The sequence below is a fragment of the Occultella aeris genome (genome assembly GCF_902703175.1).
Lineage (GTDB): Bacteria > Actinomycetota > Actinomycetes > Actinomycetales > Beutenbergiaceae > Occultella > Occultella aeris.
Genome location: NZ_CACRYJ010000011.1, coordinates 55,182 through 112,852 on the forward strand (window position 1 = coordinate 55,182; position 57,671 = coordinate 112,852).

General features: G+C 70.7%; 49 protein-coding genes and 1 riboswitch (2 of these 50 cut by a window edge). Of the genes, 24 read left to right on the forward strand and 25 right to left on the reverse strand.

Annotation, left to right across the window (positions count from 1 at the left end):
- From HALOF300_RS03300 to HALOF300_RS03355, 11 genes are all read right to left on the reverse strand, one after another.
- Window positions 1–515 carry the 5' portion of a pyridoxamine 5'-phosphate oxidase family protein gene (locus HALOF300_RS03300; RefSeq protein WP_156739261.1) on the reverse strand. It extends 43 nt beyond the left edge of the window, so 515 of the gene's 558 nt are visible here — the first part of the coding sequence; it begins with the start codon at window positions 513–515; the stop codon falls past the left edge of the window.
- A 24-nt stretch (window positions 516–539) separates the two neighbouring features.
- Window positions 540–1,637, reverse strand: coding sequence for a glycoside hydrolase family 88 protein (locus HALOF300_RS03305; protein WP_156739263.1), 1,098 nt, complete (start codon window positions 1,635–1,637; stop codon window positions 540–542).
- A 30-nt stretch (window positions 1,638–1,667) separates the two neighbouring features.
- The gene (locus HALOF300_RS03310; RefSeq protein WP_197522267.1) at window positions 1,668–2,375 is read right to left on the reverse strand and encodes an SDR family oxidoreductase; all 708 of its coding nucleotides are present in this window, start codon (window positions 2,373–2,375) and stop codon (window positions 1,668–1,670) included.
- Window positions 2,376–2,391: 16 nt separating this feature from the next.
- Window positions 2,392–3,057 (reverse strand): RraA family protein, encoded by a 666-nt coding sequence (locus HALOF300_RS03315; RefSeq protein ID WP_197522268.1) that lies wholly within the window; start codon window positions 3,055–3,057, stop codon window positions 2,392–2,394.
- A gap of 124 nt (window positions 3,058–3,181) precedes the next feature.
- Window positions 3,182–3,997, reverse strand: a complete 816-nt coding sequence (locus HALOF300_RS03320; protein WP_156739268.1) for a helix-turn-helix domain-containing protein — start codon at window positions 3,995–3,997, stop codon at window positions 3,182–3,184.
- Between the two features lie 56 nt (window positions 3,998–4,053).
- Window positions 4,054–6,519, reverse strand: coding sequence for an ABC transporter ATP-binding protein (locus HALOF300_RS26885; RefSeq protein WP_197522269.1), 2,466 nt, complete (start codon window positions 6,517–6,519; stop codon window positions 4,054–4,056).
- An 8-nt stretch (window positions 6,520–6,527) separates the two neighbouring features.
- Window positions 6,528–7,703 carry an ABC transporter permease gene (locus HALOF300_RS03335; RefSeq protein WP_231954985.1) on the reverse strand — a complete coding sequence of 392 codons (1,176 nt, stop codon included), beginning with the start codon at window positions 7,701–7,703 and terminating at the stop codon, window positions 6,528–6,530.
- The gene (locus HALOF300_RS03340; RefSeq protein WP_156739269.1) at window positions 7,700–8,692 is read right to left on the reverse strand and encodes an ABC transporter permease; all 993 of its coding nucleotides are present in this window, start codon (window positions 8,690–8,692) and stop codon (window positions 7,700–7,702) included. Before HALOF300_RS03340 ends, HALOF300_RS03335 begins: the two co-directional genes overlap by 4 nt.
- A gap of 106 nt (window positions 8,693–8,798) precedes the next feature.
- On the reverse strand, window positions 8,799–10,772 hold the full coding sequence (locus tag HALOF300_RS03345; RefSeq protein ID WP_156739271.1) for an ABC transporter substrate-binding protein: 1,974 nt from the start codon (window positions 10,770–10,772) through the stop codon (window positions 8,799–8,801).
- 223 nt (window positions 10,773–10,995) lie between these two features.
- Window positions 10,996–11,601, reverse strand: a complete 606-nt coding sequence (locus tag HALOF300_RS27490; protein WP_156739273.1) for an acyltransferase — start codon at window positions 11,599–11,601, stop codon at window positions 10,996–10,998.
- Window positions 11,598–12,821 (reverse strand): hypothetical protein, encoded by a 1,224-nt coding sequence (locus tag HALOF300_RS03355; RefSeq protein WP_197522270.1) that lies wholly within the window; start codon window positions 12,819–12,821, stop codon window positions 11,598–11,600. The genes HALOF300_RS27490 and HALOF300_RS03355 overlap by 4 nt, the downstream gene beginning before the upstream one ends.
- A 228-nt stretch (window positions 12,822–13,049) precedes the next feature.
- Between HALOF300_RS03355 and HALOF300_RS03360 the strand changes: the two genes are divergently transcribed.
- Window positions 13,050–15,089 (forward strand): heparinase II/III domain-containing protein, encoded by a 2,040-nt coding sequence (locus HALOF300_RS03360; RefSeq protein WP_156739275.1) that lies wholly within the window; start codon window positions 13,050–13,052, stop codon window positions 15,087–15,089.
- Here HALOF300_RS03360 and HALOF300_RS03365 read toward each other — a convergent pair.
- From HALOF300_RS03365 to HALOF300_RS03380, 4 genes are read right to left on the reverse strand one after another with little or no spacing between them, the layout of a single operon-like run.
- Window positions 15,086–15,553: a spore germination protein GerW family protein gene (locus HALOF300_RS03365; RefSeq protein ID WP_156739277.1), complete on the reverse strand. Its 468-nt coding sequence runs from the start codon at window positions 15,551–15,553 to the stop codon at window positions 15,086–15,088. The genes HALOF300_RS03360 and HALOF300_RS03365 overlap by 4 nt on opposite strands.
- Before the next feature lie 7 nt (window positions 15,554–15,560).
- Complete coding sequence (locus tag HALOF300_RS03370) at window positions 15,561–15,947, reverse strand: fluoride efflux transporter FluC (protein ID WP_231954986.1); 387 nt, start codon at window positions 15,945–15,947, stop codon at window positions 15,561–15,563.
- The gene (locus HALOF300_RS03375) at window positions 15,944–16,381 is read right to left on the reverse strand and encodes a fluoride efflux transporter FluC (protein ID WP_156739278.1); all 438 of its coding nucleotides are present in this window, start codon (window positions 16,379–16,381) and stop codon (window positions 15,944–15,946) included. The genes HALOF300_RS03370 and HALOF300_RS03375 overlap by 4 nt, the downstream gene beginning before the upstream one ends.
- Window positions 16,378–16,908 carry a universal stress protein gene (locus HALOF300_RS03380; RefSeq protein WP_156739280.1) on the reverse strand — a complete coding sequence of 177 codons (531 nt, stop codon included), beginning with the start codon at window positions 16,906–16,908 and terminating at the stop codon, window positions 16,378–16,380. The genes HALOF300_RS03375 and HALOF300_RS03380 overlap by 4 nt, the downstream gene beginning before the upstream one ends.
- Window positions 16,909–17,174: 266 nt before the next feature.
- Here HALOF300_RS03380 and HALOF300_RS03385 point away from each other — a divergent pair, with 266 nt between their 5' ends.
- The 5 genes from HALOF300_RS03385 to HALOF300_RS03405 all read left to right on the forward strand — a co-directional run bounded on the left by HALOF300_RS03385 (window position 17,175) and on the right by HALOF300_RS03405 (window position 24,468).
- Window positions 17,175–17,369 (forward strand): hypothetical protein, encoded by a 195-nt coding sequence (locus HALOF300_RS03385; protein ID WP_156739282.1) that lies wholly within the window; start codon window positions 17,175–17,177, stop codon window positions 17,367–17,369.
- 158 nt (window positions 17,370–17,527) lie between these two features.
- Window positions 17,528–18,352, forward strand: a complete 825-nt coding sequence (locus tag HALOF300_RS03390; RefSeq protein ID WP_231954987.1) for an HAD-IIA family hydrolase — start codon at window positions 17,528–17,530, stop codon at window positions 18,350–18,352.
- Between the two features lie 78 nt (window positions 18,353–18,430).
- Window positions 18,431–19,093 (forward strand): TetR/AcrR family transcriptional regulator, encoded by a 663-nt coding sequence (locus HALOF300_RS03395; protein ID WP_156739284.1) that lies wholly within the window; start codon window positions 18,431–18,433, stop codon window positions 19,091–19,093.
- Window positions 19,094–19,519: 426 nt separating this feature from the next.
- The gene (gene purL, locus HALOF300_RS03400) at window positions 19,520–21,934 is read left to right on the forward strand and encodes a phosphoribosylformylglycinamidine synthase subunit PurL (RefSeq protein WP_156739286.1); all 2,415 of its coding nucleotides are present in this window, start codon (window positions 19,520–19,522) and stop codon (window positions 21,932–21,934) included.
- Window positions 21,935–22,035: 101 nt separating this feature from the next.
- Window positions 22,036–24,468: a polysaccharide lyase 8 family protein gene (locus HALOF300_RS03405; RefSeq protein WP_156739287.1), complete on the forward strand. Its 2,433-nt coding sequence runs from the start codon at window positions 22,036–22,038 to the stop codon at window positions 24,466–24,468.
- A 129-nt stretch (window positions 24,469–24,597) separates the two neighbouring features.
- Here the strand turns inward: HALOF300_RS03405 and HALOF300_RS03410 are convergent, their stop codons facing one another.
- A complete protein-coding gene (locus HALOF300_RS03410) occupies window positions 24,598–25,101 on the reverse strand; it encodes an FBP domain-containing protein (RefSeq protein ID WP_156739289.1) in 504 nt (167 codons plus the stop codon).
- A 384-nt stretch (window positions 25,102–25,485) separates the two neighbouring features.
- On the opposite strand from HALOF300_RS03410, the gene HALOF300_RS03415 reads away from it, so the two are divergent.
- From HALOF300_RS03415 to HALOF300_RS03425, 3 genes are read left to right on the forward strand one after another with little or no spacing between them, the layout of a single operon-like run.
- Window positions 25,486–27,045 (forward strand): SDR family oxidoreductase, encoded by a 1,560-nt coding sequence (locus tag HALOF300_RS03415; protein ID WP_156739291.1) that lies wholly within the window; start codon window positions 25,486–25,488, stop codon window positions 27,043–27,045.
- Entirely contained in the window at window positions 27,042–27,860 is an 819-nt protein-coding gene (locus tag HALOF300_RS03420; RefSeq protein WP_231954989.1) for a tryptophan-rich sensory protein, read from the forward strand. Before HALOF300_RS03415 ends, HALOF300_RS03420 begins: the two co-directional genes overlap by 4 nt.
- Window positions 27,861–27,893: 33 nt before the next feature.
- Entirely contained in the window at window positions 27,894–28,343 is a 450-nt protein-coding gene (locus HALOF300_RS03425; protein ID WP_156739293.1) for a pyrimidine dimer DNA glycosylase/endonuclease V, read from the forward strand.
- On the opposite strand, the gene HALOF300_RS03430 is transcribed toward HALOF300_RS03425, so the two are convergent.
- Window positions 28,333–28,890, reverse strand: coding sequence for a MarR family winged helix-turn-helix transcriptional regulator (locus HALOF300_RS03430; protein ID WP_231954990.1), 558 nt, complete (start codon window positions 28,888–28,890; stop codon window positions 28,333–28,335). The genes HALOF300_RS03425 and HALOF300_RS03430 overlap by 11 nt on opposite strands.
- A gap of 130 nt (window positions 28,891–29,020) precedes the next feature.
- Here HALOF300_RS03430 and HALOF300_RS03435 point away from each other — a divergent pair, with 130 nt between their 5' ends.
- From HALOF300_RS03435 to HALOF300_RS03465, 7 genes are read left to right on the forward strand one after another with little or no spacing between them, the layout of a single operon-like run.
- Window positions 29,021–30,103, forward strand: coding sequence for a polyprenyl synthetase family protein (locus HALOF300_RS03435; protein ID WP_197522271.1), 1,083 nt, complete (start codon window positions 29,021–29,023; stop codon window positions 30,101–30,103).
- On the forward strand, window positions 30,100–31,008 hold the full coding sequence (locus tag HALOF300_RS03440) for a phytoene/squalene synthase family protein (protein ID WP_156739297.1): 909 nt from the start codon (window positions 30,100–30,102) through the stop codon (window positions 31,006–31,008). The genes HALOF300_RS03435 and HALOF300_RS03440 overlap by 4 nt, the downstream gene beginning before the upstream one ends.
- Entirely contained in the window at window positions 31,005–32,594 is a 1,590-nt protein-coding gene (crtI, locus tag HALOF300_RS03445) for a phytoene desaturase family protein (protein WP_156739299.1), read from the forward strand. Before HALOF300_RS03440 ends, crtI begins: the two co-directional genes overlap by 4 nt.
- Complete coding sequence (locus tag HALOF300_RS03450) at window positions 32,591–32,917, forward strand: lycopene cyclase domain-containing protein (RefSeq protein ID WP_156739301.1); 327 nt, start codon at window positions 32,591–32,593, stop codon at window positions 32,915–32,917. The genes crtI and HALOF300_RS03450 overlap by 4 nt, the downstream gene beginning before the upstream one ends.
- A complete protein-coding gene (locus tag HALOF300_RS03455) occupies window positions 32,914–33,216 on the forward strand; it encodes a lycopene cyclase domain-containing protein (RefSeq protein ID WP_156739303.1) in 303 nt (100 codons plus the stop codon). Before HALOF300_RS03450 ends, HALOF300_RS03455 begins: the two co-directional genes overlap by 4 nt.
- On the forward strand, window positions 33,213–34,091 hold the full coding sequence (locus tag HALOF300_RS03460) for a prenyltransferase (protein ID WP_231954991.1): 879 nt from the start codon (window positions 33,213–33,215) through the stop codon (window positions 34,089–34,091). Before HALOF300_RS03455 ends, HALOF300_RS03460 begins: the two co-directional genes overlap by 4 nt.
- A gap of 50 nt (window positions 34,092–34,141) precedes the next feature.
- On the forward strand, window positions 34,142–36,313 hold the full coding sequence (locus tag HALOF300_RS03465; protein WP_156739306.1) for an MMPL family transporter: 2,172 nt from the start codon (window positions 34,142–34,144) through the stop codon (window positions 36,311–36,313).
- 30 nt (window positions 36,314–36,343) lie between these two features.
- Here the strand turns inward: HALOF300_RS03465 and HALOF300_RS03470 are convergent, their stop codons facing one another.
- The 5 genes from HALOF300_RS03470 to HALOF300_RS03490 all read right to left on the reverse strand — a co-directional run bounded on the left by HALOF300_RS03470 (window position 36,344) and on the right by HALOF300_RS03490 (window position 41,835).
- A complete protein-coding gene (locus HALOF300_RS03470) occupies window positions 36,344–36,820 on the reverse strand; it encodes a hypothetical protein (RefSeq protein ID WP_156739308.1) in 477 nt (158 codons plus the stop codon).
- Between the two features lie 69 nt (window positions 36,821–36,889).
- Window positions 36,890–37,891, reverse strand: coding sequence for an ATP-grasp domain-containing protein (locus HALOF300_RS03475; protein WP_156739310.1), 1,002 nt, complete (start codon window positions 37,889–37,891; stop codon window positions 36,890–36,892).
- 52 nt (window positions 37,892–37,943) lie between these two features.
- Entirely contained in the window at window positions 37,944–39,308 is a 1,365-nt protein-coding gene (locus HALOF300_RS03480; RefSeq protein ID WP_231954992.1) for a M20 family metallopeptidase, read from the reverse strand.
- Window positions 39,305–40,711 carry an NtaA/DmoA family FMN-dependent monooxygenase gene (locus HALOF300_RS03485; protein WP_156739312.1) on the reverse strand — a complete coding sequence of 469 codons (1,407 nt, stop codon included), beginning with the start codon at window positions 40,709–40,711 and terminating at the stop codon, window positions 39,305–39,307. The genes HALOF300_RS03480 and HALOF300_RS03485 overlap by 4 nt, the downstream gene beginning before the upstream one ends.
- The gene (locus HALOF300_RS03490) at window positions 40,708–41,835 is read right to left on the reverse strand and encodes an LLM class flavin-dependent oxidoreductase (protein ID WP_156739314.1); all 1,128 of its coding nucleotides are present in this window, start codon (window positions 41,833–41,835) and stop codon (window positions 40,708–40,710) included. The genes HALOF300_RS03485 and HALOF300_RS03490 overlap by 4 nt, the downstream gene beginning before the upstream one ends.
- Window positions 41,836–42,243: 408 nt before the next feature.
- Here HALOF300_RS03490 and HALOF300_RS03495 point away from each other — a divergent pair, with 408 nt between their 5' ends.
- Window positions 42,244–43,530 (forward strand): LLM class flavin-dependent oxidoreductase, encoded by a 1,287-nt coding sequence (locus HALOF300_RS03495; RefSeq protein ID WP_156739316.1) that lies wholly within the window; start codon window positions 42,244–42,246, stop codon window positions 43,528–43,530.
- The gene (locus tag HALOF300_RS03500; RefSeq protein WP_156739318.1) at window positions 43,527–44,948 is read left to right on the forward strand and encodes an NtaA/DmoA family FMN-dependent monooxygenase; all 1,422 of its coding nucleotides are present in this window, start codon (window positions 43,527–43,529) and stop codon (window positions 44,946–44,948) included. The genes HALOF300_RS03495 and HALOF300_RS03500 overlap by 4 nt, the downstream gene beginning before the upstream one ends.
- A 248-nt stretch (window positions 44,949–45,196) precedes the next feature.
- Here HALOF300_RS03500 and HALOF300_RS03505 read toward each other — a convergent pair whose 3' ends face one another.
- Together HALOF300_RS03505 and HALOF300_RS03510 are read right to left on the reverse strand one after the other, a co-directional pair.
- Complete coding sequence (locus HALOF300_RS03505; protein WP_156739320.1) at window positions 45,197–45,580, reverse strand: VOC family protein; 384 nt, start codon at window positions 45,578–45,580, stop codon at window positions 45,197–45,199.
- 46 nt (window positions 45,581–45,626) lie between these two features.
- Window positions 45,627–47,894: a carboxypeptidase-like regulatory domain-containing protein gene (locus HALOF300_RS03510; protein WP_231954993.1), complete on the reverse strand. Its 2,268-nt coding sequence runs from the start codon at window positions 47,892–47,894 to the stop codon at window positions 45,627–45,629.
- Window positions 47,895–48,304: 410 nt separating this feature from the next.
- Here HALOF300_RS03510 and HALOF300_RS03515 point away from each other — a divergent pair, with 410 nt between their 5' ends.
- Together HALOF300_RS03515 and HALOF300_RS03520 are read left to right on the forward strand one after the other, a co-directional pair.
- Entirely contained in the window at window positions 48,305–50,356 is a 2,052-nt protein-coding gene (locus HALOF300_RS03515) for an adenylate/guanylate cyclase domain-containing protein (protein WP_197522272.1), read from the forward strand.
- A 2-nt stretch (window positions 50,357–50,358) separates the two neighbouring features.
- Entirely contained in the window at window positions 50,359–51,783 is a 1,425-nt protein-coding gene (locus tag HALOF300_RS03520; protein ID WP_156739324.1) for a mechanosensitive ion channel domain-containing protein, read from the forward strand.
- Window positions 51,784–51,886: 103 nt separating this feature from the next.
- On the opposite strand, the gene pdxR is transcribed toward HALOF300_RS03520, so the two are convergent.
- Window positions 51,887–53,320, reverse strand: a complete 1,434-nt coding sequence (pdxR, locus tag HALOF300_RS03525; protein WP_156739326.1) for a MocR-like pyridoxine biosynthesis transcription factor PdxR — start codon at window positions 53,318–53,320, stop codon at window positions 51,887–51,889.
- 118 nt (window positions 53,321–53,438) lie between these two features.
- On the opposite strand from pdxR, the gene HALOF300_RS03530 reads away from it, so the two are divergent.
- From HALOF300_RS03530 to HALOF300_RS03545, 4 genes are all read left to right on the forward strand, one after another.
- Window positions 53,439–53,900 (forward strand): carboxymuconolactone decarboxylase family protein, encoded by a 462-nt coding sequence (locus tag HALOF300_RS03530; RefSeq protein ID WP_156739328.1) that lies wholly within the window; start codon window positions 53,439–53,441, stop codon window positions 53,898–53,900.
- Between the two features lie 162 nt (window positions 53,901–54,062).
- A riboswitch (SAM riboswitch) is annotated at window positions 54,063–54,169 on the forward strand.
- 359 nt (window positions 54,170–54,528) lie between these two features.
- Complete coding sequence (locus HALOF300_RS03535) at window positions 54,529–55,524, forward strand: ABC transporter permease (RefSeq protein WP_156739330.1); 996 nt, start codon at window positions 54,529–54,531, stop codon at window positions 55,522–55,524.
- A complete protein-coding gene (locus tag HALOF300_RS03540; protein ID WP_156739332.1) occupies window positions 55,521–56,438 on the forward strand; it encodes an ABC transporter permease in 918 nt (305 codons plus the stop codon). Before HALOF300_RS03535 ends, HALOF300_RS03540 begins: the two co-directional genes overlap by 4 nt.
- Window positions 56,435–57,671, forward strand: partial view of a dipeptide ABC transporter ATP-binding protein gene (locus HALOF300_RS03545; protein WP_156739333.1) — the 5' portion only. 464 nt of this gene lie beyond the right edge of the window; 1,237 of the gene's 1,701 nt are visible here — the first part of the coding sequence; it begins with the start codon at window positions 56,435–56,437; its stop codon lies off the right edge, out of view. Before HALOF300_RS03540 ends, HALOF300_RS03545 begins: the two co-directional genes overlap by 4 nt.

Genomic DNA, 57,671 nt, shown 5'->3' on the forward strand with positions numbered 1-57,671 from the left:
TCGATCGAGGTGGCGTTCTTCTCCCGCTGGTAGCGCGCCAGGCCCTCCGGGCCCCGCCGGTCCGCCCACGAGTGCATCAGGTCCCGCTGACCGACGAAGTCGTACAGAGGAACGCCGAAGCCGCAGGAGGTCTGGCACTCGGCGACCGTGACGTCGTACACCTGCCGGGCCCCGAGCATGGGCGGGAACAGGTCGATGAGGTCGTCCCAGTCCTGGTCGCCCGGCTGCACCATGCGCGCGGTGCCGAACAGCCGGAGGATCCACGGCTTGCCCTCGAACGCGCAGAACATGATCGTGATGCGGGGGTCGATCGCCGTGTGCGCGGCCGTCTCGTTCCCGGACCCGGTGCCGTTCAGCCACGCGACCCGGTTCGGTCCGAGGATCCGGAACGAGTCCAGGCCCTTGGGGGAGACGTTCACCCGACCATCCGCCGCCGCGGTCGCGACGAAGAACATCTGCTGGCGCTCGATGAACCGGATGAGTTGCGGTTCGATGGTGTCGTAGAAGGTGGCCATACGCCATCTTCTCGCATCGAGTGGTCAGCTGGGATCGCCGGTCGTCCGGTCCCGGGCGCCGAGCGCGACCCGGTCCACGCCGTTCAGGTGCGCCTCGACCAGGGCGAGCATGAAGGGGCCGAAGCTGTGCGGCTCGTCCCGGTAGGGCTCCTTGGCGAGGTAGGCCGCGACGGTGCCCTTCGCCTCACCCTCACCCGGGCACAGACAACCGGGGCAGGACAGTTCGGTGGAGCCGTCCTCGTTGATCGCGTGGGCGGCGAGTCCGGCGATGCCGAGACGGAACGCCTCCCCGTAGGTCGCCTCGTCGAGGACCCCGAGACGAAGGCCGAGCCCGTACCCGTACAGGATCAGGGCGGTGCCGGAGGACTCCTCCCACGCGTGCGGGTCGTTGATCTCCTGGCGCCACAGACCACGCTCGGACTGGTGCGGCAGCATCGCAGCGGAGAGGGCGACGAAGCGCTCCAACACGTCCGGTCGGCGCGGGTGGTCCTCGGGCAGCCCGGCCACGAGCTCGGTGAGTGCGATGTAGCCCCAGCCGTTCCCACGGCTCCAGTGGTCCTCGGAGAGCAGGCCCGGCCCGACGAAGTTCTTGCACTGGTGCAGCAGCCCGTTCGAGGGGTCGAGGAACTCGTCGTACATGGCCACCGTCTGGTGCACCGCCTCGTCGAAGTAGCGGCGCTCGTCGAGGGCCTGGCCGGCGAACACGAGGTACATCGAGGCGGCCATCGCGGCGTCGATCCAGATCTGGTTCAGATCGGCGGTGCGGGGCATGACCAGGATCCCGGCGGCGTCGCGCGGGGCGGTCAGGAGTTCCTCGGCGTACTCGCGCACCGCCTCGGCCCGGTCCGGCATCCGCCCACGGGCCACGGCGAACGCCTGCGGGATGCCGCCGATCCGATAGGACGGGAAGTTGTAGCGAGGGTGGTCGATCTCGTCCGGGAACCGGCGCAGGATCCGCTCGACCCGGTCCCAGAGCTCCTCATCATCTCCGTCCTGGGCCGTGCGGGCGAGTCCGTAGATGGCGAGCAGGCCGTAGTAGGCCTTGACCTCGGCGATGCTCTCGTAGTGATCGTAGAGCTGGACGGCGGCCTCGAGAGGCGCGGTGCGCACGTCGACGGGCATGGATCTCTCCTGGTTGCGGTGGTCGGCGGATCAGGGATGGAACGGTTCGAACTCGACGGCGCTGATCTGCACGGTCGACGGGGCATTGAGGACGAACATGATCACGTCCACGACGTCCTCGGCGGACATGAGCTTGCTGCGGTCCACCGGCCGGTCCCCCCAGAACGGCGTGTCCGTGCCGCCGGGGTTGAGCGCGGTGACCCGGATGCGCCGCTGCTTGACCTGCAGCGCGAACGCGCGGGTGAACATGTCCAGGGCCGCCTTCGCCGTGCAGTACAACGGAGCGGTCGCATTCGGCCGTAGCCCGGCGACGGAGCTGACGTTGATCACGGCTCCGCCGGCGTCGGGGTCGATCAGGGGCACGGCGTGCTTGGACGCCAGGAAGGCGGACGTCACGTTCGCGTGCCAGATCTGTTCGAAGTCCGCCAGGCTTGTCTCGACGATCTGCCCGGGCCGCGACAGCCCGGCCACGTTGACCAGTGCGTCGAGGGAACCCAGGTGCTCGCGGGCGCCCTCGAAGAACGACTCGACGGATGGCTCGTCCGCGAGGTCGGCGCTCTGGGCCCAGAGCCCGTCTCCCGGTCCACCCAGCTCCCGCACGAGTCCGTCGAGCCGCTCGGGGTCCCGGCTGGTCAGCGCGAGCCGCGCGCCGGCCGCGTGCAGGCGGCGGGCCAATGCGGATCCGATGCCACCGGCGGCACCGGTCACCACCACGCGCACCTTGTCCAGATTCGTCACGTCTACCCGGTTCCTCTCAGAAGTACCCGCCGCGCGAGACGATCTCGCCCGGTGTCGCGCCCTCGTCGACCATCTGCTTGATCTCGACCTCGTGGCGCAGGATCGCCTCGGCATCGCCGAGCACCCGTTCGGCCAGTTCGGCCGGCACGATGATCACGCCGTCGAGGTCACCGAGGACCAGGTCGCCGGGGCGGATCGTGACGCCGCCGATGGCGATCTCGGTTCCCCACGAGGTGAGCCGGAACCGGCCCATCATCCCGTTCGAACTCCGGTACCGGGTGAAGACCGGAAACTTCTGAGGCAGGACTTTATCCGTATCGCGGACACCGCCGTCGATGACGGCGCCGCGGCAGCCGCGTCGGATCGCGGCCATGGTCATGACTTCGCCCCACTGCGCCGACTCGTTGTCGCCACCGGTGGCCCAGACACACACGGCGCCGTCGGGGATCGCCTCGAGCATGGCCGCGCGGTCGGGCATGTCGTTCGCGCCGTCGCGGCTGCGTTCCCCGCTGATCGTGAAGGCGAACCCGGCGATCTTCATCCCTTCCTGGAGCGGAACGATCTCGTGCGGGAGCGTCTGGTCGAGGAGCCCCTCGGAGCGGAGGACGTCGTTCACGATGGCGGTCGAGACCCGCTCGTAGCGGGCGAACAACTCGACCGGACTGGTCTGAGGTAACGTCAACTCAACCTCCGTTGGGTACGTCGTCGTATCACTGACTGGTTGCCATGATGCCGGTCCCCGGGCTCCGGGAGCCATGGACCACGCACCGAGGATTTGCACGAACCGAGGACTGCGCCGGTGTGGTTCATCGCTTCGTGTACTCCGACGGATTGGTGCCCGTCACCTTCTTGAACAGCCTGCTGAAGTAGTAGATGTCGGCGAACCCGGTGCGGGCTGCGGCCTCGGTGACGTTGCACTCCCCGCTGAGCAGGAACTCCTTCGCCTTGCTGATCTTGATCTTGTGGTGGTACTCCTTCACGGTGAGTCCCGTGAAGGCCTTGAACAGGGCTCGGAAGTGGGAGGCGCTGAGCCCGGCCCCTTCGGCCAGGGCCTCCACCGGGTAGGTGCGGTCGTAGTTCTCCCGCATCGTCTCGATGATGCTCACGATCTTCTGGGTGTGCGGGCTGTACAGGCGCGGCTGGGTCTGCTCGCGGATCAGGGTGTAGATGCCGGTCATCGTCAGGGCCCGGCAGCGCACCAGGTGACCGGGCTTCTTGTCCGTCCACGCCGCGTACATCTCCGGGAACAGGGCGGATGCCTGATCGGTGAAGGCGCCGCGCCAGTGATGGTGGAGCGACTCGAGCTGGGCCTGGGCGTCGCCGCGCGCGGACGACGCGTCGAAGCCGACCGTGATGAACGTCCAGGGGTCGTGCCTGTCGCTCGCCCCGGTGTGTGGCAGGCCCTTCGGGAAGAACATCATGTCTCCCTTGCGCACCTCGTACGTGCGCCCGTCGAACTCGTAGTGCGCAGCGCCGGACAGGGCGTAGACGAGCAGGTGTGAGAGCGGGTCCACGTAGTCCCGGGTGGGGGTGTGCCAGGCCGGGTCGGGCCCGCGGTGGATCACGAAGTCGATGCCGGTCACGAGGAAGTCGTAGTAGTCCGCGTAGATGTCGTCGGCCATCAGCCAAGACTGCCCCAACACGGCTCGTTCGGTCGTGCGAGCGGTCGACCGGGCGATCACAGCGGGGTCCGCTCGCGGATACCGGCCAGGTTCAACTCCTCGTGCCGCAGGCAGGCGCTCAGGTGGGGCGCCCGGTCCGCGGGGGAGACCAGGTCGAGGGTCGGTGGTGCGTCGGCGCGGTCGCACAGCCCCTCGACCGCGTAGCGGCAGCGGGTCTGGAAGTAGCAGCCGGGAGGCGGGTCGACCGGGTCGGGCAGGTCGTCGGAGAGCCGGATCCGGCGGGCGCCGCCGCGCTGCTCGGGGCTTGTGGCCGGGACGGCGGAGAGCAGCGCCTCGGAGTACGGGTGTCGGGGGTCGAGGAAGACATCCTCGGTGTCGGCCAGTTCGACGACCTTGCCGAGGTACATGACGGCGACCCGGTCGCAGATGGACTCGACCACGGACAGGTCGTGCGAGATGAACAGGTAGGTGAGGTCGAGCTCCTCCTGGAGGTCACGAAGGAGGTTCAGGATCTGCGCGCGGACCGAGACGTCGAGTGCGGAGACCGCCTCGTCGGCGACGACCAGGCGGGGCTGGAGGATCAGCGCGCGTGCGATGTTGACCCGCTGGCGCTGACCGCCGGAGAACGCGTGCGGGTACCGGTCCATGTACTCCGGGGCCAGGCCCACGCGGCGCATCATCTGGGCGACGCGGTCCTCCAGTTCCGACCCCTTGGCGATGCGGTGCGCGATCAGGGGGTCGCCGATGATCTGGCGCAGGGTCATCCGCGGGTTCAGCGAGGAGAACGGGTCCTGGAAGATCATCCGGACGTCGCGCTGGTAGTCGCGCAGGCGGCGTTCGGGCAGCAGTGCGACATCCTGGCGGTCGCGCTCGTGCGGGCTGTACCAGATCTGTCCCTCGCTCGGCGTCTCCGACCGGACGATGCACCGGCCGAGCGTGGTCTTGCCACAGCCCGACTCGCCGACCAGGCCGAGGGTCTCACCCGGCCGGATCGTCAGGTTCACGCCGGTGAGCGCGTGCACGCTCGCCTGTTGCCGGCCGAACCAGCCCGACTTCACCGGGAACCGCATGGACAGGTCCCGGACCTCGAGCAGCGGCGCCGCGCGCCGCGTCGCGTCGATGCCCGACGGCGCAGCGACGTCGGGCGTGTGGGTCGCCGTCGCGGTCGGTTCGGTGACGCGTGCGCGCGGATGCTCGTCCGCGGCGCGGGCCGGCGCCGGCTCCGTCGCTCGCGCGCGGACCGGCCCCGCGACCGGGCCGCCGGTCCCGGCCTGCTCGGCGTCCGCCGTCGGGCCGTCGGTCGCGGTGGGGACGTCGGCGTCGGCCACGGTCACCGGCGTCCAGGTGCCCGCCGCGAGGTCGGCGGTCGCGACCTCGCTCGCCGCACGCACGTCCTCCTGCAGAGTGCGTACCTGCTCGGCGGTCGCGTTGGCGTCGAAGGGCGGCAGTCCCGCCTCGACCGCCTGCGGCAGCGTGTCCTCGTCCCAGCGGTGGCATTCCACCAGGTGCCCCGCCGTGGTCAGTGCGACCGGTTCGATCACGTCGCACAGACCCTCGATGGCGACCTCGCAGCGGGTCCGGAAGCTGCACCCGCTGGGCCGGTGCGCCCCGTGCGGCACCTGGCCACGGATGGTGGCGAGCTTGCGCCCGTGTGCTCGCCCGAGGCGGGGCACGGACCGCAGCAGAGCCCGGGTGTAGGGGTGCTTCGGGTTCGCGAACAACTCCTCGACCGGTGCCTGTTCGACCACACGGCCGAGGTACATGACGGCGACCTCGTCGGCGATCTCGGCGACCACGCCGAGGTCGTGCGTGATGAACAGCAGCGACATGCCGGTCTCGGCCTGCAGTTTGGAGAAGAGGTCGAGGATGCGGGCCTGGATGGTCACGTCGAGCGCGGTGGTGGGCTCGTCCGCGATCAGCAGCGCCGGCTCGCACGCCAGGGCCATCGCGATCATGATCCGCTGACACATCCCACCGGACATCTGCCACGGGTAGTTGTCGACGCGGGAGGCCGGGCGGGGGATGCCGACCCGTTCGAGGAGCGCGATCGACGCGTCGCGGGCGGCCTCCTTGCTGAGCCCCTTGTGCTCGCGGAGCATCTCGACCAGTTGGGCTCCGACCGTGTACATCGGTGAGAGCGAGGCGATCGGCTCCTGGAACACCATCGAGATCTCGCGGGCCCGGATCCGGCGCATCGTCGAACCCTTGGGGTCGAGCGCGTTGAGGTCGACCCGCCCGAGGGTGGGGCTGCGCCACCACAGGTGGCCGTCGGTGACCTTGCCCGGCGGTTCGACCAGACCGAGCACTGACCGTGCGGTGACCGACTTGCCGCAGCCGGACTCGCCCACGACGCAGACGGTCTTGCCGGCCGGGACCCGCAGGTCCACGCCGTCCACGGCACGGACCACACCGTCGCGGGTGGTGAACTGGGTCCGCAGACCCGAGATCTCAAGGATGGTGTCGTCCTCGCCGAGGAGAGCCGATCGTGGCTCCGGGCCGGTCAGGGTGGTGTGCTCGGGCATGTCGCTCCTCAGGCTCGGTAGGGGTCGGCGGCGTCGCGCAGGCCGTCGCCGACGAAGTTCAGGGCGAGCACCGCGATCACGACCGCGACGCCGGGGAGCAGCAGCCAGGGTGCGTCCTGCAGCACCCGGAAGTTCTGCGCCTGCTCGAGCAGGACCCCCCACGAGACGGTCGGTGCCTTCAGGCCCAGGCCGAGGAACGACAGTGACGTCTCGGCCAGGATCATCGCCGGGATCGAGAGGGTCAGCGAGGCGATCAGGTGACTGGAGAACGAGGGCAGCATGTGCCGGAAGATGACCCGTCGGCCCGGTGAGCCGTCCAGTCGCGCGGACACCACGAACTCCTCCGTGCGCAGCGACAGGAACTTTCCACGGACCACCCGGGCCAGATCGGTCCAGGCGATGATCGCGAGGATGATCGTGATCGCGAAGTAGCGCCTCGTCGAACTCCAGTCCTGGGGGAGGGCGGCCGCGAGGCCGAGCCACAGTGGCAGCGTCGGCAGCGACATGAAGAACTCCACGATGCGCTGGATGATCGTGTCAACGGCGCCACCGACGTAGCCGGAGATCCCGCCGAGCAGGACCCCGAGGCCGAACGCGAGGGCGACGCCCACGAGACCGATCGTCATCGAGATCCGGGTGCCGTGGATGAGCATCGAGAACATGTCCCGCCCGATCCGGTCGGCACCCATCAGATAGACCACCCGGTCCGGGTCCGTGGGGCCGAACAGGTGCACGTCCCACGTGATCGGACCCACCACGGTGTAGGAGTCGCCGCGGACGAAGAAGCCCAGGTCGATCCGGTCCTCGGGGTTCACGGTGTGGGTGAGGGCGAACGTCTCGGGATCCTGCTCGAGGGTGAACCCGAGCGCGTGCAGGCCCCAGTTGCCGTCGTCGTCGACGACGTGCACCCGCTGTGGTGGCGCGTAGATGTAGTCGGCGTCGAAGGTGGTGGAGCTGAACGGGGCGAGGAACGGCGCCAGGAGCGCGATGACGTAGATGACGATGATCGTCACCAGCCCCACCATCGCGAGCTTGTGCGCGCGGAATCGCCACCAGACCAGGCGCCACTGGCCGGCCCGGTCCCGGTCGACCTTCGTGGTGCCGTCCGGAGCCTCCGGCTCCACGCCGGGCTCGGCGGTGGCCACCTCGGCCACCGCCTCCTCGGATGCGATGTTGATGCTCACTTCGCCCCCAGCCGCACGCGCGGATCGAGTTTGGCCAACAGGATGTCCGACAGCAGGGTCCCGACGACGGTCAGGACGCTGACGATGAAGATGACCGCCCCGGCGAGGTACATGTCCTGGCTGCGCAGGGCACCGAGCAGCAGTGGCCCGGTGGTCGGTAGGGAGAGCACCTGGGAGACGATGATCTCTCCCGAGACCAGCGCCGGGAGTACCCAACCGATCGTGGACAGGAACGGGTTCACGGCCACGCGCAGCGGGTACTTCAACAGGATCCGAGGTTCCGACAACCCGCGCGAACGCGCGGCCACGACGTACGGCTTGCGCAGCTCGTCGAGCAGGTTCGCCCGCAGCACCCTGATCAGGCCTGCGGTGCCGGCGGTGCCCAGGACCACCATCGGGATCCACAGGTGGCCCAGCAGATCACCCATCTTCGCCAGACTCCAGGGGGCGGTCTCGTACTCGGGCGAGAACAGGCCACCGACCGACTGCCCGAAGACGAACAACGCGACGTACATCAGGCCGAGCGCCAGGAGGAAGTTCGGGATGGCCAGACCCAGGAAGCCGATCGTGGTCGCCAGGTAGTCACCGGGCGAGTACTGCCGGACCGCCGAGTAGATCCCGATTGGGAACGCGATCACCCAGGTGAACAGCAGCGTGGAGAACGTCAGCAGGATCGTGAACGGCAGCGTGCGCTCGAGGAGCACGGCGACCGGTTGGTTCCACTGGAACGACTGCCCGAAGTCCCCGTGGAACAGGATGTTCGAGATCCACAACCAGTACTGGACGATGAACGGCTCGTCCAGCCCGTAGCGGACCCGCAGGGCCTCGATCGTCGCCGCGTCGAGCGACTGTCCGTCGTTCTCCATCTGTGCGACCAACGTGGTGATGTAGTCACCCGGGGGCAGCTGGATGATCAGGAACGACACCAGCGAGATGGCGAACAACGTCGGCACCATGTACAGGAGCCGTCTTCCCATGAACGTCAGCACCGGCCGTCCTTCCTCATCGCCGTCGATTGCCCTGATCCACCTTCCCCGTGGCGTGACCGGCGTCGGAACCGATCACGCCACGGGGCCTTGCATCACCCCGCCCGGCCTACTGGGACATCCAGTACTGCTCCGGGTTCGTGAGCGCCGGGGTGGCCACCCGGTAGCTGTCCGGGATGAGCTCGGGGACGTTGTGGAAGTCGTTGCTCACGATCCCGTACCCGGAGGCGGGCAGTACCGTGCCGATGTGGTAGAACTGCTCGGCCGAGATCTCCAGGATCTGCGTCATCAGCTCGGCCTGACGGTCGGGGTCGAACGTGGCTCGCAGTTCGTCGTACAGCTCCATCTGCTGCTGCGTCGCCTCCGGCGGAGCTTCGCCCTCGGCACCGTTGGTCGTGTACCAGGTCGCCCACAGCTGCGCATAGTCGGCCCGGTTGGAGACCGGAAGGTACCAGTACGGGTTCTGGACCACATCGGTGCCGCCCCCGGCCAACCAGACTCCGGCGTCGGGGATGTTCGCGGATCGGCGTTCCTCATACAGCGAGCGGTCCATCGAGTTCGGCGTCATCGTGATGCCGACCTCGGCCCAGTAACCGGAGATGAGCGCGAGTGAGTCGTCGAAGCCGGGCTGCCCCGGATTGTCGACCGTGAAGGTGATCGGCTGCCCGTCGGGCCCGAGCCGGCGGCCCTGGGCGTCTCGCTCGGAGTAGCCCGCGCGGTCGAGCGCCTCGTTCGCCAGGTCGACGTCGTACTCGGTGTACTGCGTCGAGAGCGCCTCCGAGTAGAACGGCGATTCGGGTTGCGGTGAGACCTGCGACGGCGTCCCCTGCCGCTGATAGACCGTGTTGACGATCTCCTCACGGTTGATCGCATAGGAGAGGCCGATCCGGAAGTCGAGGTTGTTGAAGATCTCCCGCTGCACCGGGTCCTGATGGGTGAGGTTCAGCATGATGACCATCTCGTTGGCGAGCCCCGGGATGAGATTGAAGAAGTCGAAGTTCGCCTCCTCGCGGGCCTGGGCGAGTACCGGCTTGTTCACCGCGGTGTTGAAGTGCCGCACGTGCATGTCGATGTCACCCTGGATCGCGGCGGCCAGCATGACCTCCGGCTCGTTCATGACCGTGTAGCGCACCGTGTCGATGTAGGGGAGCTGGTTGCCCTCGGTGTCGACCTTCCAGTAGTAGGGGTTCCGCTCCGCCACGACGGCGGTGCTTGTGCCGAGCGGTTCGGTCACCATCCACGGGTTCAGGACCGGGAGGTCGGGGTTCGTCCAGGCGTCGTACTTCGCGGCGAGCAGTTCGGCCCAGGTGGTGAAGCCCTCGGACTCCACCAGTGCGTCGAGGTCGGCGTTGTAGTCGGGCAGGAACTGTTCCAGGTAGTGGCGCGGGACCATGAGGCTCGTGCCCTCGGCGAGACTCGGCAGGAACACGCCACTGGGCTCCGGGAACGTGAGCGTGAACGTGTAGTCGTCGCCGATCTCGAGGGCAGCAAGCTCGCCCGTCGAACCCTTCACGATGCTGTCCGAGATCCCGTCGACGGTTCCGGTGATCTCCGGGTTGCTGACGAGGTCGTAGTAGAGCTGCACGTCCGCGGTGGTCACGGGCTCGCCGTCGGACCAGCGCATGCCCTCACGTAGGTGGAAGGTGTAGACGGTGCCGTCCTCGTTGACGTCGTAGGACTCGGCGATGTTCGGGATCACCTCGGCGTCGCCGGGGGCACCGGTCCACTCGGGGATCCACCTGACGATGGGCTCGTAGCCGATCGTGCGCTGGAACCAGACCTCGTCCCCGGGCCCCTGGGTGACGGTCCGCCAGGTGCCGCCGTACTGGCCGAGGCTCTCGTTCGGGGTGACCACCACCGGCTCCGCCGGCAGCCGCTCTTCGACCGGGGGCAGGTCGCCCGACTCGACGAGCGCCGCGAGCGCGGGTGCCTCGCCGCCGAGGTCCACCGAGGTCGTCGGCCCCTCCTCGGGGTCGGCCTCGGTGCAGCCGGCGACGACCAGACCGGCCGCCAACACGAGCGCGAGACCTCGTAGCGCAGGGCCATGCCGGAACTTGCGACGGTGCTTCGCAGATCGATTCATCTCAGGCCTCTCTCTTCATCGAGTACAGGGCGTGGCGGGTCGGGAGGGGGATCCAGGGTCATTCCTGGCTTGTGCTGCCCGATTGCCGGACGGGACGCGGATCGGCGCCCCTGGTGGTCCGAGTATGGCGATCCAGCGGGCCTTCGCTCCATAGACGCTCTACCAACCTTTTGCACGGATCGACGACCGTCCTCGCGCATGCGGAGCCCTTTTTCGTGGCCGCTCATGCCTTCGGCCCGACGTCGCTGCGCGAGCGCAGCACGCGCGCCGGCACGCCGACCGCCACACTGTCCGCGGGGATGTCGTGGGTCACCACCGAGCCGGCGCCGATGACGCTGCCCCGGCCGATCGTGACGCCCGCCATGACGCTCACCCGGCCCGCCAGCCAGACGTCGTCCTCGATCACCACCGGGGCCGGCTCCAGCCCCTGCCCGTGGATGGGCCGGCCCGGCGCGAAGCGATGGTTCGCGGCGATGATCATGACGTGGGGGGCGATGCGCACGCGGTCGCCGATGTGGATCAGCCCGGTACGATCCGCGGCGCTGCCGTAGCCGACGAGCACGGAGTACGCCTGCACGGAGCAGTCGTCGCCGAACCGGATGTTCCCCTGCAGCACCGCACCGGGGGCGACCGTACAGCGGTGGCCGAGGGTGAGTTCGCCGCCGCGGGGATTGACTCGAGCCTCCGGGTGGATCCGGACGTCATCAGGGGCGCTGAAGTTCCGGTGCCGCCGCGCCTGCCGGAGCCCCCACCATTCGACGAATCGCTGACCGCGCCCATCCCCGCTCGGCATGCTCAGGCCGCGGTCGAACCACTGCCACAGTGTCATCGAGGCACCTCGAGCTCGACGAGTTCGGCGTGCCGGCCCGGAAGACTGTTGCACAGGATCCGGTCGCCCGAGGGGTGGAAGACCGGGTGGGCGTCGATCCGGTGCGGGCTGCGGCCACGCAGACTCCCGCCGTCGTGCAGCGGCAGCGCCCGGGAGCCGAGGACCTCACCAGCCGCCCGGCTCAGGAAGGTGACCCGCCCGTGCGGTGGATAGTGGTCGGTGACCAGCAGATCCGGGTCCACCGGCGACACGCTCGGATGCCCGCCGCTGGAATGCTCGGCGAGCTTGCGGTAGCCGGTGCCGTCGAAGCGGACCTGCGCCAGACACAACCGGCCCGGCTGCTCCGGATCCGGGCCGTATCCGATCAGGGTGACATTGTCGGGCTGCCATGACCAGTGCACCCCGGGCGCCGAGCCGAGGTCCATCGCGACGTGCAGGTCGGTCAGGTCGGCTCGAGCCGTCATCACGTACTTGACCCGACGCTCCCCCCGGTCCCCGGGCACGCCGTTGTTGCCGAAGAAGAAGAGCAGCCGCGACCCGTCCGGGCTCCACCGCACGCAGAACGTCAGCAGCGTCAGGCCTTCGGAGCCGTCGCCGAGTAGCCGGCGGACCTCCTCGTCCGCTGAGTGCAGCACGTCGCGATCGGGGTGACCGGCCAGGAGGTCGGCGACGCTGAGCCGCAGGGTCGACGACGGCGGGTCGAGCGTGTATTCGAAGAGCCCGTGCTCCTCGCGCGCCTGGAACGGGACAGGGGAGGCCTCGGGCCGGTACCCGGCGACGGGGTCGCAGGCGGCGTCGTGCATCGCGAGCAGTCCCGAGATCAGCGGTCCGTCCGACGGGGTCGCCCCGTCGAGGCTCCCGAGGACGACGGTCTCCTGTCCGGTCGCGAGGTCGCGTCGGACGAATCGCGGCTCGGTCACGGTGCCGCTGTCGTAGTACACGGCGCTCCCATCGGCGCTCCAGGTCTGCCACCGTCCGGTGTGGAAGAAGGATGTCCGGATCGGGTTCGTGCCGAACCGCTCGAGCACGTCGCCGTCCGGCCCGAGGATCAGCACCTCACAGAGGTTCCGGTCGAGATCCGCCCCGGCAACCAGAACTCGATCGGTGCCATCGGGGGCGTAGGGGCTCACCGTGTAGTACGCGTGGACCAGCCAGCGGTCCGGCACCCGGAAACGTCGGAGCAGCCGCGGTTCGTCGGGTCGGACGTGCGCCATTGCCATGCGTGCACCTTGGTGGAACCATCCGCCGTCCGTCAATGCACGGAACCGTGATCGTTTGTCCGATTCGACGATGCGGCGCGGCGGGAGCTGCCGGGGTGGCAGTCACCGCCTCCGGGGCGGTGTTCGGTGGCGATCCGTGCAAGGGGTCGTTCGCGCGTCCATTGCTGCGCGTTGCTGCGGGACACCAGAGTTGCCTCATACGTATCGAACACCGGGAGAGATGAACCCATGCTCGTGCTGACCGACGAAGACGTCCACCAGCTGCGCCGCTCCGCAGACTCCGACGCGGTGGACGGGACGCTGTATCGCTCGCTCCGGGAGCGCGCGGACCGGTGGTCCGGAACCCCCGGCCTGACGACTCCAGGGGGCACGATGTCGTGGTGGCACGTGTCCTGGGAGCGGATCGCCGACGTCGCCGCCATGCAGCGGCTGGAGCCGAGCGAACAGTACGCGACCTGGCTCCACGAGGAGACGCTGCGGATCGTGCGGGCATCGGAGGATGCGTGGATCGGTCCCTTCTTCAGGGCACGTGGACCGGTGGCGGTCGGTGCCCTGGAGACCGCGCACCTGACGCTCGCTGTGAGCACGGCGGCGGGCCTGTGCCCGGACGTCTTCGACGCCGGCGAGCACGACGAGATCAGCGCCGTTCTGCGCGACCGCGGCCAGGTCCTGTGCCGACGCTTCCTGGACCGTTCCGAGGGGATCCCGGCGGCGGCCGCGCCGGCCGGCCCGCGCCGCGAGCTCAACAACTGGGCCATGGTGTTGCTGAACGGGTACGGCACGGCGTCGGCGTTCCTGTCGGACCGGGGCGGGATCGCCGAGACGATCGAACGGTTCGGGATCCTCACCGGACTGTTCGAGCCCGACAGCTACGGCGAGTCGGTCCAGTACTGGAACTACGCGGCCAGCCAGCTGTCCCATCTGCACGACGTGATCCGGGCGTACGACCCGGCCCTCGCGGCCGGACTCGATCTCGACTGTTACACGCGATGCGTGCCCTGGGTGGCCTCCTCCCACCTGCACATGAAGCCGCTCGCAGGTCATGGGGACCAGCCGCAGCCTCGGGCTCTCAACTTCGGGGACTCGGGCTCGACCTTCCGGCCGAGCGCGGACGTGCTGTTGCACATTGCCGCGCGGGCGGCGCGGAGCCACCCCGCCGAAGCAGGGCTGGCACGGTGGCTGTTCGAGGAGACCTACGCCGGACCGGAGCAGGGACGGGGGGAGGGGGAGAGCTTCGGCTTCGTGAACTCCTTCCGATGGAGCAGCCTGCTGTTGCTGCGTGAGGCCGCTGCCCCACTGAGCCCGAACGCGGCCGGACTGGACCTGGCCCGATCGTTCGCGGAGGGCACCGCTGTGGTGCGGGATCGATGGGAGGCGACGCAGACCGTCCTCGGCGTGCACGGCAGCCATGACCCGATGAAGGTCGCGTCGCACCGGCATGCCGATCAGAACAGCTTCATCCTGGTGCACCAGGGCGAGCGGATCTTCGTGGATCCCGGCCACTGCTGCTACCGGCTGGAGACGCAGCGGATCGCGACCCTCTCGACATCGCACAACACCCTGACGTTCGTCGGCGCCGACGGCCCCATCGAGCAGTTGAAGTCGGTGCACTCCTTGCAGTACCCCGGTGCGCGACCGAGCATCGAGCGTGACGGGGACGTCACGATCGTGACCTCGGACGCGGGCGCGGCCTACCCGGACCCGATCAGGAGCGTGGTGCGCACCTGGGTCACCCGCCTGCCACACGCCGTGTTCATCATCGACCACGTGCTCGCCGACGAGCCGGTGCAGGTCGAGACGCACTTCGTCCTGAACAACCGCGACGGTGCGCTGCGGGTCGACGAACACGACCTCTTCCGGGCGCCGGAGCGAGCCGCCACGCTGACCGCGAGGCGCAACGGTGCCGGTGCCCGGCTGGTCCGTGCCGCGAGTACCGACGGTGGCGCCGACCTCGCGCAGACCCCGCTACGACGGTGGGGGTACGTCCACGACTACTACCACCCCGAACCGAACCAGGTGGGCCAGGGCCGTGAGGGCTCCGCCAGCATCTACACGTTCGCCACGGACCGGGCCGCCACCGACTATCTCGCCGTCCATGCCCTCACCCTGGGCGACGCGGACGCCCTCGATCACTGGGAGGTCACCGGATCCTTGACCGAGGGACTGGTGATCTCCCGAGACGGTGCGCCATACCTGCAACTGCGGTCGGCTGGTGGCCCGGTGATCGCCGACGCAACGGAGCAGGCTCCGGCTCGAGTGTCCTCCTAGCGGCGCCGACGCAGCCGCGCCCGCAGCACACAGGCGACCGAGACCGCGACCACCGCCCCGAGGATCTGTCCGCCCAGGATCGCCCGGTTCACATCGACCGCGGGCTGCCAGGACACCTTGCCGTCGCGGATCACATAGGCGCCGGCCGGGCGGGCGATCACGCCGAAGCCGCCGCCCCCTCCGGATCCCTCGGCGTGTGGGGCGCCCTCACCGGCCGGGCCCTGGCCGGTACCGTCCCCGTAGCCCATGCCGGACCCGCCGGATACCTTCGCGACCGGGATCACCTGGACGCCGTCGGCCTCGTACGCGTCGCCGAAGACCCGCTTGACGGTGAGCGCGTCGCGGGCTGCCTCGATCGGCAGCCGCGGGTCTCCGTGCGGTGGCCGGGGCTCCCGCCGGTTCGGGCCGGATCCGTCGGGTCCCGGGTGAACGTGCTCTGTGGTCGCTTCGTCGGGGGAGTTCATCCGCCCATCATGACCCGAACTGCAACCCCAGCACGAGACCCAACGTCGCCGCGACCACGGTGAGCGCAAGCGTCCCGAACGCATTCACCAGCCCGCGGCGAAGGTCGCCCGAGGCGACCAGCCGGACCGACTCCACCATCGCCGTCGAGAAGGTGGTGTAGCCACCACAGAATCCGGTGGCCGCGATCGTGTACACGTCGGCGGAGATCGCGCCCGTGGTCAGGGCGCCGGCGAGCACCCCGATCAGCGCCGAGCCGGTGACGTTGATGGTGATCGTCGCGACGGGCAGCAATCGTGACCATCGGCCGCGGATCATCCCGTCCACTGCGAACCGGGTCGCGGCGCCGAGGCCGCCGAGCACGCCGACCAGGGCGGCCAGCAGGACCGGGCTCACGGAGCCGCCCCCGAGCCGGGCGTCTGGCGTCGATGCCGTGCGCCGGCCAGGGCCACCCCGAGCAGGCAGGTCGCGAAACCGAGCACCACACTGCCGATCCCGTATCCGAGGCCGAGTGCGACCTCACCGTCGGCGAGCAGCTGCTCGACCTCCAGCGCGAGGGAGGAGAACGTGGTGAAGCCCCCGAGCACCCCGGTGCCGAGCCCGAGCCGCACCAGCCGACGAGCGCGGTTCTCGGCACCGTGGCGTACCAGCGCCTCGAGCAGCAGGCCGAGCGCGAACGCGCCGACGAGATTCTCGACGGCGGTCGCGACCGGAAGTCCGCCGTCGCGGGGGATGAGCTGGGTCAGGCCGTAGCGGGCCAGGGTGCCGACGGCGCCGCCGAGCGCCACCACTGCGAGGAACCCTGGCTCGGCGTGCAGCGGGCGGCTCAACGGGCCATCAACTCGCCCTCGTGCTTCGTCGGGAGCACAAGCACCGGCACCGCCTGGGTGTGCGCGAGACGGCCGGCAACGGAGCCGCCGATCATCTCGTTCATCCAGCCGCCGAAACCTGGCCGACGCGCCCCGACCACGATCATCGCCGCGTCTCGTTCCCGCGCCTCCGCGGTCAGGCCCCGGGTGGCCTCGCCGACCCGGTAGGAGAAGCACCACGCCACGTGCAGCGGGTCGAGGACCTCCGCCAGACGGGCCACCAGGATCCCGGCGAGTTCGGCTGCGTCCGTGCCCTCGTCGACGCTGTCCGGATCCAGTGGGGCGGTCGGGATCGTTCCGTCGATGCCGACGGCACTCTCCGCGGCCCGCACGTGGGTGGTGTCCACCCAGGTGCACACGATCCCGGTGCCCATCCGAGCGGCGATACGCGCGGCGCGCACCACCAGGTGACGGTCCTGGTCCGGCTCGACGCCCAGCACCAACGGGGACTCGGGGGCCGGTCCCGGCCATGGTCGTGACGCGCTCATCTGTCTACCTCCCGCCGGGCGCCAACTCTACGCGCGCTGCTCCTGCGGGCCCGTCCGTGCGCCGGGATCATCGCGCGGGCCGAGGGCGCAGGGACGGCGCTGCACCTGCGTCGGGGCAGGGCTGGCGCCGGCGAACCGAGTGAGGTGCCCTCCGCCGAGAGGTAGTGGTGTCCGTCACAGCCGTCTGGTTGCGGAAACCCCGTCGCAGCGGATGATGGTTTCCCACCGGTCCGACGTGGGCCGGGTGTGGGAGGGAAGTGGTCACGATGGGACGTCATGTGCGCGAGGGCGTCGAGGTGGACGCCACCCCCGAGGCCCAGCCGGTCGAGGAGTCCGCACCGTCGGGTGAGGACGTGGACGCCGCGGCGGACGCCGACGGCGACGCCGAGAGTCCGGCCGACGCCGTCGAGGACGCGGCTGCCGATGGGCAGGACTCCGCCGACGAGGATGCCCAGGCCTGAACCGCCGCCGGGTGACTGCTGACCGCTGGTTCCCGGACACCGAGCGCACGCCGCACCGACCCAACGGTGATCACCGGTGCTACTCAGAGGTTCTGAGGTGCGCGCCGACGCGGGCATGATGGTCTCCGCCACCGACCGCATGCCACCGAGGAGCGCCCGTGCCGCAGGCCGACCGTAACGACCGTCCCATCGAGCACTACGACGCGTACGTCTTCGACATGGACGGCACCATCTACCTCGGCGATGAACTCCTGCCCGGCGCGAAGGAGCTCGTGGAGGGCCTGCGCGAGCGCGGCCTGCCCGTGCGGTTCCTGTCCAACAATCCGACGAAGGACCCGAGCGCCTACGCGGAGAAGCTCGAGCGGCTCGGCCTGCCGACCCCGGTCGAGGAGATCGCGAACACGGTCGTCACGACCACCCGGTGGCTACGCGCGAACGCACCGGACGCCGTCGTCTTCCCGATCGCCGAGCGGCCGGTCGTGGACGCGCTGCACGCCGCCGGCATCACGACGTCGGACGATCCGGCCGCGATCGACATCGTGCTGGCCAGCTATGACCGCACGTTCGACTACGCGAAGCTGCAGGTCGCCTTCGATGCGATCTGGTTCCACAAGCGGGCCCGGCTGATGGCGACCAACCCGGACCGGTACTGCCCGTTCCCAGGCGGTCGGGGCGAGCCGGATGCCGCCGGCATCGTCGCCGCGATCGAGGCGACCACGGGGGTGACCTGCGAGCGTCACTTCGGCAAGCCCGACCCGGCCATGGTCGAGGTTGCCCTGGCGGGCCTGGACGTGCGTCCCGAGCGGGCGCTGATGGTCGGCGACAGGCTCGCCACGGACATCAAGATGGCGGTCGACGGCGGAATGGCCTCCGCGTTGGTGCTCACCGGAGACTCCACGGCGGCCGAGGCGGCGGCGCTACCGCCGCAGGAGCACCCCACCTATGTGCTCGACCGGATCGACGCGTTGCTGCCCGGGGCCTGATCCGCGCGGCAGGCGGTAGCGGTGCGGCACCAGGTGGGCGCACCACATCGAGGGTCCCGCGTCGCTATCATCGCGTAGATGCGTGAGGTCTCGATCCCGGTGATGGAGCCATCCCCGGCTCAGGTGCGGCTGATGGAGTCCGCGGAACGACTCGTCGCCCTGCGCGGCTTCGACGGCGCCAGCTCACGTGCGATCACCCAGGCGGCCGGGCACCGCAACCACTCGGCGATCAACTACTACTTCGGGTCCCGACAGGGGCTGCTCGACTCCATCTACCACTGGCGGAGCACACCGATCAGCGCGCACCGGGGTGCCATGGTCGCCGATCTCGTGGCGCACGGTCGGGAGACCGATCCCGAGGCCTTGATGCGGGCGTTCGTGGAGCCCTACGCCACGGCGCTCGACGCGTTGCGCCCGAGCTTCTGGGCCCGGTACTCGGTGGCCTCGCTAGCCAACCGTCCGCTGATCTTCATGGGTGAGGTGCGCCGGGACGTCAAGCGGTTCAATGACATCGAGGTGCCCCTGAGCGTCACTCTGGATCTGTTCGACATGATGCGTGCAGTCGCGTGTGGCGGGCGGGAGCCGGACGCCGGGCTGCGCGTCGCGGTGATCGTCCGCTCCATCAACGCCACCATGGCCGCCTGGGAGGCCGACGTCGAGCGGCGGGATCTCGACACGGTCCCCCTGGAGGTCCTGGCCGAACAGGCGGTGCGGCTCGGCTCGGTGACCCTGACGAGTTGACGTTCACGCCGAAGGGGCCGATCCGACTCAGCGGTCGCCGCGTCCCTCGGCATCGCGGCGGAACATCTCGCTCAGGTCGAGTGGCTGGGTCGGTGGTCCATCGTCGGTTCGGTGAGGCACCGTGTGGCCCACGATGGCGCCACCCATCGTGACCTCGGACGGTCCGACGGCGGGCTGCTGAACCGACGGCCCTGTCATGTTCTTCTCATCTCGGTCACCGTCCACTCGCGCAGCGCCGGGCATGGCTGCGACCCCGGGGACCGATGTCCCCGCCGGCGGCGGGCACGGCAGCGCCGCGCCCGCCGCCGCCGCCCGACGCGGTGGCCGCGGCGCCCCTTTCGACGCTGACCTTCCTGCGGGAAACCATGAGCATGTGCATCCGCCCCCCTCGTGGCCGATGTAGGTGAGATTAGGAGACATGTCCTAATGCTGACAAGGGGCCTCGTGAGATCCGCCGGCGAGGCGATCGATCCGAGCCGGGTAGATTTGCCTCCAGTTCCCCCTGCGCCTTCCGTGAGGACCACCGTGACCAACGCGCCAAGCGCCGACACCGTCGAGAACGCCGCCGCCACCCCAGACGTCGAGCTTCCCTACGCCGAGCTCGGACTGAAGGACGACGAGTATGCGCGGATCCGCGACATCCTCGGCCGGCGCCCCACGGCCGCCGAGCTGGCGATGTACTCGGTCATGTGGTCCGAGCACTGCTCCTACAAGTCATCCAAGCGCCACCTGTCCCAGTTCGGGGACAAGACCACTGAGGAGATGCGCAAGCACCTGCTCGTGGGCATCGGTCAGAACGCCGGCGTCGTGGACATCGGCGACGGCTGGGCCGTGACGTTCAAGGTCGAATCCCACAACCACCCGAGCTACGTGGAGCCCTACCAGGGCGCCGCCACCGGTGTCGGCGGGATCGTCCGGGACATCATCTCGATGGGCGCCCGGCCGGTCGCGGTGATGGACCAGCTCAGGTTCGGCGCGATCGACCATCCGGACACCCAGCGCGTGGTGCACGGTGTGGTGTCCGGCGTCGGCGGCTACGGCAACAGCCTCGGCCTGCCGAACATCGGCGGCGAGGTCGAGTTCGACGCCTCCTATCAGCGCAACCCGCTCGTCAACGCACTCTGCCTCGGCGTGCTGCGGCACGAGGACATCCACCTGGCGAACGCCGAGGGGGTCGGCAACAAGGTGGTCCTGTTCGGCGCCCGCACCGGCGGCGACGGCATCGGCGGGGCGTCGATCCTCGCCTCGGAGACCTTCGACGCGGACAAGCCTTCCAAGCGCCCGAGCGTGCAGGTGGGGGACCCGTTCATGGAGAAGGTCCTCATCGAGTGCTGCCTCGAGCTCTACGCCGCGCGTGTGGTCGAGGGCATCCAGGACCTCGGCGCCGCGGGGATCTCCTGCGCCACCTCCGAGCTCGCCTCCAACGGGGACGGGGGGATGCACGTGGACCTCGAGAGCGTGCTGCTGCGCGATCCCACGCTGACGGCCGGCGAGATCCTGATGAGCGAGTCCCAGGAGCGCATGATGGCCGTGGTGGCCCCGGAGAAGCTCGACGAGTTCCTCGCGATCACGGCGAAGTGGGACGTGGAGACCTCGGTCATCGGCGAGGTCACCGGCACCGGACGGCTCACGATCGACCACAACGGGCACCGGATCGTGGACGTCGACCCGCGCACCGTCGCCCACGACGGTCCCGTCTACGACCGCCCCTACGCCCGTCCGGCCTGGCAGGACGCCCTCAATGCCGACGACGCCGCGACGTTGCCGCGTCCCACGACACCCGAGGAGCTGCGCGCCCAGGTGCTCGCCCTGATCGCCTCCCCGAATCTCGCGTCCAAGGCGTGGGTCACCGACCAGTACGACCGGTACGTCCAGGGCAACACCGCACTCGCCCAGCCCGACGACGCCGGCGTGGTCCGGGTCGACGAGGCGAGCGGGCTCGGGGTCGCCCTGAGCACCGACGCGAACGGGCGCTTCACCAAGCTCGACCCGTACACCGGCGCCCAGCAGGCACTGGCGGAGGCGTACCGGAACGTCGCCACCGTTGGTGCCACCCCGCTCGCGGTCACCGACTGCCTGAACTTCGGCTCGCCCGAGGACCCGGACGCGATGTGGCAGCTGGTGGAGGCCATCACCGGCCTCGCCGACGCCTGCGTGGAGCTCGGGGTGCCGGTCACCGGCGGGAACGTGTCGCTGTACAACTCGACCCTCGCGGGCGAGGTCGGCAAGGGGCACATCGACGCCTCGATCAACCCGACCCCGGTGGTCGGGGTGCTCGGCGTGCTCGAGGACGTCGCCCGCGTCACGCCGTCCGGCTGGTCCTCGCACGGCCAGCACGTCTACCTGCTCGGCGCCACGCACACCGAACTGTCCGGGTCGGTCTGGGCCGGCGTCGTGCACGGCCACCTCGGCGGCCATCCGCCGGTGGTGGACCTGGACGCCGAGCGTGCCCTCGCGCAGGTACTGATCGACGCCGCCCGGCAGTCCCTTGCCGCGGCCGCGCACGACCTGTCCGCCGGCGGCCTCGCCCAGGCCCTGACGGACGCGGTGCTGCGTTACGGCGTCGGCGCCCGCGTCTCACTGGCCGAGCTGATGCCCCGGGACGACATCGATGCAGCCACCGCGCTGTTCTCGGAGTCCGGCGCCCGCGCGCTCGTGGCCGTGGAGGCCGAGAACGTGGCCGCGTTCGAGGCCCTCGCCGCCTCCCACTTCGTGCCGCTGCTGCGGCTGGGCGAGACCCTCGACGGCGGAGCGGGCCTGGTCGTCGACGGCGCCTTCGAGCTCGGCCTGGACGAGCTCCGCGTGGCCCACGAGGGAACCCTGCCCCGCGTCTTCGGCTGAATCTCCCGGCCGTGCGCCGGGCACGGGATTGACACCGGTGCCCTGCATGCTGCTTGACTACGCCTGATAGCAATTTTCAGCGAGTCAACGGAGACCTGAACATGTCTTTCACGCCCTCTCGTCGTCAGTTCCTGCTCGGTGCGTCGGCCGCCGCGGCGCTCTTCGCCAGTGGTGGCCTCGCCCTACCTGCCTCGGCTGCCGATCCCTACGAGGATGTATTGGCCCGGCGGCGTGAATTCCTCACCGGCGGGGCGGTGGCGGCCTCCCACGCCGGGCTGGCCGCCAAACGGGCGGCGATCGACGAGTCGGTCGCCGGCCTGCTCGCCACCTTCAACCGTGCGTCCGGGCGCACGTACCTGTGGCCCGAGCTGCCGGTGAACGGCGCCGGCAACACCGCCGAGGTGGGCAACATGGGGGTCACCGCCAATCAGCTCACCGTCCTGGCGACCGCCTGGGCGTCCGCCGGCAGCCGGTACCACAACGACGCCGGCCTGCTCGCCGATCTCCAGGGCGGGCTCGCGTTCCTGTCCGGCCAGTACCGGGCCGACCGCACGCGTCCGGGCAACTGGTGGTTCTGGGAGATCGGGCTCCCTCGGCAGGTGGCGGACACCCTCACCCTGCTCGGCCCGAACGTGCCGACGGAGACCTTCGACCGGCTGATCGCGGCGGTGCGTTTCCACGCCCCGAACCCGAATGTGCGTCGCGGCTCCACGCTGAAGGAGACCGGCGCCAACCGGGTGGACAAGGCGCTCTCCTGCATCGTCCGGGGGCTGCTCACCACGTCCGAGGCCGATGTCGCGCTCGGCCGGGACGCGCTCTCCGACGTGGCCGACGGCGGTCGCAACAGCCTGTTCCGGGTCGTCACCTCCGGTGACGGCTTCTACGCCGACGGCTCCTTCGTGCAGCACGGCTACCTGCCCTACTCCGGCACCTACGGCGGCGTGGCCATCACCGGGGTGGCCGAGGTCCTGGCGATGCTGGCCGGCAGCCAGTGGGCGGTCACGGACCCGAACCTGGCCAACCTGCTGGGTGCCGTGGACACGACCTTCGCACCGTTCCAGTGGGACGTGCGCACCATGGAGAGCACGCGCGGCCGGGCCGTGTCGCGACAGGGCGAGCACGACTACGACTCCGGTTTCGCGATCGCGTCCGCGATCCTGGTGCTCGCCGACTCCGCCCCGGCCGAGCAGCGCGCACGGTACCGGGCGCTGGTGAAGGGGTGGCTGGAGCGCACCACCGACCAGACGGTGGCGGCGAACAACCAGACCCTCGCCGCCTCCGCTCGCAGCCTGGCCGTCGTGGAGGACGCGGGCGTGACGCCGGCTCCGCCCCGAGTGGGCATCACCAACACCTACAACCAGGAACGGATCGTCCAGCACCGTGGTGGCTGGGCCGCCGTCGTGAACACCTCCTCGAGGCGGATCGGCCGCTACGAGTGGGGCAACAACGAGAACAACCTCGGCTGGTACCAGGGCGACGGTGTGCTGTTCGTCTATCACCGGGAGGACCCGGCCCAGTTCTCGGCCGATTTCTGGCCGACCGTGGACCCGTACGCGCTGCCCGGCATCACGGTCAACGGCGAGAGGAGGACCAGTGGGGAAGCGGCCGGCACCGGCATCCCGCGGGCGAACAACCAGTACGCCGGCGGGTTGACCATCGACGGGGAGATCGGCACCACGGCGATGGATCTGACCAACGCCACCGGTACCCTGACGGCGAACAAGTCCTGGTACTTCCTGACCGACTCCGTCGTCTGCGTGGGGTCGAACATCGCCGACACGTCCGGCACGCCGGTGCGCACGATCGCGGAGAACCGGTCGTTCGCCGTCGACACCGTGCCGCTCGTACGGATCGACGGCCGGCCCGCCATGCTCACCGACGAGCCGAAGCCGGCGCGGAACGTGCACGTCGCGGGGCACGCCGGGTTCGTGGCGCTGCCTGCACCGGGGCGCGAGGAACAGCAGTTCGGGGTCCGTTCCGAACGGCGCACCGGCACCTGGTACGCGATCAACTCCGGTGGCGACACCGCCGGATCCACGGACGAGGTCACCCGCGATTTCGTCCGGATCGAACACACCCACGGGGCCGGCGGCGGCTGGTACGCCTACGAGGTGCTTCCGCTCGCGTCAGTCGGGGAGACGATGCGGCGGCCCCGGGTCAGCGTGATCCTCGCCGAGGATCAGGCCCATCTGATCGAGGCGCTCGACGGCGCCCGGATGGGGCACTTCTTCGCCGCCGGCGCTTGGGCCGGGTACAGCGTCAGCGGGCCGTGCGCGGTGGGCCACCGCCAGGTCACCGCCGGTCCGGGTCGGGCCGGAGCGGCCGAGATCCGCACGGAGCTGGTGATCTCCCAGCCGACCAAGACCGGGGGCACGCTGACCGTGGAGTTCCCGTTCGACGCACCCGGCACCGTGCTCGGCGGCGACCCCTCGGTCACCGTGGTCAATGAGTCACCGCTGCGGGTGACCGTGGACGTGGCGACGCAGCGCGGAGCCGAACACCGGCTCACCTTCGTCGACCGCCGGCGCGGATGACCGTCTGGTCGGCCTCTCCCACCGTCACGCAGGACCTCCCGGCGTCACGCAGAACCTCCGCGCGTCACGCAGGACCCGCCGCCCGAATCAGGACCTCGTCAGATCCTGATTCGGGCCGGAGGTCCTACCTCAGCGGGTGCTGCCGATCTCGCGGACGAACTTCGCGGACCGCTCGCGCAGCCCGGCGATCCGACGGCGCACGATCAGTTCGCGTCCGGCCGCGTCGCTCGCCTCCACGGCGGTCGGGATCCTGCGTACGTTGGCCGAGCAGGCGAACTGCCGGCAGATGAGCGTGCCGACGGTGTTGCCGCGGCGGCCGGAGTCGCCACCGCGACGGGCCACGTAGAGCACGACGTCGCTGGTATCGATGACGTCCTCGCACCAGGCACACATCGCCTCTCGCCGCACGCGACCGGTCCGGGCGTCGCCGGACCGCAGGAGGATGCCCGTGGGCTCACCGTCGAGTTCGAGCACGGCGTACGCGGACAGCGGTGACTTCGGGTCCTGCCAGCCGAGATAGTCGAGGTCATCCCAGGCGACCCCGTCCAGGTCGGGCAGGACGGCCCGGTTGGCTTCGCCACGGGTGGCGTTGACGAAGGACTTGCGGATCTGCTTCTCGGTCAAGGGGTTCATGGTTACGGTGTCTTCCGGATGGTCTGGGTCAGGGCAGAACGAAGCCCACGCCATCGCACCCCACGCGCAGGGCCGGTCCGTTGCCGGCTCTCGTCAGAGAAGGATGACGCAGGTCCGGGCTGGGCCTGAGCAGGCCAGGGCGGCCACCCCGCATTCCGCGGTGAGATCCCGCATCTGCTCGCTCCTCTTCCGGTCTCGGCCCGCAGTCCGAGCCGTCCCGCCCACATTACGCTCCCTGTCCAGCCGATTCGGTGACGGCGGAGCGGAGCGGGGGGAGCCGAGGCCGCGCCCGCCGTCGTTGGACGAGCGCCGACCAGCGACCTGACGGGATCACCGGCGGCGACTTCGCTCGCGGGCGCGGTCGCCGCGTCGGAGACTGGGTGGATGTCGACAGCGAAGCGGATCCTGGTCACCGGCGCCACCGGGTACATCGGTGGCCGCCTGGTCCCCGAACTATTGGATGCGGGCCACCACGTGCGGGTCATGGCGCGGCATCCAGACCGCCTGCAGAGCCGGCCCTGGGCGGACCGGACCGAGATCGTCCAGGCCGACGCGCGGGACGACGACCAGGTCGCCACCGCGCTCACCGAGGTGGACGTGGCGTACTACCTGATCCACTCGCTCGGCTCGGGCCCGACCTACGAGCAGCGCGACCGAGCGAATGCCCTGAGGTTCGGCGCCGCCGCGCGCGACGCCGGTGTGCAGCGCATCATCTACCTGGGCGGCATGCACCCCGACACGGAGGAACTCTCCCCGCACCTCGGGTCCAGGCGGGAGGTGGGCGAGATCCTGCTCGCGTCCGGCGTGCCGACGGCCGTGCTCCAGGCCGCCGTCATCCTCGGATCCGGAAGCGCCTCGTTCGAGATGATGCGCCACCTCACCGAACGTCTTCCGGTCATGGTTGCCCCCAAGTGGTTGGACAACAGGATCCAACCGATCGCCGTGCGTGACGTGCTGCACTACCTCGTCGCCGCGGTCGGTCTGCCCCCGGGCCTGAACCGCACGTTCGACATCGGTGGCCCCGACGTGCTCACCTACCGGCAGATGATGCAGGGATACGCGCGCGCGGCCGGGCTGCCGCCGCGGGTGGTGCGAACGGTCCCTGTTCTGACGCCGTGGCTGGCCAGTCACTGGGTCGGGCTGGTGACGCCGGTGCCGGCCGGCCTCGCGAAGCCGCTCGTCGAGTCCCTGATCCACGAGGTCGTCGTCAAGGAGCACGACCTGGACGAGTACGTACCAGGGCCGCCGGGCGGGCCGACGACCTTCCCTCGCGCGGTGGAGCTGGCGTTGCAGCGCATCAAGGACATGGATGTGAGCACGTCGTGGGCGTCCGCGTCCACACCGGGGGCGCCGAGCGATCCGCTGCCCGCGGACCCGGAGTGGTCCGGCGGCAGCCTGCTCGTGGACTCACGCGAGCGGGTCGTCGACGCCGCACCAGAGGAGCTCTGGGAGGTGATCGAAGGGATCGGTGGTGCGCACGGCTGGTACTCCTGGCGGCTCGGCTGGGTCGCCCGCGGACTGATGGACCGGGTCTTCGGTGGACCCGGGCTGCGTCGTGGCCGCCGCCACCCCCACCGGCTCACGGTTGGAGACGCCCTCGACTGGTGGCGGGTCGAGGCCATCGAACCCGGCTCGCTGCTTCGCCTCCGGGCCGAGATGCGACTGCCCGGGCTGGCCTGGCTCGATCTCGTCGTGGCCCGCGATGACCAGGGTCGTACCGTGTTCCGACAACGGGCCACCTATCACCCCAAGGGTCTGCTCGGGCAGATCTACTGGTGGGTGATCACGCCGTTCCACGGCCTCGTCTTCGGAGGCATGCAGCGGAACATCGCGTTGGCCGCCGAGGCTTCGAGTGTCGGCACTGGTGCAGATGCTCGGGATGCGGGCACGGGTGCCGGCGGGAATACTCCTGAGAGCCCAGATCCCACGGAGCCAGAGTCATGACGCCAGCCGATGTGCGCGCCGAGCGGGCCGGTTCGGGGTCGCAGCGCTTCGTGCGTCGGTGGCCCCGCCGTATCGCGGTCACCGTCTCCTTCGTGGTCTGCGTGCTGGGGTCGATGGTCGGGGTGGGCGTGTTCGGGGGTACCCCGATCGCAGAGGCCGCCGGTGGGCTGCTCGCCGCCGACAGCACCCATCTCGCGCCGGCCTCGGGCGCGTTCTCCATCTGGACGGCGATCTATATCGGACTCGGCTGCTACACCGTGTGGCAGTGGTGGGATGACGACACGCGTGCCCTGGCGTGGCCGGCGATCACCTCGATGCTGTTGAACGCCGCGTGGATCCTGGTGGTGCAGGCGGGGTGGGTCTTCGGCAGCGTGCTGGTGATCGCGGTCCTCCTCGGCGTCCTGGCGTTGCTGTTCGTCCGATGCTTGAGGCGTCGCCCGTCGAGTGCCATCGAAGCGGTCGTGACCGACGGCGTGTTCGGGCTCTACCTGGGCTGGGTGTGCGTGGCGATCTGCGCGAACATCGCTGCGGCGCTCGCGGGCGCCGGTTTCGACGGCTTCGGCTCGCCGCAGTGGTGGTCCGTCGGGGTCCTTGCCGTGGCGACCGTCGTGGGCGTGGCGCTGGCCCGCTTCAGCCGTGGCCGGCTCGCGGTCGCGGCCTCGTTGGCATGGGGGCTCGCCTGGATCGCCATCGCCAGGACGGTCTCGGAGCCGTCCTCGACGGTTGTCGCCATCGCGGCCGGCGCCGCGGCGGGTGTCGTCGCGCTCACAGCGGTCGTCGCCCGGGTGCGGGCCCCACGCGAGATCGCCGGATGACACCCGTCCGGTTCCCGACCGTAGGCTGAGCCGGTGCGCCTGTGGTCCCTCCACCCCCGATACCTCGACCGGCAGGGCCTCACGGCATGCTGGCGGGAGGCGCTCCTGGCCCAGGCCGTGCTCGCCGGCGCCACGCGCGGATACACACGCCACCCCCAGTTGGAGCGATTCCGCAGTTGCGCCGAGCCGTTGACGGCGGTCGGTGGATACCTCGACGGGGTGGCCACGGAGGCGAGTGCCCGGGGCTACCGCTTCGACCGGTCCCGGATCCGGGAGGCCGGCGGCGCCGGCGACCGCATTCCGGTGACCGACGGGCAGCTGCGTCTGGAGTGGCTGCATCTGATGGCCAAACTCGAGGTGCGTACCCCCGACCTCGCACGGCACTGGGCGCACGAGCCGGAACCGGAGCCGCATCCGTCGTTCATGACGGTCCCCGGCCCGGTGGCGGACTGGGAGCGTTCGGCGCCGGACCTCAGTCGCTGACCCGGTTGCCCTCGACGACCTCGGTTGCGCTGAGGGAGTCGAGGAAGGAGATGACGACCTCACGCTCGGCAGGCGGCAGGTCGGCTGCCACTGCGAAGCGTCGGGCGTGCTGGCGTCCCACGCTCTGGCGAGCATCCACCCGGGTGGTGTCGGTGACGGACACGGTCAGGGCACGGCGATCGGTGGGGTGCGGCCCCCTCCGGACGTGGCCGCCCTTCTCCAGTCGATCGAGCAACTTCGTGGTCGAGGCACTGGAGATGCCCAGATATTCCGTGAGCGCGCCGGGCGTCACCAGGCGCTTCTGGTTGTGCGCCGCGATCAGGTACCGGAGCGCGCGCATGTCGGTCTCGTTCAGCCGCATGTACCGGCGCGATGACTCGCTCATCCGTTCCGCGGCCTCGTGCCAGTTCCGCAGCGCGTTCATCAGCCTGACGACCTGTTCGACGTCGTGGTCGGTCATACCGGAGCGATCGACCAGGTCGCCGACCGGATCGCCCACGCGCGGGTCGTGCATGGCTGCTGCGACCTCGTCACGTGTTCTCTTCACGAGATACATGCTAGCCGCTCTAGGCTTAATCATGCTAGGTTTGCATTCGCACAAGCAAGTATCTAGATAGGAGAGAGATGTTCGCGATGTCGGATCCGGCGGGCAAATGGTCCCGGCTCGCTGTATCGCCATGAGTACCGCAGCCCGGACGGCACTGATCGCCGAGGACGACGAGACCACCGTCTCCTCATACCTCGACCACTATTTCGCCCGCCAGATCGCGCGCGCTGCCGGGTACGGCGAGCACTACCGCGAGCTGTGGGAATCCGCCAGGGACGCTGCGAGCGGCGGGAAGCGCCTGCGACCGGCGCTACTGCTGCTTGTCCACGGTCACCTGGCCCGGGATCCTCGCGTCAACCAGCGTGCGGACGTCGTCGAACTGGCCGCCGCATTCGAACTCCTGCATACCGCGTTCGTCATCCATGACGACGTCATCGACCATGACCTGGTGCGTCGTGGTCGACCGAACGTGCAGGGTCGAGCCGTCGTGGCAGCGATCGACCGGGGCGCGAGTCGCGACCGTGCCGCCGACTACGGCGAGGCCGCAGCGATCCTCGCGGGTGACCTGCTCATCAGTGCCGCGCACGTGCTGATCGCCGGCCTGGCCGCGCCCGCAGACCGCCGGCGCGCGCTGCTCGACCTCCTCGAGGGGTGCGTCTTCCGCACGGCCGCGGGTGAGCACGCCGACGTCTGGGCCTCGGTGAGCGGCAGCCCGACCGAGACCGAAGTCCTCGCCGTCATGGAGAACAAGACCGCCGCCTACTCATTCCGCGCCCCGCTGCAGGCTGGGGCGTTGCTGGCCGGCGCACCGACCGCCGTGTTGGCCGGTCTCGGACGCGTGGGCCGGCACCTCGGCATTGCCTTCCAGTTGCGCGACGATGTCCTCGGTGTCTTCGGGCGCGAGGAGGCCACCGGCAAGAGTGCGCTGGGGGACCTGCGCGAGGGCAAGGAGACGATGCTCGTCTCCTACGCGCGGCGCGACCCGAGCTGGGCAGCCGTCGCCTCCGCGTTCGGCCGCCGCGATCTCAACGAGGCGCAGGTGCAACAGCTGCGTGAGGTGCTCCGCCGCAGTGGTGCGCTGGCGTACGTGGAGCAACGGATCGCCGACGAGATTGCCGCCGTGCAGGACCTGCTCCAGCAGCTGGACGTACCGGAGGGGCTCCGCAAGGCCATCGCCGCGACCGCGCTCTCGGTCGCGGGGAGGAACCGATGAGTAGGGCCCGGACCCCGCTCTCCCTCTACAGCGAGGTCGCCCACTCCAGTGCCGCCCGGGTCATCTCCGCCTACTCGACGTCCTTCGGGCTGGCCAGCCGCCTGCTGGAGCCCGAGGTTCGTCCCCACATCGTCAACGTCTACGCGCTCGTGCGGGTCGCCGACGAGATCGTCGACGGGACCGCCGAGGAGGCCGGCTTGGGGGTAGCGGCGCGACGCGTTGCCCTCGACCGGCTCGAGAGCGAGGTCGAGGACGCCATCGTCAGTGGGTTCAGCGCGAACCTGGTGGTGCACGCCTTCGCGTGGACCGCTCGGCGAACCGGGGTCGGGCCCGAGCTCATCGCGCCGTTCTTCGCGTCGATGCGACGTGACCTGGACCCCGTCGAGCTGACGGAGTCCGAGTTCCGGACCTACGTGTACGGATCTGCGGAAGTGGTCGGGCTGATGTGCCTGAGGGCGTTCACGGTGGGGGCCGACGTCGATGACGCGCTCGCAGAACGTCTCGCTCGTGGCGCTCGGCACCTCGGGGCCGCGTTCCAGAAGATCAACTTCCTCCGGGACCTGGGCGAGGACTACCTCACCCGCGGTCGACGCTACTTCCCGGACTGTGACCCCGCCGGGTTCACGGACGCGGACCGGGACCGGCTCCTTGCGGACATCGAGCGGGATCTGTCCATCGCCGCGGCGACCATCCCGGAGCTGCCCGACGGTAGCCGGCGGGCGGTGGCCGCCGCCCACGCGCTGTTCGCAGAACTGGCCCGGCGGCTGCGCAAGACGCCTGCCGTCCTGCTCCTGCGTACCAGGGTGAGCGTACCCGCGCCGTGGAAGGCCGCCATCCTCCTGCGCGCCGCCGCCCTCGCCGGATCCCGGCCCGGTCATCCCGTGGCGGCGGGGATGCGCAGATGACCCGGCGGGTCGCGATCGTCGGTGGTGGCATCTCTGGCCTGGCCACCGCGGCGCTGCTCGCGGCGGACGGCCACGAGGTGGAGCTGTTCGAGGCGCGTGACGACCTCGGCGGCCGGGCAGGCTCGTGGAGCGCCGGCGGGTTCCGGTTCGACACCGGCCCCTCCTGGTACCTGATGCCCGAGGTGTTCGAGCACTTCTACCGGCTCCTGGGTACCTCGGCGCAGGAACAGCTCGACCTCATCCGCCTCGACCCCGGCTACCGGGTCTTCTTCGAGTCCGGAGCGGCCCCTTTCGACGTGAGCGCGGACCGTGAGCAGGTCCTGGCGACGTTCGAGCGGCTCGAGGTTGGAGCTCGCGCGCGGATGGAGCGCTACCTGGCCTCCGCGCGGGAGACCTATCGGCTCGCGCTCGACCACTTCCTCTATGACGACTTCGCGTCCCCGCGCAGCCTCGTCGCGGCGCCAGTGCTCCGCCGGGCGCCACGGCTCGCCCGGCTCCTGCTGCAGCCGCTCGATGCCTTCGCCGCCCGGGCCGTGACCGATCCGCGGCTGCGGCAGGTGCTCGGCTACCCGGCCGTGTTCCTCGGCACCTCCCCCTACCGGGCTCCAAGCCTGTACCACCTGATGAGCCACCTCGACCTCGAGGACGGCGTGTACTACCCGCGTGGCGGCTTCACCACCCTGATCGACGGCATCGCTCACCTCGCCCGTGCCCGCGGAGCCGTGCTCCACACGGGCGCGACGGTCACCCGGATCACCGTCGAGGACGGTGCGGCCACCGGGGTGGAATACACCGACGGCGAGGGCATGATCAAGCACGCCCGCACCGACATCGTGGTCTCGACCGCCGACCTGTACCACACGGAACAGAGCCTGCTCGAGCCCACGCAGCGCAGCCGGTCCGCGGTGTCCTGGCGGCGCACCGACCCGGGCCCCTCCGCGGTGCTGGTGATGCTCGGCGTGCGCGGCACCCTCCCGCGGCTGACCCACCACAACCTGCTGTTCACGAGCGACTGGCAGGCGAACTTCGCCGCGATCGAGGAGGGGCGCGTCCCCGACCCGGCCTCGGTCTACGTGTGCAAGCCGAGCGAGACCGACCCGAGCGTGGCCCCGCCCGGGCACGAGAACCTGTTCGTGCTCGTCCCGCTCCCCGCCGACGTGCTCATCGGCGCCGGCGGCACCGATGGCGCCGGTGACGAGCGTGTGGAGGCCATCGCAGACGCCGCCATCGCCCGCATCGCCGACTGGTCCGGCGAGCATGACCTCGCCGAACGGGTCGTGGTGCGACGCACCGTGGGCCCGGCGGACTTCGCGAACGACCTGAACTCGTGGCGCGGCTCCGCGCTGGGCCCCGCGCACGTGCTGCGGCAGAGCGCCTTCCTGCGCGGGCGCGTCGACTCGGCCCGGGTCCGCGACGTGTACCACGCGGGCGCCACGACCCTGCCGGGGATCGGACTGCCGATGTGCCTGATCAGCGCCGAGCTCGTGGCCAAGCGGGTCCGTGGCGTACGCGGCGGCGGCCGCCTGCCCGAGCCCGCGCGGGCGTCCGGTCCTACCGATCCCCGCACCCGCAGCGGTGCCGGATGAGCGTGGTCTACCTGGGCGTGCTCTGCGCGCTGATCGCGTGCATGGCGCTCCTCGACCGCCGGTTCGGACTGGTGTTCTGGCGCAGCCCCCGCCGCGCCGCGGTGGTGCTGGCCGCGGGCGTGGTCTTCTTCCTCCTCTGGGACCTGGCCGGTATCGCGCTCGGCATCTTCTTCCGGGCGGAGAATGACCTGATGACCGGGATCCTGCTTGCGCCCGAACTGCCGATCGAGGAGGTCTTCTTCCTCGCGTTCCTCTGCTACGTCACGATGGTGACCTATGCGGGAGTCCTGCGACTCGGTGCCCGCGGGGAGGCACGCCGGTGACGTACCCGCTCCTGTGCGCGCTCTTCGTCGCGCTCGCGGCACTCGCGGCCGCCCTCACCTGGCGGCGCCGGCCCCCGGGCCACCTGCGCGCCCTGGTGCTGACCGCCGCCGTGCTCGTGGTGCTCACCGCGGTGTTCGACAACCTGATGATCGCCGCCGGGCTGTTCGCGTACTCGGACGAGCAGATCTCCGGGCTGAGGATCGGTCAAGCGCCGATCGAGGACTTCGCCTACCCGATCGCCGGCCTGCTGCTGCTGACCGCCGGCTGGAACCTGGGCGCGCGAGGTGAGAACTCGTGAGGGCGACGGCACGGCCGGGCGTGCTCGGCCAACTCGTGCTGGCCTCCCGCCCGCTCAGCTGGATCAACACCGCGTACCCGTTCGCGGCCGCCTACCTGCTCACGGTCGGTGAGGTGGACCTGGCGTTCGTGGTCGGCACGCTGTTCTTCCTGATCCCGTACAACCTCGCGATGTACGGCATCAACGACGTGTTCGATTACGCCTCCGACGCGGCGAACCCCCGCAAGGGCGGCGCCGAGGGTGCCCTGCTGGGGCCTGCGGTGCACCGCACCACACTGATCGCGGCCGTCGGGCTGACCATCCCGTTCGTGGTGGTCCTCCTCGCGCTCGGCGACCCGGCTTCCTGGGTGGTCCTGGGCATCAGCCTGTTCGCCGTCGCCGCGTACTCGGTGCCCGGGCTGCGGTTCAAGGAACGCCCGTTCCTGGACTCCGTGACCTCCTCGACCCACTTCGTCAGCCCGGCGATCTACGGGTTCGTGCTCGCCGACGCGACGTTCACGCCGGCCATCGTGACCGTGCTGTGCGCGTTCGGCGCCTGGGGCATCGCCTCCCACGCGTTCGGCGCGGTGCAGGACGTGGTGCCCGACCGGGCCGGCGGGATCGCGTCGATCGCCACCGTGCTCGGGGCCGCGCGCACGGTCCGGTTCGCCATGGCGATGTGGGTCCTCGCCGGGGTCCTGATGCTGACCACGCCATGGCCGGGACCGCTCGTCGCGCCGCTCGTGATCCCCTACCTGCTCGCTGTCCGGCCCTACGCTCGGATCGACGACCGCGACTCCGCCCGGGCGAACGCCGGCTGGAAGAAGTTCCTCCTGATCAACTACGTGGCGGGATTCCTGATCACCCTCCTGCTGATCTGGACCGCACTGCCCTGATCCGCTGACCCCCGAACCCGAACCCGAACACGCACATCTCGAGGAGCGCGATGCCCACGACATCGACACAGAGCCGGCCGACCACGCCCGGCCAACCCGCCCGCTGGCTGCGGATCCTGATCCCGCTGCTGCTCGTCGGGGCGTGGCTGACCGCAGCGGCGGTCGGTGGACCGTACTTCGGCCGGGTCGAGGAGGTCTCGACGAACGACCAGACCTCCTACCTGCCGGCCAGTGCGGACGCGACCGCGGTTCAGGAACTGCGGGCGGAGTTCAGCGGGAGCGAGGCCATCCCCGCGTTCATCGTCTACACCTCCGACGAGACCCTCACCGAGGACGCGCTCGCCCAGATCGCGACGACGACGGCGGCGCTCGCCGAGGTGCCGGGCGTCGACGGCGAGGTGTCGCCGCCGGTGTCGTCGGAGGACGGGCTGGCCGCGCAGGTGTTCCTCACCATCGGTCCGGACGCGGACGTCGGCGAGGTGGTGGCCGAGCTACGCACCGAGGTCCGCGGGAGCGCGCCCGACGGGGTGGAGGTCCACGTCACGGGGCCGGCCGGCTTCACCGCCGACCTGACCGAGGCGTTCGGGGGCATCGACGGGCTCCTGCTCATGGTCGCGCTCGGCGCGGTGTTCGTGATCCTGGTCATCGTCTACCGGTCCCCGTTCCTGCCTCTCGTGGTGCTGACCACGAGCCTGAGCGCGCTGTGCGCGGCGCTGTTGACCGTCTGGTGGCTCGCCAAGGCCGGCATCGTGCTGCTCAGCGGCCAGACCCAGGGGATCCTGTTCATCCTGGTCATCGGCGCGGCCACGGACTACGCGCTGCTGTACGTGGCGCGATACCGCGAGGCGCTGCGCCGGACGCCCACCGCCTGGGCGGCGACCAAGGGGGCGCTGCGCGGCTCCGTCGAGCCCATCCTCGCCTCGGGCGGCACGGTGATCGCAGCCCTGCTGTGCCTGCTGTTGTCGGACCTGAACTCGAACAAGTCACTCGGCCCGGTCGCCGCCATCGGGATCGCGTTCGCGCTCCTGGCTGCGCTGACGCTGTTGCCCGCGCTGATGCTGCTCACCGGGCGCGGCGTCTTCTGGCCGCGCCGGCCGGCCTACGACCCGGCGATCGGCGCCGCGGACGAGCTGCCCACCACCGGACTCTGGGCCCGCCTCGGCCGGGCGATCGCCCGCCGGCCCAATCAGATCTGGATCGTCACCACCGTCGTGCTGCTCATCGCCTGCGCGTTCGTGCCCCAGCTCAAGGCCTCTGGCGTCGCGAGCAGCGACCTCGTGCTGACCGCCTCGGATGCCCGCGACGGCCAGGAGGCACTCGGCGAGCACTTCCCGGGCGGGTCGGGCAGCCCGACGCTCGTCGTGACGGACGCCGATGACCTCGACACCGTGGCGGCCACCGTGCTCGAGTCCCCGGGCGTCGCCTCGCTCGCCGTCGTCAGCGCGGACTCGCCCAGCGGCACCGCACCGGTCACGGCCGACGGCGTCCAGCCCCTGGGCCCGCCGGGCACCCCGGCGCCGGCGCCGACCGAGGTCGACGGCCAGGTGATGCTGCAGGCGACGCTCACGGACCCGCCGGACTCCGCAGCGGCCGAGAGCACCGTGCGCGAACTGCGCGAGCGCCTCGGCGAGGACGTGCTCGTCGGTGGGGTCACTGCCACCGCGGTGGACTCCAACGACGCCTCGACCCGGGACCGGACGCTCCTCATCCCGCTGATCCTCGGCGTCATCGCGCTGATCCTCATGGTGCTGCTGCGCTCGGTGCTGGCCCCGCTGCTGCTCGTCGCCACGGTCGTGCTGTCCTTCGGGAGTGCGATGGGGATCTCGGCGCTGGTGTTCAACCAGGTGCTCGGCTTCCCGGGTGCGGACCCAGCCGTGCCCCTGTTCGGATTCGTGTTCCTGGTGGCGCTCGGGATCGACTACAACATCTTCCTGATGAGCCGGGTGCGGGAGGAGTCCCTGATGCACGGCACCAGGGAGGGAATCCTGCGCGGGCTGGCCCTGACGGGCGGTGTGATCACGTCCGCGGGCGTGGTGCTGGCCGCCACGTTCGCGGCGCTGGCCATCATCCCCATCCTGTTCCTCGCGCAGCTGGCGTTCATCGTCGCATTCGGTGTCCTGCTGGACACGATCGTGGTGCGCTCACTGCTCGTCCCGGCACTGTCCTACTCGATCGGGCGCACGATCTGGTGGCCCTCCAAGCTGGCCAGGGGTGAGCGGTGAGGTGGGCCGGCTGAGCCGACCCTCGGTCCGTCAGGCGACGCCGAGCCGCTGACGCACCGTCTCGAGTGCGGCCTCGGTGTCATCGTGCGCCAGGACCGTGAGCCACAGAACGCTCTCCATGTGTGCGCGGTCGCGCGCCGGGTCGGCCAGGTAGGCGGCCCAGTTCTCGATCGCCTCGAGCAGGTCGTTCGGGTTCGAGTTCGCGTCCCAGCCCGCGTCGATCGCCTCGGCGAGCCCCTGCGCCGCGTCGGCGTCCATGTCGGCGGCGAGCGTCGTCCGGAAGTCGGTGAGCGCGGCCCGCGCGTGCTCGTCCAGGGCCTCCGTCAGAGAGTGCCCGGCGGCGCCCGCGAGGGCGTCGGACAGCGCGCGCACGGTCACCGGTTCCACCCGGCCGGGATCGGCGGCGTCGACGGCGTCCCGCATGTCGTCGATGACTCGTCGCCGTTCCTCCCGCCCGCGCTGCGCGGTGGCCTTCGCACGTCGGCTCGCCCGCCAACCATCGAACATCGTCCAGCTCCTCCGCCTGATCCCGCCCCAGCCTAGAGTGCAGGTCGTCGCCGGCGGTCGCGTCCTCGATCACCCGGCGCGCATCGCTTCGAGTTCCGGCCCGGTCGACCTCTCCAACTCGAGCAGCGCGCCCAGGTAGCGGGCGATCTGCCCGGGTCCGCTGCGCGGGGCCAACGCCTCGATCTCGGCGTTGTAGTTGGTGTTCGTGTTCACGTCGTAGGTCAGCACCCGCCCGTCCGCGGACTCGAGGAACTCGATGCCCGCGATCTCGATGCCGTGCCGCGCGGTGAACGCGAGGTAGGACTCGAGGAGTGCCGGGTCGACGTGCTCCCGCAGTGAAAACAGCGACTGGCCGGGCACCGGGGCGAGCGTGGCCCCCGGCGGGAGGATCGGTCGGCCGGTCTCCGGGTCGAGCGCGCACGCGTCCGCCGGGCAGAGTTGGAACCCGCCGTGCACCGTGTCCGCGCGGATCGCGTACACGAACTCTCCGCCGACGATCTCCACCCGGGTGATCGAGCCGTCCCCCGGGGCGACGTACTCCTGCAGGAGCGTGACGCCGTCGACCGGCTCCTCGTGGACGCCCGAGGCGAGGTCGGCGGCCAGGTCCGCGACCGCGTCGTACCGGCGCACCCCCAGCCCCTTGCCGCCCTGGTTGTGTTTGGTGACGAACGGCGTCGGGAAGTCGGCGGCCGCGGCGAGCAGGTTGCCGGTGCCGATGACCACCCGGGTGAGCGGGGTGTCGATCCCGGCGGCCCGCAGGGACGCGAGCTGGACCACCTTGGACACCTCGAACTCGAGCACGCCCCGGCCGTTCACGACCCGCCGCCCGGCGGCCTCGGCCCACGCCAGCACGGCCCGCGTGTGCTCCTTGGAGTGCCCGTGATCGCGGGTGTGCGCGGAGGCGCTGAACCGGGACCAGTACACGCCGGGCGGCGGCTCATCACCGAGGTCGAGGGCGCCGCCGGTGAGGAGCCACTCCCGGTACGGCACGCCGTTGGCGTCGAAGGCGGCGGCGAACGGCGCGAACCAGTCCGGGTTCTCGTGGATGACGTGGACGACGGGTTCGGTCACGGTGCTGCTCCTGCTCAGTGGGTCGGTGGGCTGCGTCGGTCGGCGTAGTGGTTCAGTCGAAGTAGCCCGGCACGTCGAGCTCGCCGCCGGCGGCCTCGAAGTCGGCGCGGACGGCGGCGCGCAGATCGGCGTCGTGGAGCCAGTCGAGGACCGTCAGGGCGAGGCTGTCCGCGCCGTCGAGGGCGGCGGCATCACCGGCCGGGGAACCGGCCGCGGTCGCGAACTCGCGGGTGTGCAGCGCGACGTCCGGATCGGAGACGGCGATCATCGGGTGGATCGACGGGATCCGGACGCTCACGTTCCCGAAGTCGGTGGACGCGGCCAGCTCCTCGGGGACCACGCCGCCGGCGAGCACGGTACGGCCGCGGGCCGCCTGGTGCCCGGCCCACCGTGCCGCGAGGGGCGAGTTCGTCCGCAGCGGCAGCGTGAACGGCTTCGGGTCCCACGTCAGCTCGGCGACCGTGCCCGTCGCCCGGGCGATGCCGTTGGCGATGTCCTCGAGCCGCGCGGAGAGGTCCTTCAGCGTGCTCGCCTGCGCGGACCGCACGTAGTACTCCACGACTGCCGTCTCCGGCACGATCGAGGGCCGGGTGCCGCCCTCGCGGATCACTCCGTGCACCCGGTCGCTCGGCGGCAGGTGCTGACGCAGCAGAGCGACGGCCTGGTAGTTCAGGGCCACCGCGTCCAGGGCGTTGCGGCCCATGTAGGGCTGCGCCGAGGCGTGCGCCGCGACGCCGCGGTAGCGGACCACGAGCTGGCGGCGGCCCAGGAAGGGTTGGTCCACCACGTCGTAGCCGAACGGGTGCACCATGAGCGCTGCGTCCACGCCGTCGAAGAAGCCCTCGCGGGCGAGCAGCTCCTTGCCGCTGTTGCCCTCCTCCGCCGGGGTGCCGAGCAGCAGCACGCGGCCCGGCAGGTCCTCGCCGGCCAGGCCGAGGAAGGCGCCGGTCGCGGCGGCCGCGATCAGGTGGTGCCCGCAGGCGTGCCCGATCTCCGGCAGGGCGTCGTACTCGGCGAGGATCGCGATGGTCGGGCCGTCGTCCGGCCCGAGCGAGGCGCGCAAGGACGTCGCCAGACCGTGGGTGCCCACCTCGGGCGTCACGCCGTGGGCGCGCAGCGTGGCGGCGATCGCCTCGACGCTGTGAACCTCCTCGAACGCCTCCTCGGCGAAGCCGAAGACGGCGTGGGCCAGGTCGAGCACGGCGCCGGAGCGCTGCGTCAGGCTGGCCCGCACGCTCTCGACGGCGGAGCGCGGGGCACCCTGGTACGGCGAGGCGAGCGGCACGAACGCCTCGGTGCGACGCCGGGTGGTCTCGGCGAGCGCGTCGAGGTAGGCGCGGCTCGGTGGGGGCACCTTGTTCACTGGCGGTACCCGGTTCGCTGAGGGCACCTGGCTCGGTGCCGTGACGGCGCTCACCCGGCGATCTGCTCTGTGCCGACGACGTCGTCGGCCGCCGCGCGGTGGCTCAGCGGCACGCGCAGCCCGAGGTGACCACGCAGGGTCGTCGAGGTGTAGGCCGTGCGGTAGGCGCCACGCTCCTGCAGCGCCGGCACGAGCGTGTCCACGATGTCGTCGAGGCCGTCCGGCACGATCCACGGCGAGATGTTGAAGCCGTCGACGGCGCCGGTGCGGACGAACTCGACGAGCCGGTCGGCGACCCTGCCCGGCGTTCCCACGAAGCCGCGGCGCGCCTCCTGCGCGATCACGAGCTCCCGGATGGACAGGTTCTCGGCCTCGGCCCGGGCGCGCCACTGCTCGGCGAGCTTGCGGCGGCCACCCTCCTTCAGGGCGGCTCCACGGGTGCCGTCGAACTCGACCGTCGTGGCCTCGAGGTCCGGCAGTGGGCCGTCCGGATCGAGGTGGGACAGGTCATGGCCCCAGATGTAGCCGAGCAGTGAGAGTGCGGTGGCCCCGGTGACCTGGGCGCGCTTGAGCCAGGCGTACTTCTCCTCGGCCTCGGCGTCGGTGTCCCCGAGCACGAAGAACGTGCCGGGCAGGATCAGGAGGTCATCCGCGGGCCGCCCGGCGGCCCGGACCCGGGTGCGGACGTCGGCCGCGAACGCGAGCGCGTCGTCGAGATCGGACCCGTGCGCGGAGAAGATCACATCGGCGTTGCGTGCGGCGAAGTCCCGCCCGGCGGGGGAGTCACCGGCCTGGAACAGGACCGGGTGCACCTGCGGGCTGCGCGGCACGGTGGGGCGCACCTGGATCCGGACGCTGGCGCCGTCGCGGACCACTGTCTCGATCGCGCCCGGGTCCGCCCAGTTCTCGGCGCCCGAGTCCGGGGCGATCGCGTCGTCGTCCCAGGAGTCCCAGATGGCCTGCGCGGCCCGGACGAACTCCTCGGCGCGCACGTACCGGTCGGCGTGGTCGAGGTAGCCGCCGCGGCGGAAGTTCTCCCCGGTCCAGGCGTTGTCCGTGGTGACCACGTTCCAGGCGGCGCGGCCGCCGCTGAGCACGTCGAGGCCGGCCAGGCGCCGGGCCAGGTCGGCGGGGTCGTTGTAGGTCGTGTTCTGGGTCGCCACCAGACCCAGATGGGTGGTGACCGAGGCGAGTGCCGCGAGCTGGGTGAGGGCGTCCGGACGGCCCACCACATCGAGGTCGTGCACGCGGCCGTGCGACTCGCGCAGCCGCAGCCCCTCGCCGAGGAAGAACGCGTCGAAGAGGCCGCGCTCGGCCACCTGGGCGACCCGCAGGAAGCTGTCCGGGTCGATCTGCGAACCGGACTCGGCATCGGACCAGACCGTGTGATGGTTGACGCCCTGGAAGAACACCCCGAGGTGGACCTGCGCGTCGGGTCGGGTGATCGGGTGGCTCATGCGGACAACTCCTGTGCAGTTTCTTGCCGGGTGGGGGCTGGGGTCTTGGGCCGGGTGAACCGGTTGGCCGGGCGGTCCAGGCCGAGGGTGTCGCGCAGCGTGGCTGCAGGTCGCGGGCCGCGCAGCAGCCCCGAGGCCCGCAAGGAAGGCAGGACGTGCCGGGACAGCTGGGGGAGGTCCTCGTCGATCACGGTCGGCAGGATCCGGACGCCACCCGTCGGCCCGACGGCCTGGGCCAGGTCCTGAAGCAGCAGCACCAGGCCCGCGCCCGAACCGACGAAGTGCGGCCGGTCGGTACCCTCCGGATCGGCGCCGAGAGCATCCAGGCGCTGGGTGCCGGTGGCGTCCTCGGTGTCCAGCGTGACCTGGAGGTCGAGCAGGGACCGGGGCGTGCCGGCCGTGGCGGCCGCCCTGAGGCCGTCTTCCGTGGTGGCAGCACGGATCAGTGTCACGTCCACGTCGTGCGCCGGCACCAGGCCGAGGGGTGCGATCACGACGAGCTGGCCCTGCGGTGGCCGTGGCGTGATCAGCGGACCCTTGACGGAGAACGTGGGGGTCCGGGCGTTGACGTACCGGACCCGGTCGGCGTCGATGTAGCGGCCCGTGGTGGAGTCCCGGATGACCGCGTCGTCGTCCCAGGAGTCCCAGAGATCACGCACCGTGGCGACCACTGCCCGGACCTCGGCCGTGCGCTCCGCGGCGCCGGCGGGCACGGTCCGGTCGAGCGCCCGGGCCAGCCCGGGCAACTCGTCATCGCCGACGAGCCAGGCGCCCCGACCGCGGCTGACGTGGTCGAGGGACGCCAACTGGGCGGCCAGATGGAACGGCTCGACGGCTCGCGGATGCACCCGTGGGGCCAGGCCGAGCCGGGTGGTCCGGCCCGACGCGAACGCGGCCCGGGTGACTGCGTCGATCCGGCCGGGCACCCCGCCGTCCACCGGGAGCAGGGAGTCGTCGATGGTCACGAGCGCGAACCCGGCGTTCTCGGCGCCGCGCAGGACCTGAAGGAGTCGCGCCGCACTGAGCAGTTCGCCGGGTGCGTGGTGGGCCCGGCGCCACGCGTTCGGGTGGACCCCGTCGGCGTCCACCTCGAGCGCGAGGGTGAACGTGGGTGCATCGGTCATCGGTCGAGAACCTTCCGGCTGGCGGAGCGTGGGCGAAGTGACGGCCGGCACTGTCGGAGTGGACGGTGCGGCGCGACGAGCGGGGTCCGGTGACAACCGGCGACCCTGGAGTTCGGACGTTAGGAGCGCATGGGACGGACCGACCGAACGGGCTCCGATGTCTCGCCGAATGAGACAGCGAGTGCCCACACGATGAGATCCGCGTTCGATGGGCAGGCGGCCCACGTGGCCGGTTGGGCGCCCGATCTCACGCACTGAGACGCGTTCCCGAGGTCATGGCGCCGGCTCCGGCGCGGCCCCACGCTGGCACCCTCGCCGAGGCAACGGTCGGCGACGCACCGATCACTGGATCGAGCGAACCAGACGTGGGGGCGTTGCCCCGCGCCGCCCCCTCACACCGGAGTCCTGATGTCCCACCGTGTTCCCCGTCTCGGCGTCGCCCTCGACAACGCAGGCTGGCACCCCGCCGCCTGGCGTCGCTCCGGGCTCGAACCGGGCACGCTCTTCTCCGCCCGGTACTGGGTCGATCAGGTGAGCGCCCTCGAGCGTGCCGGCCTCGACTTCGTCACGTTCGAGGACGCGTTCTCCGGCACCTCACCCAGCGCCGCCAGCACAGATCCGGCCCTCGGCACCCACGCCGTCCGTGGCCGGCTCGACGCGCTCCTGCTGGCCGCCCGCCTGTCCGCGGTCACGTCAAGGATCGGTCTGATCCCGACGGCCACGGTCACGCACACCGAGCCGTACCACCTGGCCACGGCGCTGGCCACGCTGGACCACACGAGCAGGGGCCGGGCCGGATGGCAGGTGCGAGTCTCCCCCCGGCACCCCGAGGCGCAACTGACCGGCAGGCGCACCGTGCCCGACGTGCCCCTGCTCGACCTGGACGACTCCTTCGTGCAGGGCCTGTTCGACGAGGCCGCCGCCGTCATCGAGACGGCGCGGGCGCTGTGGGACAGCTGGGAGGACGACGCGGTCATCCGCGACCTGGCGACCGGTCGGTTCCTCGACGCGGACAAACTGCACCACGTGGACGCGAGCAGCGAGTGGTTCACCGTGGCCGGCCCGTCGATCGTGCCGCGGCCCCCGCAGGGCCAGGTCCTGGTGACTGCACTCGCCCACGGCGACGTCGCCTACCGGCTCGCCGCGCTCGGCGCCGACGTGGTGTTCGTGACACCCCGCGACGGCGAGCACGCCCGCGACATCATCGCCGAGGTCCGGGCCGCGGAGCGGGCGGTCGGCCGGATCGGCACGCCCCTACGGATCATCGCCGACGTCGAGGTGGTCATCGACATCACCAGCGCGGCCGCGCTGCTGCGACTGGCGGAACTGCAGGGACATCGGGTGCGGTCCAGTGATGCCACGCTGGTCGCGGGCTCTGCCGACGAGGTGGCCCGGCTGCTGGAGAGCTGGGCCGCGGCCGGCGTCGACGGTTTCCGTCTGCGCCCCGCCGAGAACCTCCAGGACCTCCCTGCCATCACCGGGCTGCTGGTCCCCGAACTGATCCGCCGCGACCTGTTCGACCCCGACGGCCAGGTGCCGCTCGGCCCGGGCTGGTCCGGCGAGTCCCGGCCCGCCGACGGCCCCGTGCTGCTACGGGCGCGGTTCGGTCTGGACCGGCCACCGAACCGGTACCACGACGATCTGGCGCCGCTGGCCACCCGCCGCACGCTCGAGACCGCGGCGGGCGCCCGATGACCGCGCGAGCGCCGGCGAACGGCAAGCAGGTCATCCTCGGCGCCAGCTTCCCGGGGGTGAACCATCACACCGTCTGGGGTGACCCGAGGGCCGGCAGCCAGATCGCCATCGATTCCTTCGTGCACCTGGCCAAGACGGCCGAGCGCGGTCGCTTCGACTTCTTCTTCCAGGCCGAAGGGCTGCGCGTGCGCGAGCACAAGGGCCGGTTCTACGAACTGGACATCGCCGGGCGGCCGCACATCGCCGTCGTCCAGGCGGCCCTGGCCGGTGTCACCCGGCACCTGGGCTTCCTCGCGACGATCAACACCACGTTCAACGAGCCGTATGACCTGGCCCGCCAGCTCGCCACCTTGAACCATCTCTCCGACGGGCGCACCGGCTGGAACATCGTCACGACCTCGGACGCGTTCCACGGCGAGAACTTCCGCCGGGGCGGCTATCTCCCCCGCGACGAGCGGTACGAGCGGGCGGCCGAGTTCGTCCGGACGGCTCTGGAGCTCTGGGACAGCTGGCCGGCCGAATCTCTCGGAACCGCCGGGGGCGAGTTCGTCACCGACCCGGGTGCGGGTCGGTTCGCACATCGCGGCAAGCACTTCGACATCGAGGGCACCTTCCCCATCCCGACGGCGCCGCAGCGCCACCCCGTGCTCGTCCAGGCCGGCGTCTCCGACGAGGGTCGGGAGTTCGCGGCCCGCACCGTGGACGCGATCTTCTCCCCGTTCGGCGAACCGGGCCCGGGCCGGGAGTTCTACGCCGACGTGAAGGGCCGGGCCCGCCGCGCGGGCCGGGACCCGGACACGCTGAAGATCCTGCCCGGCGCGAGCTTCGTGCTCGGGGACACGCCTGGCGAGGCCGCGGAGCGGGCCCGTGAGGTCGCCCTGGCCCAGGTCACGCCGGCCACGGCGCTGGCACTCCTTGAGCAGACCTGGCTGCGGGACCTCAGCGATCACGACCCCGACGGCCCGGTCCCGCCGGTGGATGCCGACGGCGTCGAGGTCGGCATCTCCCGCGGCCGCACCACGAGCACCGGTGACCCGCTCGAGAAGGCCCGGGAGTGGTACGCCCACGCCCGCGAGTATCGCCTCTCGATCCGAGAGCTGGTGATCGCGCGGGCGCACCGGGCGGCGTTCGCGGGGACGCCGCTGCAGGTTGCCCAGCGGATCAACGACGCCGTCCAGACCGACGCCGCGGACGGGTTCGTCATCGGCTCCCACCTGGTGCCCTACGGCCTGGACGAGTTCGTGGACAAGGTGGTGCCGTTCCTCCAGGAGTGGGGCGTGCTCCGCACCGAGTACACCACCGGCGCCACCTTCCGTGAGAACCTCGGCCTGCCTCCGGAGGCCCCCGGCGCCCGGCCCGGCGTGCGCCCGTTCGACGCCGCCGAGTTCCAACCGGCGACCGCGGGAGCGGTCGGGTGAACCGCCGCGGGGCCCGGCTGACCGGTCGGCGGTGGCCGGCCGGATGAGACTGCGGGTCGCCGCCGCCGTGGGGGCGGTGGGCGACCCGCGCCGGACCCTTCGGTCCGGGGACTAGGGCCCCCGGACCGAAGGAACCTCGGCGGCCCTACGGCCGCCGGACACCACAGCCGGGGGCGGCCGCCACTGCCCCCGGCTGTTGGTGGCTGAGCCCGCGCACGCTATCGGCGCGCGGATGGTCCGCTCGGCCGCTACTGCCAGATCGTCGCGCGCTCGGCGAAGTCCTTCGTCTGCACGGGCACGATGCAGAACACCAGCCCGCCGGGGTCCGCCAGGATGCGGTACTCCTCGTGCTCGACGACCACCTGTGCGCCGAGTGCGAGCAGGCGGGAGGTCTCGGCCGGGACGTCGTCGGTCTCGATGTCCAGATGCACCCGCGACGGCGTGCCCCTGCCGGTGCGCTGCAGGACGAGGCTGACGTCGCCCCCGAGGGACGCCAGGTGCTCGTAGGGATTCTCCGGCGGCGGCGCACCCGTCGCGGGCCCGCCGGTGGCGGCCGCCCAGAACCGGGCCGCGTCCGGGTAGAGGTCCGCCGGGTGGTCGATGAGGACGACGCCGATCCTGCTTCGGTGCATGACGGCCACGGTAGCGGCCGTCCCGACCGGACGGAATCCCTGGCCGTCAGTCCCGTCGGGTGGTTCTGGCCGGCCGCCTGCCGGCGGCCACGAGCGCCAGGCCGGCCGCGGTGAGTAGCGCCGCTCCGACGATGAGGGTGTCGGTGTCGGCGCCCGTCGCGGGAAGCCGGTTCGGCGCCGTGCCCGGCCCGGGGGTACCGGGATCGGGCACGGGACCGCCCGGCTCAGGCGGCGTCGGTGTGGTCACGACCTGGAGCACGAAGTCGAGCCCGACGACGGCGACGTCCACCACGTCGAACGTGAGTACCGTCTCGCCGTCGACCGCGTGCCCGTCGGGCGGCGTGATCTCGGCCGTGTATCCGGCGCCGGGCGGCAGCTCGGCCGACCAAGTGCCGTCGTCGAGTGTCGTCACGGTTGCCAGGATGGCGCCGTCGGTGTCCCTGACGGTCACCTGTGCGCCGGGTACCGGCCGGCCGTCGGTGTCGGTGACGGTGCCACCCACCTGGATCGGCAGGACCGGTGCCTCGGCGGTGAGTTCGAAGTCCTGGTCGAGGCGGCTCTCGCCCGCGCCGGTGATGGTCGTGACGCGTTCGGTGGCGTCGGTCGTGTAGCCGTCGGGCACGGTGAGCGTGATCGCGTAGTCACCCGCCGGGAGCTGGTCGGCGAAGTACCCGCCGGCATCGTCGGTCGTGAGGGTGATATCCCCGCCCGGCCCACTGATGACGAGGGTTGCTGCCGGGATGGGAGTTCCCTCGTCGTCGGTCACGACGCCGCCGATCGCACCCGGCTTCGCCACGGCGAAGTCGACGTTCGTCACGTCCCCGGTCGTGACCGTCACCTGCTGGCTCGTCGGTCCGTCGGCCGTGTACCCGAACGGCACCTCGAGGGTGACGGTGTACTGCCCGGGCGGCAGGCCGGGGAAGGAGTAGCCGCCGTCGGCCGCCGTCGGGGTCGTGAACGTGCCCCCGGGTCCGGTGATCGTCACGACGGCACCGGCGACGCCCTGGCCACCACCGGTGACCGTCCCGGACACCGAGGCCGGTGCCTGGACGACGAAGTCCTGGTCCGTGATCGGTTCCTCGGAACCGGTCGGAACCGTGACCGGTGCCGGGCTCTCGATCACCGTGTACCCCGGAGGGGCATCGATCGTGAGCTCGTGGTCGCCGGGCTGCACCGTGTCGAAGAGGTAGGCCCCGGTGGAGTCGCTGACGACGGAGACGGGTGTGCCACCGCCGGTCGGCGTCAGGGTGATCGTCGCTCCCGGGACGGGGTTGCCGTCCTCGTCGGTGACGGTGCCACTGACGGGCACCGGCACGATGTCGCGGACCGTGAAGTCCACGTCGGTCGCGTCGGTCTCGGACAGGTCTGCGGCCAGCACCGTCGGGCCGACTGCGATGTACCCCGGGCCGTCGGGATCGGCAGGCACTCGCATCTCGACCGTGTAGCCGTCCGACGCGGTGTACCCCGGGAACGAGTAGGTGCCGTCCGCGGCCGACGTCGTGGTGGCCAACGGCGTGCCGTCGGCTCCGAGGAGTGTGAGCGTGGCTCCGCCGAGCGGCCCGTCGGCATCGTGCGTCACGACCCCCGTGATGTCCCTCGCCAGCGAGGCGAACCAGGTCTGGTACACCGGGAAACCGGACCGCTGGAAGAAGAAGATCGTCAGGCTCGTGATCGGAACGGTGGGCTCGAACCACCCGGCAGCCCCGGACGTGTCGAGCCCAGCGTCGTTGCCGGTCACCTGACCGGTGATCGGATCCCAACGCGCGATGTCGGCTGCGTCGCCCGAGCACGACGGACTCGGAGTGACTGCGCAGTAGTTGAAGCCACCCTGCCAGCCGAGCTCGGCGCCGGTCAGGAGCTGGCCGTTCTCGCCCCGCGCGATCACGACGGCCCGGTCGGCGTCGATGTCGCCGAGCACGAATGCCCAGCCGCCCGCCGGGGTGGGGCGCTCGAACGTGTAGGTCGTCGTCGAGGGCGAGGTGGCGTTGTCGGCTCGCGGTCGCAGGTTGAGGTACTGCTGATCGCGGCTCGACCCGTACACCGCGCCAGGGGGTGTGGCTGCGCTCAGCCAGGCGCTCGCTCCGGTCTGCACACCGACCTGTCCGCCTCGAGAGTCGGTCGTGACGCTCGCGGCCGGGAATCCTCCGGCGGGCAGTTGCATCGTGGAGCTGAACCCACCTGCCGTACCGGTCAGCGGCTGCCACGTGGCCCACCCTGCCGTCGTCGCCGCGACGGCCGCCGTCGGCAGCACAGCCAGGACAATGGCGAGAAGGGTCACCACGACGACGTTCCACATCCTGCTCGCTCGAGTCACACCCGCAAGGTATAAGAGAGATTGCCTAAAGCGCTAGGGGGCGCGATGGTTCGGCATCGGCATCGGCATCGGCATCGGCATCGGCATCGGCATCGGCATCGGCTCCGCCTCGGCGCCCATGCGGTAAGGGAGATTTCTCAATCCCCATGAGTTCGACGGGTTGCCTCTTGTCGCGGCCTTGACGGACCACGATAGGTTGTGCGTCACAGACGGGAGTGGGGCGACCTTTCTGCGTGGGGGAAGCGCCGAGTCGGGGCATGTGCCGGTCGACCATGATGGTGCGAGGCGGGGGAGCAACGGTGTCGGAAGCGATGAATGCGGAAGCGACAAAGGGGCAGGTCTCGGCGAGATCGCGTTTTCGGCGCGGTGGACTGAGTATCCAGTCCAAGCTCCTCATCATGCTGCTGGGGGTGAGTCTGGTCTCATCGGTCATCGTCGGAGCCCTCGGGTTCGTCAACGGCCGCCAGTCGCTGCATGACTCGGCGGTCGACCAGCTGATCACCATCCGGGCGATGCGCGCCGCGGAGGTCACCACCCAGATCGAGGCCATCCGCCGGGATGCATCGCTGCAGTCCCGCAATCTGAGTGCGCAGACGATGTCCACGGCGCTCAACCAGGCGTTCGACGAGCTTCAGGCCCGGGAGGTCACCGCCGACCAGAGGGCGCTGCTCGAGGCGTATTACGCCGACATCTTCGTCCCGGAACTGGAAGCGCGTTCCGGGACCGAGTTCGGCGACTCGGCCTTCATCCCGTCCTCGCCCGCCGGTCAGTACCTGCAGTCCCAGTACACGACTCGGAACCTGGACTTCGATGCCGACTATGACACGCTGCTCACGCTCGACGACTCCGGAGATGGCACGTCGTACTCGGCCGCCGCGGATCGCTATGGGGATTACTTCGAGCGGCTGGTCACGGAGGCGGGCTACGAGGATGCGCTGCTGCTGAATCTCGACGGTGACGTCGTGTACTCGGCCTACAAAGGAGTCGAGCTCGGCACGAATGTCGACACAGGGCCCTACGGAGACTCGGCCTTCGCCCAGGCCTACCGAGACGCGATCGCCACGAACTCCGTCGGAACGATCGTCCTCACCGACTTCGAACGTTGGGTCCCGTCACTGAACATGCCGACGATGTGGGCGATCTCGCCGATCGGAAACGACGCGGGTATCACCGGTGCCCTCGCCGTCCAGGTTTCCCTTGACTCGATCAACGACGTGATGACCGGCGGGCAGCGGTGGAGCGACCAAGGGCTCGGTAACACCGGCGAGGTCTACCTCGTCGGAAGGGACGACCTCATGCGCTCCACGTCGAGGGCGCTCGCCGAGAGCCCTGACACCTTTGCGCAGCTGGCGATCGAAGGTGGCATTGCTCCAACCACCGCCGAGCGGGTCGCGGAGGTGGGAGGCACGGTGCTCCTCCTGCCGGTCAACACATTCGCGGTCGACGAGGCGCAGGCGGGTCGAAGCGGCACGATCGTAGGGCCGGGCTACCTCGGTCGAGCGAGCGTCACCGCGTATGCGCCGTTGGAGCTCGAAGGGCTGGACTGGGTCGTCATCGCGCGGATCGACTCGGCCGAGGCCTTCGCACCGGTCACCGACTTCACCCGCACCGTGCTGCTGTCACTGATGGGCATCCTCCTCGCCGTCTCCCTCCTTTCGCTCCTGCTCGCGCAGGTGTTCACGCGCCCCATCCACCGGCTCGTCGGCGCCGTCCACCGAGTCGCCGAAGGCGATCTCGACGTCACGGTGCCACAGGGCTCTCGCGACGAGTTCGGAGATCTGGGCAGCGCATTCAACGACATGGCATCCAGTCTGCGCATCAAGCAGCAACTCATCGATGAGCAGCAGGCGGAGAACGAGAAGCTCCTGTTGACCTTGATGCCGGAGAGCGTCGCCGCACGTTACAAGCAGGGGGATGAGGCCATCACCGAAGCCCATGAGAACGTCTCCGTGGTCTTCGCCGAACTGGTGGGCTTCGACGAGTATGCGCGTGGACTCACGGGTGAGGAGGAGATCGGCCAGCTCAACACCCTCATGCGCGGATTCGACGAAGCGGCCGCCAAGGCCGGGGTCGAGAAGGTTCGCACTCTGCGCGGCGGGTATCTTGCCTCGTCCGGGATGGTCGTGCCACGCGTCGACAACGTGCGACGAAGCGTCGATTTCGCGCAGCAGCTCCTGGGCGTGCTGGAGCGCTTCAACGCCCAGAACGGCACGTCGATAGCCCTGCGTGCCGGTGTCGACACCGGCACCGTCACGAGCGGGCTCGTCGGCCGTGCCAGCCTTGCCTACGACCTGTGGGGGGATGCCGTGAACCTCGCGTACCGCGTCCGCTCGGTCACGGGCGAGCCGGGTATCTACGTCAGTCAGACCGTCCACGACCGGACCCAGGAGATGGTCAACTACGTCGAGGCCGGAACGGTCGAGATCCGCGGGAAGACCGAGACCGTCTGGCGGGTGAGCTGATCATGGAGGATGCCTTCCGGGACGGGTCGGCATGGTGGGTCATCGCCCTCGCGATCGGCGTGCCCGTCCTGCTCGTGCTCCTCACCGAACTTCTTGCGGCGCTGAGCCGCCGCAACAGTCCGCTCGCGGGTCCGATCGGGCTGTTGCGCAACTGGGTGCTGCCTACCGGCGCCCTGTTCGCCCTTCTGGCATTCGCGATCCAGTCTCCGGCGGACCAGGTGTGGGTGCGGGTCGTGGCGACCGTGTTCGGTTTCCTCGTAATCCTGCTCGTACTGTCGTCGTTCAACGTCGCACTGTTCGCCAACGCGGCCCCTGGTTCATGGCGCGAGCGGATCCCGACGATCTTCGTCGAGATCGCCCGCCTCGCACTGGTCGTCGTCGGCTTGGCAATGTTGTTCTCGTGGGTGTGGGGAGCCGACGTCGGCGGCCTCCTCACCGCTCTCGGCGTGGGGTCGATCGTCATCGGCCTCGCGCTCCAGAACGCCGTCGGCGGCGTCATCTCCGGCCTCCTTCTACTGTTCGAACAGCCCTTCAAGATCGGGGACTGGCTCGACATCGGCAGCGTCAGGGGACGCGTCGTCGAAGTGAACTGGCGCGCCGTGCACATCGACACCGGATCGGGCATCCAGATCGTTCCGAACTCCTCACTGTCCGGAGCCTCGTTCACGAATCTGTCGGAACCGCCCGGACCGTACTCGGCGAACGCGTCGATCAAGTTCTCGACGGACGACCCGCCCCACGAGGTCATGGCACTGCTGGTAGCGGTCGCGGATGCCTTGCCGATGCGGCTCCCGGGTGTGCGGGCCCGTGCCGAGTACACCGGCGCGGCCGCGTTCAGCGTGTCGATTCCGGTGTCCGGCCCCTCCGAGGCCTCACGCACGCTGTCGATGTACCTCTCCTGGCTCTGGTATGCCGCGCGGCGTCATGGATTCGCGCTCGACGACGATGACACGGATCCCGTCGCGGATCCGGAACGCCTGGCCGCCGCGGTCCGGACGGTGGCACCGAGCTTGCATCTGCGCGACGAGGACCGTGACCGGGTGCTGGCGTCCGCGCACCTGGAGCGCTACGGCGCCGGCGAGGTGGTGCTGCCCGCAGGGGTCGTCCCGAACCAGGTGCTGATCGTCGTCTCGGGGAGCGCCACCCTCGCCGTGGAGGTCGACGGCGGCAGGATCGATGTCGGACGCGCTGAACCGGCAGAGCTCATCGGCCAGACTGCGCTGACTCGTGAACGCACTCAGGCGGTCACGGTCGCGGCCGAGATCCTCACCGTCCTCGTTCTACCGCTCGACACCGTCGATGCGCTGATCCGCACCCGACCGCGGCTCGCGGCCGAGATCGGTGAGTCGCTCGAGTTGAAGAGGAAGATCGCCGAGGAGTCGCTCGGTGCCGCGGGAATCTCAGCGAGGAGCATTCGGTCCGCATAGGGCGGGCTGTCACGGGTGGCGCCGGATCACCACACACCGCGGGGATCGCCGTCGGGCACTGCCCGAGCGTGCTCGAAGAGGTCTGGAGTGGCCGCTCGGGCCCTCAGTCGCCTACGGAATCGTCGATGAGTCGGGCGAGCCGTTGCAGCCCCGGGCCGATCCGCTCCACGTCGATCACGCCGAAGCCGAGCACGAGTCCGTCCGGCGTCGCCGGGTTGGCGGCGAAGTGCGAGATCGGGCGCACCGCGATCCCGGCCGCCTGTGCTCGGGCGGCGATCGTCGGAGCATCCACGCCGGCGCCGAGCCGCGCAGCCACGTGCAGGCCCGCCATGGACGGGATCACAGCCAGCCGCTCCGGTGGCCAGGCCGAGAGGGCGTCCAGGAGCGCCGCCCGGCGGGCCGCGTAGACACGGGTGGTCCGCCGCAGGTGCGCGGCCAGGTCCCCGTCCTCGATGAAGCGGGCCAACGCGAGTTCGGTGATCGGGTTCCCGTGCCAGTCGTTCAGCGACCGTGCTACCTGGAGCGGTCCGCGCAGCGCCTCCGGGGCGACGACGAAGCCCAGCCGCAGCGCGGGGGAGAGGGTCTTGGAGAACGAGCCGACGTAGACGGTGTGCCCGTCCGGGTCCAGGCTCTGCAACGGGTCGAGCGGGCGGGCGGCATACCGGTACTCGGAGTCGTAGTCGTCCTCGACGATGGTCGCGCCGGCCTCCTGCGCCCAGCGCAGCAGCGCCCGCCGGCGGGCCAGCGACATCACCGCGCCGAGTGGGAACTGGTGCGACGGCGTCACGTACACCAGCCGGGCGCGGGCCGGAAGCGCGTCCACCATCAGGCCCTCGCCGTCGACCCCGACGCCGATCACGCGGGCGCCGAGGGACTCGAAGACGCGCCGCGCGGGCGGGTAGCCCGGCTCCTCCACGGCGACCACGTCGCCCGGGCCCACCATCACCCGGCCGATCAGGTCGAGCGCCTGCTGGGCGCCGTTCGTGACGATGATGTCGTCCGCCACGGCGCGGACGGCGCGGGAGGCACCCGCATGCCGCGCGATCGCGACCCGCAGGGGTCGAACGCCCGACGGCGCGGCGTAGCGACCGAGGTCGAGGTTCGTCACCCGGAGTTCGCGGGAGAGCAGGCGCCGCCAGGTCGCGAGCGGGAACAGCTCGCCGTCGGGCATCCCGACGGAGAAGTCGAACCGCGGGTTCGAGCCCATCGGAGGCATCCCCGCCGGGATCCGGGACCAGACCGCCAGCGGACGCAACCCGTGCACGGGGCGTCTGGGTGTGACGGTCGTGCGCGGCGGGGGCGCCGCGCGCACGTACGTCCCGGATCCCACCCGCGCCTCCAGGTAGCCCTCCGCGGTCAGCCGCTCGTACGCGCTCGCCACCGAGTTGCGGGAGACACCCAGGTTGACGGCGAGGTCGCGCGTGGGCGGGAGCCGCCGCCCGCCAGGGATCCGGCCGTCCCGGATCGCCTCGAGGACGCCACGGTAGATCGCGCCGACGACCGTGGGGTGCCCGTCGAGGCTGATGTGGAGTTCCATGGGAGAGGCTCCGATTGGCCCAATCGAGATCCTGACATTTGGACCTTACCAGGAGCCAATACCCGGCCTACGGTCGCATTCGGGGCCTCATCGGGAGGCGCCGACGGAAGGAGAATCCATGACCGCACGACTGATCGTCTCCGAGCTGACCCCGGCCGCCTACAAGGCGATGGTTCGGCTCGACACCGTGACCGGGTCGAGCGACCTGCCCCAGCCGTTGCAGGAACTGGTGCGCGTGCGCGCGAGTCAGATCAACGGATGCGCCTACTGCGTGGACCAGCACAGCGCCGACGCCAAGAAGGCGGGCGTCGCGGACAGCCGGCTCTGGGCAGTGGCGACCTGGCGCGAGGCGCCGTGCTTCGATGACGCCGAACGGGCCGCCCTCGACCTGACGGAGTCGATGACCCGGCTGAGCGAAGGGGGCGACCGGGTGGCCGACGGCGTGTGGGAGGCCGCCAGGGCACAGTTCGGTGACGAGGACCTCGCCGCCCTGATCATGCTGATCACGATGATCAACGCCTGGAACCGGATCGGCGTGACCACTCGGATGGTGCCGGAGTCGTTCGCCGACGCCGCCTGAGGACTCCACCCGTCGCCGTAGCGATCGACCGGCCTGAGCGACGGTCCGGCCAACCCCTGGACCCGCCGTCCCCGCGCTTCGGACCCACCTGCCATCTCAGCCTCTGAGACACGCGGGTGGGTCCGTTTCCGTCCGCGCTCAACCACGGCAGCATGGTCCGCAGGTCACGAGTTCCAGTCATGACTGCCCTGGCTGACTGGACGGCAACCCTGGCGGGGGTGCCCCAGGTGACGACCCGGCGCGAGACGCGCAACCCGCAATCGAGGAGAACCCGATGGACCGCAGGGACACCCAGCACCCTGGCCGCACCCGCGCGATGGCCGCGCCGTTCGTGCGCAGCCGTCGCCGCACCGCCGCCCCGAGCTGTCGCTGACCCGATCCTGACGAGCTGACCGCGCCGGGCTCGGCCCGGCCGCGGCAACTCCTCCAGGACTCCGATCCGGCGGTCAGGACTCCGATCCGGCGCCGCCGAGCACACCCTCGCGCCCGACCCGGCATCGCGGCGGGCCCGCTCGGGACGCACCCGATCCGGCGCCGCCGAGCGCGCCTGCGCACGCACCTGCCCGCACCCGACCCGGCTACGCGCCGGTACCCGGCTACGCCGCCGGCCGACCGAGTGGACCCCTCCATGCCCCGATACCTCCTTGCCCGCGTGGGGCAGGCCGTTCTCGTCCTCTGGGCGGCCTTCACCATCACGTTCCTGATCCTGTACGCCCTGCCGGGCGACGCCGTGTCCCTGCTGCTCGGTGAGGACGGGGAGAACAACCTGACCGCCGAGCAGCTCGACGCGGTCCGGGTGCAGTACGGACTCGACCTGCCGCTGTACCAGCAGTACCTGAACCGGCTCGGCGGGCTGCTCACCGGGGACCTCGGCATGTCCTATGCGAGCAACCGCCCGGTCGCCGACCTCATCGCCGAGGCGATCCCACAGACGGCCCAGATCGCGTTCGCGGGGCTCGCGCTCGGGGTGACCCTCGGCGCCGCGATCGCGATCGCGGCGACCTACACCCGGTTCGCCTGGCTGAGCCGGCTGTTGACGGCGATCCCGCCGCTCGGGGTCGCGGTGCCCTCGTTCTGGCTCGGGCTGATGCTCCTGCAGGTGGTCTCGTTCCGGTACGGGCTGCTCCCGGCGATGGGCAATGAGGGTCTCGCGAGTGTGGTGCTGCCCGCGGTCACGCTCGCCATCCCGAACGCGGCCACGGTGGCGCAACTGCTCAACAAGGGCCTGGAGTCCACGCTCGGCCAGCCCTACATCGAGACCGCCAGGGCCAAGGGTGCTTCCCGTCGGCGCGTCCACCTGCGCCACGCGTTGCGCAATGCGGCGCTGCCCACGCTCACCCTGGCCGGACTGATGGTCGGGGGTGTGCTGGGTGGCTCGGTGGTCACCGAGACCGTGTTCTCCCGGGCCGGCCTCGGCCGGCTGACCGCCACGTCCGTGAGCGCCCGGGACGTGCCGACCGTGCTCGGCATCGTGGTGATCGCGGCCGCCTTGTACGTCGTCGTCAACCTGATCGTCGACCTCGTCTATCCACTCGTGGATCCCCGCGTCGTCACCGCCCGGCGCCGCACTCCGATCGGCCGTGCCACCGCCGCCATCCCGACCCCAGAGGGAGCATCGACATGACCGACACCACCACGGCGGTCCTGCTACCGGACGCCGCCACCCAGACGAGCGCACCGGCGCGCGTGCAGGAGCGGCGCGTGGCCAACCGGCTCGGCGACGGCGCACGCTCGCTCGTGCGCCGACCCGGCCTGCTGCTGGCCTTCGCCGTGCTCGCCGTCGCTCTCGTCGCGGCGCTCTGGCCCACGATCCTCACCTCGGGCGATCCCTACGCGGCCGTCCCGGCCGAGCGGATGCAGGCGCCGTCGGCACAGCACCTGTTCGGCACCGACCAGCTCGGCCGCGATCTCTACACCCGGGTCGTCCACGGGTCCGCGCTGTCACTGTCCTCGGCTGCCCTTGCGGTGGTCTTCGGACTCAGCACCGGCTCGCTGGTGGGCCTGGTCGCGGGCTTCTTCGGCGGGTGGGCGGACTCGGCCCTGATGCGCTTCGTCGACGTGCTCCTGGCGATCCCTGGCATCCTGCTCTCCCTGGCCATGATCACCGCGCTCGGCTTCGGCACGATCAACGTGGCGATCGCGGTCGGCGTCGGGTCGGTCGCCTCCTGCGCACGCATCATGCGCTCCCAGGTGCTCTCGGTGCGGACCAGTGACTATGTCGAGGCCGCGATCGCCGGCGGCGCGACCAGGTGGCGGGTGCTCGTCCGGCACATCCTGCCGAACTCCGCCGCGCCCGTGCTCGTGCTCGCCGCCCTTGACCTCGGCGGGGCCATCCTCGCCGTCTCCTCGCTCAGCTTCCTCGGGTTCGGCGTGCAACCGCCCACCCCGGAGTGGGGCGCACTGGTGGCCCAGGGGCGCGACTACCTGGCCACGGCGTGGTGGCTGACCGCGCTGCCCGGCCTGACCGTGGTGGCGACCGTGCTCGCCGCCAACCACATCGCCCGGTCCCTCGACTCGGAACGGAAGTACGCCCGATGAGCACCGACCGAGCGGACGCGCCGCTGCTGAGCATCCGTGACCTGCACGTGCGCTACCGCACCCGTCGCCAGGTGGTGACCGCCGTCGACGGGCTGTCGCTGGACATCCACGCCGGGGAGACGGTCGCCCTGGTCGGCGAGTCCGGGTCCGGGAAGTCGACCACGGCCCATGCCGTGGTGCGGCTGCTGCCGGTCGCCGCCGAGGTGACCGAGGGCACCATCCTCTTTGAGGGCAGGGACCTGCGCGGCGCGAGCCGGCGCGAGCTGGAGCGGGTGCGGGGTGCGCGGATCGGGCTCATCCCGCAGGACCCGTCCGTCTCCCTGAACCCGGTCACCCGGATCGGCGACCAGGTGGCCGAGGTGCTCCGCATCCATGGGCTCGCCGACGCCAGGAGCGCCCGGTACCGCGCCCTGGACGCCCTTGCCGATGCCGGACTCGACAACCCGGACCTCCGCGCGCGCCAGTACCCGCACGAGCTCTCCGGCGGGCTCCGGCAGCGCGTCCTGATCGCCATCGCCACGGTCGCCCGGCCCGCACTGGTCATCGCCGACGAGCCCACCAGCGCACTCGACGTCACGGTGCAGAAGCAGATCCTCGACCACATCGAGGCGCTCACCGCGGACGCCGACACCGGCGTGCTGCTGGTCACCCACGACCTCGGGGTGGCCGCCGACCGGGCCGCGCGCATCGCCGTGATGTCCGAGGGGCGGATCGTCGAGATCGGAACGCCCGAACAGATCCTCACCGACCCGCACCACCCGTACACCCGATCGCTGATCGCCGCCGCACCGAGCCTGCAGACCGCGACCCCCACGCTGATCAGCCTGCACAGCGCCGTCGGGCCGGCGAGCGGCGAGGCGGCACCGCCCGAAGTCGGCGCCGGTGCTGGTTCCGATCACGCGGACGTGGTGGTCCGGGCGCAGGGTCTGGTCAAGGACTTCAGCGTGCCGCGTGCCGTCGAACCGAGTGGAGTATTCCGCGCCGTCGACGACGTCAGCCTCACGATCCGGCGCGGGCGCACCCTCGCGCTGGTCGGCGAGTCCGGCTCCGGCAAGTCGACGACGGCCCGGCTCATCCTGCGGCTCCTCGAGCCGGACGACGGCACGATCAGCTTCGACGGCGCCGACATCACGCACCTTCGCGGGTCAGCGCTGCGTGCCCTGCGGCACCGGTTGCAGGTGGTCCAGCAGAATCCCTACGCGTCGCTGAACCCGCGCCTGTCCGTCGGGCAGC

Coding starts and splice junctions, on each gene's coding strand:
- HALOF300_RS03305 (WP_156739263.1), bottom strand. CDS start 1,637: ATGCCCGTCGACGTGCGCACCGCGCCTCTCGAGGCCGCCGTCCAGCTC.
- HALOF300_RS03320 (WP_156739268.1), bottom strand. CDS start 3,997: ATGGCCGACGACATCTACGCGGACTACTACGACTTCCTCGTGACCGGC.
- HALOF300_RS26885 (WP_197522269.1), bottom strand. CDS start 6,519: ATGCCCGAGCACACCACCCTGACCGGCCCGGAGCCACGATCGGCTCTC.
- HALOF300_RS03345 (WP_156739271.1), bottom strand. CDS start 10,772: ATGAATCGATCTGCGAAGCACCGTCGCAAGTTCCGGCATGGCCCTGCG.
- HALOF300_RS27490 (WP_156739273.1), bottom strand. CDS start 11,601: ATGACACTGTGGCAGTGGTTCGACCGCGGCCTGAGCATGCCGAGCGGG.
- HALOF300_RS03355 (WP_197522270.1), bottom strand. CDS start 12,821: ATGGCAATGGCGCACGTCCGACCCGACGAACCGCGGCTGCTCCGACGT.
- HALOF300_RS03360 (WP_156739275.1), top strand. CDS start 13,050: ATGCTCGTGCTGACCGACGAAGACGTCCACCAGCTGCGCCGCTCCGCA.
- HALOF300_RS03365 (WP_156739277.1), bottom strand. CDS start 15,553: ATGAACTCCCCCGACGAAGCGACCACAGAGCACGTTCACCCGGGACCC.
- HALOF300_RS03380 (WP_156739280.1), bottom strand. CDS start 16,908: ATGAGCGCGTCACGACCATGGCCGGGACCGGCCCCCGAGTCCCCGTTG.
- HALOF300_RS03385 (WP_156739282.1), top strand. CDS start 17,175: ATGGGACGTCATGTGCGCGAGGGCGTCGAGGTGGACGCCACCCCCGAG.
- HALOF300_RS03395 (WP_156739284.1), top strand. CDS start 18,431: ATGCGTGAGGTCTCGATCCCGGTGATGGAGCCATCCCCGGCTCAGGTG.
- purL (WP_156739286.1), top strand. CDS start 19,520: ATGCTGACAAGGGGCCTCGTGAGATCCGCCGGCGAGGCGATCGATCCG.
- HALOF300_RS03405 (WP_156739287.1), top strand. CDS start 22,036: ATGTCTTTCACGCCCTCTCGTCGTCAGTTCCTGCTCGGTGCGTCGGCC.
- HALOF300_RS03410 (WP_156739289.1), bottom strand. CDS start 25,101: ATGAACCCCTTGACCGAGAAGCAGATCCGCAAGTCCTTCGTCAACGCC.
- HALOF300_RS03415 (WP_156739291.1), top strand. CDS start 25,486: ATGTCGACAGCGAAGCGGATCCTGGTCACCGGCGCCACCGGGTACATC.
- HALOF300_RS03420 (WP_231954989.1), top strand. CDS start 27,042: ATGACGCCAGCCGATGTGCGCGCCGAGCGGGCCGGTTCGGGGTCGCAG.
- HALOF300_RS03435 (WP_197522271.1), top strand. CDS start 29,021: ATGAGTACCGCAGCCCGGACGGCACTGATCGCCGAGGACGACGAGACC.
- HALOF300_RS03440 (WP_156739297.1), top strand. CDS start 30,100: ATGAGTAGGGCCCGGACCCCGCTCTCCCTCTACAGCGAGGTCGCCCAC.
- crtI (WP_156739299.1), top strand. CDS start 31,005: ATGACCCGGCGGGTCGCGATCGTCGGTGGTGGCATCTCTGGCCTGGCC.
- HALOF300_RS03450 (WP_156739301.1), top strand. CDS start 32,591: ATGAGCGTGGTCTACCTGGGCGTGCTCTGCGCGCTGATCGCGTGCATG.
- HALOF300_RS03465 (WP_156739306.1), top strand. CDS start 34,142: ATGCCCACGACATCGACACAGAGCCGGCCGACCACGCCCGGCCAACCC.
- HALOF300_RS03470 (WP_156739308.1), bottom strand. CDS start 36,820: ATGTTCGATGGTTGGCGGGCGAGCCGACGTGCGAAGGCCACCGCGCAG.
- HALOF300_RS03485 (WP_156739312.1), bottom strand. CDS start 40,711: ATGAGCCACCCGATCACCCGACCCGACGCGCAGGTCCACCTCGGGGTG.
- HALOF300_RS03490 (WP_156739314.1), bottom strand. CDS start 41,835: ATGACCGATGCACCCACGTTCACCCTCGCGCTCGAGGTGGACGCCGAC.
- HALOF300_RS03495 (WP_156739316.1), top strand. CDS start 42,244: ATGTCCCACCGTGTTCCCCGTCTCGGCGTCGCCCTCGACAACGCAGGC.
- HALOF300_RS03500 (WP_156739318.1), top strand. CDS start 43,527: ATGACCGCGCGAGCGCCGGCGAACGGCAAGCAGGTCATCCTCGGCGCC.
- HALOF300_RS03505 (WP_156739320.1), bottom strand. CDS start 45,580: ATGCACCGAAGCAGGATCGGCGTCGTCCTCATCGACCACCCGGCGGAC.
- HALOF300_RS03520 (WP_156739324.1), top strand. CDS start 50,359: ATGGAGGATGCCTTCCGGGACGGGTCGGCATGGTGGGTCATCGCCCTC.
- pdxR (WP_156739326.1), bottom strand. CDS start 53,320: ATGGAACTCCACATCAGCCTCGACGGGCACCCCACGGTCGTCGGCGCG.
- HALOF300_RS03530 (WP_156739328.1), top strand. CDS start 53,439: ATGACCGCACGACTGATCGTCTCCGAGCTGACCCCGGCCGCCTACAAG.
- HALOF300_RS03535 (WP_156739330.1), top strand. CDS start 54,529: ATGCCCCGATACCTCCTTGCCCGCGTGGGGCAGGCCGTTCTCGTCCTC.
- HALOF300_RS03540 (WP_156739332.1), top strand. CDS start 55,521: ATGACCGACACCACCACGGCGGTCCTGCTACCGGACGCCGCCACCCAG.